At 70.6% G+C, this 51,144-nt stretch carries 45 protein-coding genes and 1 riboswitch (1 of these 46 only partly in view); of the genes, 24 read left to right on the top strand and 21 right to left on the bottom strand.

Features of this window, described 5'->3' with window-relative positions:
• Positions 1-62: 62 nt before the first annotated feature.
• From ACYQ1K_RS18215 to ACYQ1K_RS18200, 4 genes are all read right to left on the bottom strand, one after another.
• Positions 63-557, bottom strand: coding sequence for a hypothetical protein (locus ACYQ1K_RS18215; protein ID WP_459984669.1), 495 nt, complete (start codon positions 555-557; stop codon positions 63-65).
• A gap of 719 nt (positions 558-1,276) precedes the next feature.
• Positions 1,277-1,792 carry a hypothetical protein gene (locus ACYQ1K_RS18210; protein ID WP_459984668.1) on the bottom strand — a complete coding sequence of 172 codons (516 nt, stop codon included), beginning with the start codon at positions 1,790-1,792 and terminating at the stop codon, positions 1,277-1,279.
• 3 nt (positions 1,793-1,795) lie between these two features.
• On the bottom strand, positions 1,796-2,074 hold the full coding sequence (locus ACYQ1K_RS18205; RefSeq protein WP_459984667.1) for a type II toxin-antitoxin system TacA family antitoxin: 279 nt from the start codon (positions 2,072-2,074) through the stop codon (positions 1,796-1,798).
• Positions 2,075-2,255: 181 nt separating this feature from the next.
• The gene (locus ACYQ1K_RS18200) at positions 2,256-3,542 is read right to left on the bottom strand and encodes an HNH endonuclease (RefSeq protein ID WP_459984666.1); all 1,287 of its coding nucleotides are present in this window, start codon (positions 3,540-3,542) and stop codon (positions 2,256-2,258) included.
• Positions 3,543-3,721: 179 nt separating this feature from the next.
• Between ACYQ1K_RS18200 and ACYQ1K_RS18195 the strand changes: the two genes are divergently transcribed.
• The 6 genes from ACYQ1K_RS18195 (at position 3,722) to ACYQ1K_RS18170 (ending at position 12,016) form a co-directional block, all read left to right on the top strand.
• A complete protein-coding gene (locus ACYQ1K_RS18195) occupies positions 3,722-5,479 on the top strand; it encodes a glycerol-3-phosphate dehydrogenase/oxidase (RefSeq protein WP_459984665.1) in 1,758 nt (585 codons plus the stop codon).
• 101 nt (positions 5,480-5,580) lie between these two features.
• A complete protein-coding gene (locus tag ACYQ1K_RS18190; RefSeq protein WP_459984664.1) occupies positions 5,581-7,197 on the top strand; it encodes a succinic semialdehyde dehydrogenase in 1,617 nt (538 codons plus the stop codon).
• On the top strand, positions 7,194-9,005 hold the full coding sequence (locus tag ACYQ1K_RS18185) for a GMC oxidoreductase (RefSeq protein WP_459984663.1): 1,812 nt from the start codon (positions 7,194-7,196) through the stop codon (positions 9,003-9,005). Before ACYQ1K_RS18190 ends, ACYQ1K_RS18185 begins: the two co-directional genes overlap by 4 nt.
• Before the next feature lie 255 nt (positions 9,006-9,260).
• Positions 9,261-9,863 (top strand): antibiotic biosynthesis monooxygenase, encoded by a 603-nt coding sequence (locus tag ACYQ1K_RS18180; RefSeq protein WP_459984662.1) that lies wholly within the window; start codon positions 9,261-9,263, stop codon positions 9,861-9,863.
• Between the two features lie 135 nt (positions 9,864-9,998).
• A complete protein-coding gene (locus ACYQ1K_RS18175) occupies positions 9,999-11,168 on the top strand; it encodes a glycosyltransferase (protein WP_459984661.1) in 1,170 nt (389 codons plus the stop codon).
• Positions 11,169-11,173: 5 nt separating this feature from the next.
• Positions 11,174-12,016 (top strand): hypothetical protein, encoded by an 843-nt coding sequence (locus ACYQ1K_RS18170; protein WP_459984660.1) that lies wholly within the window; start codon positions 11,174-11,176, stop codon positions 12,014-12,016.
• Between the two features lie 26 nt (positions 12,017-12,042).
• Here ACYQ1K_RS18170 and ACYQ1K_RS18165 read toward each other — a convergent pair whose 3' ends face one another.
• Positions 12,043-12,783: a DUF5995 family protein gene (locus tag ACYQ1K_RS18165; RefSeq protein WP_459984659.1), complete on the bottom strand. Its 741-nt coding sequence runs from the start codon at positions 12,781-12,783 to the stop codon at positions 12,043-12,045.
• Positions 12,784-12,874: 91 nt separating this feature from the next.
• On the opposite strand from ACYQ1K_RS18165, the gene guaA reads away from it, so the two are divergent.
• Together guaA and ACYQ1K_RS18155 are read left to right on the top strand one after the other, a co-directional pair.
• On the top strand, positions 12,875-14,449 hold the full coding sequence (gene guaA, locus ACYQ1K_RS18160) for a glutamine-hydrolyzing GMP synthase (RefSeq protein ID WP_459984658.1): 1,575 nt from the start codon (positions 12,875-12,877) through the stop codon (positions 14,447-14,449).
• Positions 14,446-15,294 (top strand): DUF6270 domain-containing protein, encoded by an 849-nt coding sequence (locus tag ACYQ1K_RS18155; RefSeq protein ID WP_459984657.1) that lies wholly within the window; start codon positions 14,446-14,448, stop codon positions 15,292-15,294. Before guaA ends, ACYQ1K_RS18155 begins: the two co-directional genes overlap by 4 nt.
• A 191-nt stretch (positions 15,295-15,485) precedes the next feature.
• On the opposite strand, the gene ACYQ1K_RS18150 is transcribed toward ACYQ1K_RS18155, so the two are convergent.
• Together ACYQ1K_RS18150 and ACYQ1K_RS18145 are read right to left on the bottom strand one after the other, a co-directional pair.
• Complete coding sequence (locus tag ACYQ1K_RS18150) at positions 15,486-15,629, bottom strand: GPGG-motif small membrane protein (RefSeq protein ID WP_459984656.1); 144 nt, start codon at positions 15,627-15,629, stop codon at positions 15,486-15,488.
• Positions 15,630-15,733: 104 nt separating this feature from the next.
• A complete protein-coding gene (locus ACYQ1K_RS18145) occupies positions 15,734-16,201 on the bottom strand; it encodes a DUF5709 domain-containing protein (protein WP_459984655.1) in 468 nt (155 codons plus the stop codon).
• Between the two features lie 98 nt (positions 16,202-16,299).
• Here ACYQ1K_RS18145 and xylB point away from each other — a divergent pair, with 98 nt between their 5' ends.
• From xylB to ACYQ1K_RS18130, 3 genes are read left to right on the top strand one after another with little or no spacing between them, the layout of a single operon-like run.
• Positions 16,300-17,709: a xylulokinase gene (xylB, locus tag ACYQ1K_RS18140; protein ID WP_459984654.1), complete on the top strand. Its 1,410-nt coding sequence runs from the start codon at positions 16,300-16,302 to the stop codon at positions 17,707-17,709.
• Complete coding sequence (gene xylA, locus ACYQ1K_RS18135) at positions 17,706-18,872, top strand: xylose isomerase (RefSeq protein WP_459984653.1); 1,167 nt, start codon at positions 17,706-17,708, stop codon at positions 18,870-18,872. The genes xylB and xylA overlap by 4 nt, the downstream gene beginning before the upstream one ends.
• A 17-nt stretch (positions 18,873-18,889) precedes the next feature.
• Positions 18,890-20,062: an ROK family protein gene (locus tag ACYQ1K_RS18130; RefSeq protein ID WP_459984652.1), complete on the top strand. Its 1,173-nt coding sequence runs from the start codon at positions 18,890-18,892 to the stop codon at positions 20,060-20,062.
• 51 nt (positions 20,063-20,113) lie between these two features.
• Here the strand turns inward: ACYQ1K_RS18130 and ACYQ1K_RS18125 are convergent, their stop codons facing one another.
• The 8 genes from ACYQ1K_RS18125 to ACYQ1K_RS18090 form a co-directional block, all read right to left on the bottom strand.
• Entirely contained in the window at positions 20,114-21,349 is a 1,236-nt protein-coding gene (locus ACYQ1K_RS18125; protein WP_459984651.1) for an ROK family protein, read from the bottom strand.
• Between the two features lie 34 nt (positions 21,350-21,383).
• Positions 21,384-22,679 carry a sugar ABC transporter permease gene (locus ACYQ1K_RS18120; RefSeq protein ID WP_459984650.1) on the bottom strand — a complete coding sequence of 432 codons (1,296 nt, stop codon included), beginning with the start codon at positions 22,677-22,679 and terminating at the stop codon, positions 21,384-21,386.
• Between the two features lie 43 nt (positions 22,680-22,722).
• Positions 22,723-23,499: an ATP-binding cassette domain-containing protein gene (locus ACYQ1K_RS18115; RefSeq protein ID WP_459984649.1), complete on the bottom strand. Its 777-nt coding sequence runs from the start codon at positions 23,497-23,499 to the stop codon at positions 22,723-22,725.
• 133 nt (positions 23,500-23,632) lie between these two features.
• Positions 23,633-24,721 (bottom strand): sugar ABC transporter substrate-binding protein, encoded by a 1,089-nt coding sequence (locus ACYQ1K_RS18110; RefSeq protein WP_459984673.1) that lies wholly within the window; start codon positions 24,719-24,721, stop codon positions 23,633-23,635.
• Between the two features lie 250 nt (positions 24,722-24,971).
• Complete coding sequence (locus ACYQ1K_RS18105; protein ID WP_459984645.1) at positions 24,972-27,113, bottom strand: MMPL family transporter; 2,142 nt, start codon at positions 27,111-27,113, stop codon at positions 24,972-24,974.
• Positions 27,114-27,205: 92 nt separating this feature from the next.
• Positions 27,206-28,237: an LLM class F420-dependent oxidoreductase gene (locus tag ACYQ1K_RS18100; protein ID WP_459984640.1), complete on the bottom strand. Its 1,032-nt coding sequence runs from the start codon at positions 28,235-28,237 to the stop codon at positions 27,206-27,208.
• Positions 28,238-28,286: 49 nt separating this feature from the next.
• Entirely contained in the window at positions 28,287-28,796 is a 510-nt protein-coding gene (locus ACYQ1K_RS18095; RefSeq protein WP_459984637.1) for a DUF6328 family protein, read from the bottom strand.
• 43 nt (positions 28,797-28,839) lie between these two features.
• Positions 28,840-29,382 (bottom strand): YbaK/EbsC family protein, encoded by a 543-nt coding sequence (locus ACYQ1K_RS18090; RefSeq protein ID WP_459984634.1) that lies wholly within the window; start codon positions 29,380-29,382, stop codon positions 28,840-28,842.
• A 104-nt stretch (positions 29,383-29,486) separates the two neighbouring features.
• On the opposite strand from ACYQ1K_RS18090, the gene ACYQ1K_RS18085 reads away from it, so the two are divergent.
• On the top strand, positions 29,487-30,323 hold the full coding sequence (locus ACYQ1K_RS18085) for a glycerophosphodiester phosphodiesterase family protein (protein WP_459984632.1): 837 nt from the start codon (positions 29,487-29,489) through the stop codon (positions 30,321-30,323).
• Positions 30,324-30,861: 538 nt separating this feature from the next.
• On the opposite strand, the gene ACYQ1K_RS18080 is transcribed toward ACYQ1K_RS18085, so the two are convergent.
• Both ACYQ1K_RS18080 and ACYQ1K_RS18075 read right to left on the bottom strand, forming a co-directional pair.
• Positions 30,862-31,311, bottom strand: coding sequence for a hypothetical protein (locus tag ACYQ1K_RS18080; protein ID WP_459984630.1), 450 nt, complete (start codon positions 31,309-31,311; stop codon positions 30,862-30,864).
• The gene (locus tag ACYQ1K_RS18075; protein ID WP_459984628.1) at positions 31,308-32,582 is read right to left on the bottom strand and encodes a PspC domain-containing protein; all 1,275 of its coding nucleotides are present in this window, start codon (positions 32,580-32,582) and stop codon (positions 31,308-31,310) included. Before ACYQ1K_RS18075 ends, ACYQ1K_RS18080 begins: the two co-directional genes overlap by 4 nt.
• A gap of 145 nt (positions 32,583-32,727) precedes the next feature.
• Between ACYQ1K_RS18075 and ACYQ1K_RS18070 the strand changes: the two genes are divergently transcribed.
• The 4 genes from ACYQ1K_RS18070 (at position 32,728) to ACYQ1K_RS18055 (ending at position 35,967) form a co-directional block, all read left to right on the top strand.
• Positions 32,728-34,041, top strand: a complete 1,314-nt coding sequence (locus ACYQ1K_RS18070) for an ATP-binding protein (protein WP_459984625.1) — start codon at positions 32,728-32,730, stop codon at positions 34,039-34,041.
• Positions 34,034-34,672, top strand: a complete 639-nt coding sequence (locus tag ACYQ1K_RS18065; protein WP_459984623.1) for a LuxR C-terminal-related transcriptional regulator — start codon at positions 34,034-34,036, stop codon at positions 34,670-34,672. The genes ACYQ1K_RS18070 and ACYQ1K_RS18065 overlap by 8 nt, the downstream gene beginning before the upstream one ends.
• A gap of 311 nt (positions 34,673-34,983) precedes the next feature.
• On the top strand, positions 34,984-35,574 hold the full coding sequence (locus ACYQ1K_RS18060) for a LysE/ArgO family amino acid transporter (RefSeq protein ID WP_459984621.1): 591 nt from the start codon (positions 34,984-34,986) through the stop codon (positions 35,572-35,574).
• Positions 35,575-35,598: 24 nt separating this feature from the next.
• Positions 35,599-35,967: a hypothetical protein gene (locus tag ACYQ1K_RS18055; RefSeq protein ID WP_459984619.1), complete on the top strand. Its 369-nt coding sequence runs from the start codon at positions 35,599-35,601 to the stop codon at positions 35,965-35,967.
• A 38-nt stretch (positions 35,968-36,005) separates the two neighbouring features.
• Here the strand turns inward: ACYQ1K_RS18055 and ACYQ1K_RS18050 are convergent, their stop codons facing one another.
• Together ACYQ1K_RS18050 and ACYQ1K_RS18045 are read right to left on the bottom strand one after the other, a co-directional pair.
• A complete protein-coding gene (locus ACYQ1K_RS18050; RefSeq protein WP_459984617.1) occupies positions 36,006-36,647 on the bottom strand; it encodes an NAD(P)-dependent oxidoreductase in 642 nt (213 codons plus the stop codon).
• Positions 36,648-36,690: 43 nt separating this feature from the next.
• The gene (locus ACYQ1K_RS18045) at positions 36,691-37,710 is read right to left on the bottom strand and encodes an LLM class flavin-dependent oxidoreductase (RefSeq protein WP_459984614.1); all 1,020 of its coding nucleotides are present in this window, start codon (positions 37,708-37,710) and stop codon (positions 36,691-36,693) included.
• Between the two features lie 78 nt (positions 37,711-37,788).
• Here ACYQ1K_RS18045 and pcrA point away from each other — a divergent pair, with 78 nt between their 5' ends.
• Positions 37,789-40,179, top strand: a complete 2,391-nt coding sequence (pcrA, locus tag ACYQ1K_RS18040) for a DNA helicase PcrA (protein ID WP_459984612.1) — start codon at positions 37,789-37,791, stop codon at positions 40,177-40,179.
• Positions 40,180-40,274: 95 nt separating this feature from the next.
• Here the strand turns inward: pcrA and ACYQ1K_RS18035 are convergent, their stop codons facing one another.
• On the bottom strand, positions 40,275-41,594 hold the full coding sequence (locus ACYQ1K_RS18035) for a M23 family metallopeptidase (RefSeq protein WP_459984610.1): 1,320 nt from the start codon (positions 41,592-41,594) through the stop codon (positions 40,275-40,277).
• A gap of 362 nt (positions 41,595-41,956) precedes the next feature.
• Here ACYQ1K_RS18035 and sucC point away from each other — a divergent pair, with 362 nt between their 5' ends.
• Together sucC and sucD are read left to right on the top strand one after the other, a co-directional pair.
• Positions 41,957-43,135, top strand: coding sequence for an ADP-forming succinate--CoA ligase subunit beta (gene sucC / locus ACYQ1K_RS18030; RefSeq protein ID WP_459984608.1), 1,179 nt, complete (start codon positions 41,957-41,959; stop codon positions 43,133-43,135).
• Between the two features lie 17 nt (positions 43,136-43,152).
• The gene (sucD, locus tag ACYQ1K_RS18025; RefSeq protein ID WP_459984606.1) at positions 43,153-44,049 is read left to right on the top strand and encodes a succinate--CoA ligase subunit alpha; all 897 of its coding nucleotides are present in this window, start codon (positions 43,153-43,155) and stop codon (positions 44,047-44,049) included.
• Between the two features lie 546 nt (positions 44,050-44,595).
• On the opposite strand, the gene ACYQ1K_RS18020 is transcribed toward sucD, so the two are convergent.
• On the bottom strand, positions 44,596-46,467 hold the full coding sequence (locus tag ACYQ1K_RS18020; RefSeq protein WP_459984604.1) for a SigE family RNA polymerase sigma factor: 1,872 nt from the start codon (positions 46,465-46,467) through the stop codon (positions 44,596-44,598).
• 113 nt (positions 46,468-46,580) lie between these two features.
• Between ACYQ1K_RS18020 and ACYQ1K_RS18015 the strand changes: the two genes are divergently transcribed.
• The 5 genes from ACYQ1K_RS18015 to ACYQ1K_RS17995 all read left to right on the top strand — a co-directional run.
• The gene (locus tag ACYQ1K_RS18015) at positions 46,581-47,816 is read left to right on the top strand and encodes a cell division protein PerM (protein ID WP_459984602.1); all 1,236 of its coding nucleotides are present in this window, start codon (positions 46,581-46,583) and stop codon (positions 47,814-47,816) included.
• Between the two features lie 58 nt (positions 47,817-47,874).
• Positions 47,875-48,477 carry a phosphoribosylglycinamide formyltransferase gene (purN, locus tag ACYQ1K_RS18010; RefSeq protein WP_459984599.1) on the top strand — a complete coding sequence of 201 codons (603 nt, stop codon included), beginning with the start codon at positions 47,875-47,877 and terminating at the stop codon, positions 48,475-48,477.
• A gap of 11 nt (positions 48,478-48,488) precedes the next feature.
• A riboswitch (ZMP/ZTP riboswitch) is annotated at positions 48,489-48,565 on the top strand.
• Between the two features lie 34 nt (positions 48,566-48,599).
• Positions 48,600-50,195 (top strand): bifunctional phosphoribosylaminoimidazolecarboxamide formyltransferase/IMP cyclohydrolase, encoded by a 1,596-nt coding sequence (gene purH / locus ACYQ1K_RS18005; protein ID WP_459984596.1) that lies wholly within the window; start codon positions 48,600-48,602, stop codon positions 50,193-50,195.
• Between the two features lie 24 nt (positions 50,196-50,219).
• Positions 50,220-51,107: a bifunctional methylenetetrahydrofolate dehydrogenase/methenyltetrahydrofolate cyclohydrolase gene (locus ACYQ1K_RS18000; protein WP_459984591.1), complete on the top strand. Its 888-nt coding sequence runs from the start codon at positions 50,220-50,222 to the stop codon at positions 51,105-51,107.
• Positions 51,108-51,112: 5 nt separating this feature from the next.
• Positions 51,113-51,144, top strand: partial view of a DUF3017 domain-containing protein gene (locus ACYQ1K_RS17995; RefSeq protein ID WP_459984672.1) — the start only. 361 nt of this gene lie beyond the right edge of the window; 32 of the gene's 393 nt are visible here — the first part of the coding sequence; it begins with the start codon at positions 51,113-51,115; the stop codon falls past the right edge of the window.

The following is a 51,144-nucleotide window of genomic DNA, read 5'->3' as shown; positions in this document are numbered from 1 at the left end:
CAGACATCGGATCCACGGAGGCTCACAGCTGTGTGTGGAGTTGCTGGTTCGTAGCGGGACGTTCACCTTGCCGTTGACGCTGGATGGGCGAGTTCGTCGGCCACAGCGCAGCCTTCGCTGAGGCCAACCTCGTCCATCCGGATGGTGACGCGGGCGCCATCGACCTGCGGAACGACGAGAGTGGGATGGCCACCGGCAGCAAGCTCGTCCGCGAATGCTTCGCGCAGACCGACAAGCCGTTCCCAGTCGGCCAGCCAGGCGGTGGCCGGTTGGTCGTTCTGAAGACGGTCCGACCCGACCGCACGGATCTTCGCGACCATCATGGTGATTGCCGCATCCTGGACGCGTATTGCCGTCGCGACATCAGTCGGCGAGGCAGCGGCCGCTGGCGCCGCGTCTCGAACGGAGCGGGCCATCTGCTCGCACGCAGGGTCCGCCACGTTGATCACAGCCGGGTCATCGAGTACGCCAAGGTGATCGGCGCTCGTATAACGATGGAGGATGACGCCGACTCCGACCAGTCCGCCGACGATGAGGATGCCGACGACGCTGATCACGACAGGCAGTGCGCGCGATGGACGCAGCTCCGGTCGAGGCGGGAGCGGTGGCGCGCGAGGCGGATCCCATCCGCGAAAGGTCACGAGCGAAGCATGACGGATTACTCGTCATCCCAGGACGGAGAGGCCGAATTGTGACCAGACTTGCGGTGTGAGAGGCCCCTGCCGAGAAGGTGAACCCATGTCATCGCGGCAGACGTCCCGTTGTGCGCGCCCTGTCGCGGCGGTGTGAGGCACTTGGAGCGTCGAGCGGGCCGCGGCTCCGGTTGATGACCTTGGCCTCCTCTCCCTCACTGCGAAGGCGGGCCAGAGCGATGTTCGGGCTGCTCGGGTGAACGAGTAAGCGCCGCCTGTCGGTCACGCGTCCACATGCCCAGCCGCCAACCGCCCAACGCCGCGAGAACCAAGACGCCGAAAACCCGAAGCCGGAGAACGCGTGCGTCGAAGTCGTCAAAGGCGAAGACCTCCGCGACGAAGAACAACGCGCCCCCGAAGGGAACCAGGAACTGGGAAGGCGTCACCGGTCGCCGCACCGCAAAGCTTAGGTTCACACGGGGAACCATACGGCCGTGGGCGCGGGAATCGTCGGACAGGAGCGGATGCGGGCCGCGCGAAGCTCCTGTCCGCACATGGGATCTGGTAATTCGGCCCGACGGAAACGCGGCGGCATGGGACACAATGGCATGGCCGTCAGTGGCGACGCCTTGGTGCGCGAGCAGTCAATCAGACCAGGCGTCGACGTCGGCCTCGAGGTCGCCGAACTTTCTCACCAACCTCAGCGAGTGATCGCCGATCATCCGTGTGAAGCCGTAATACTCATAGAAGGTCGCTGCCTCGTCGTCGAGCGCGTCGACCACGAGGTAGCGAGCTCCCAAGTCGCGACTGACACTCAGAACACGCTGAAACACGTCATAGAGCAACTGGCCGCCGAGTCCGCGACCATGGAGTGACCGGTCAAGTGCCAGCTTTCCGAGCAGTATCGACGGAATCTTGTCCGGCATTCCTCGGTGGAGACGACGCGGTAGGTCCTCGGCCACGATCTCGTGCGCGGAGAGTGTGAAGTAGGCGCACACCGCGGCGTCGCCGTTGTTGTGCCACACGAAGACCTGCGCGATCCGCTTCGCTTGTGCCGTCTTGGCATGCTCGATCAACCAACGATCGAGCGAGGGCTTGCCAGAAGTGAACGCATCGGTCGAAAACTCGTCCGAGAACTGGGTGGAGATGAACTCGATCACAGGCTACGTCTGCTTGAAGGCCCGCTGGGATCTCGCGACACGCCGCATTGCTTCATTCGGCCTGGGCGGTTCGCTGAGGGCTTTGAAGAGCGAATCAAAATAGTCGCTGGGGACAACGGATGCTCGCGCCAATACGTCCTCGGCCCTTGCTTCGGCCGCGGCGAGAACGAAGTCTGTCAGCGTTTCGTTCTCGACTTCTGCCGCGTAGCGAAGTCGCTGCTCGACTTCCGCGCGGACGCGGAAGTGCAGTCGTTCGGTTGCGGGTCGTTCCGTCCGTGTCATCCTGTCAACACCCCCTCTGTACGCCAACTGTACACACGGCAGGGAAGATCGTCCACGGCTTTCTTTAGTCGGCCGGCCGACACGGCATGGCAACGGTGCAGTGCGTCACTCTGGGCGCGATGGGCGCCCAGCTGCCGTCGCTATCAGTTGCCTGACCAACGACTCAGCGCATGTTGCCGGCTCAGCAACGCTTGTTGATGCGGATGCGTCCGGGTCGCAGGCGGGTGACGATGTAGTCGGGATGGTCGGCGAGCGTGTGGTGGCGGGGGCAGAGGAGGGCGCCGTCGGCGACGTTGGTGGGGCCGCCTTCGCTCCAGGCAATGAGGTGATGGGCGTCGCTGCCGATCCCGGGACGAGTGCAGTGCTGCACGGCGCAGGTGCCGTCTTGTTGGATCAGCATCGCCAGTCGCAGCTTCTTCGGGTGCAGCCGCCGTTTGCGGCCCAAGTCGAGGACCTCCCCGTCCCCGCCCATCACGGCGGGGATGATGCCAGCTTGGGCGGCGAGCTGGCGGGCCAGGCCGGGGCTGATCTGGTGGCCGGTGTCCAGGTGCGCGGCACGCAGGCCACCCATCAAGGTGGCCAGGTCCATCATCACCACCACAGTCGGGTCCGAGCCGCCGAGCTTCGGCAGCTTGCCGGTGGGGATCCGGTCGATCAGCTCGATGAAGGCATGACCGCGCCGCTCCTCGGCCCCCAGCTTCGCGCCGGTCTCGGGGTCCTTCTCGGCGATGGGGTCGGGCCGGTTGGGATTGAGGATCGACTCGAGCATCCGTTGCAGCTTGACCCCGGACATCAGCGGGATTCGAAAGGCTCCTTCGGTGGTGGCGGTCTGCTCGTTGTGCCGCAGCCGGAAGAACGCCTCGCGTGCGGCCTTGGCCTCGGCACGGGCCAGCTGCTCGGCCAGGCGCTGGTCGGCGCCCTCGGGATCGATGACCTCCTCCAGGTGCGCGGCCAGCCGGCGCAGCGCCTGGGTGTCGTGCACGTGGGCTTCACCGGCCAGGTGGGTCTCGGCCTGCTCGCGCAGCACCGGGTCGACCTCGACGGGCAGCGCGTCGACGGCCTCGACGACGACCGCCGCGGAGGCGACCGGGAACGACCCCGCCGCCAGCGCCTCAGCGGTGAGGGGGTGCTGCTCGAGCGCGCGGGCGAGCTTGACCTGGCGCCGCCCGTCGGGCGGCGCCAGCCGGGCGTGCTCGCGCAGCCATGCCACCATGTGGGGCTGGGCGTCATGAGTGGCCACGTCGGACCGGTCGGCCTGGGCCAGCAGGGCCAGCTTCAACCGGGCCAGGCGCGCCTCCGCGGCGTAGGCCTCCCTCAACGACTCCGACAGCTCCTCAGGACTCAACGCCCACAGGGTCTCAGTGCCGACCTGATCCAGCACCTCACCCAGCCGGCCGGTGAACCGGTGGACCTGATGCGACCGCGTCGAGACGGGCCGACGGGGTGGCTCCGGAGAAGGAGAGGTCATCAGGGCTCCACGGACAGCAGACGGACAAGTCAGCAGATCGACGTGGAGGGACCGGCGAACCGGGACGACCTGAATGTATTAGAACACATATTCGATTCGATTGGCAAGAGGAAGCCGGAAAGTTCGGGAGTTCACCGCGACGCAATCCGATGCTCCTGCGCGCCTGACAGACTGACGACATGAGCCGGCCGTCACTGACCCCTGGTGCACTTGGACCGCTGGCCCGGGACGCGGCCTTGGCGGCGATGACGGGGAGCGCGGGCGAGGCGGAGCTCGACGTGCTGGTCGTGGGCGGTGGCGTCGTCGGGGCGGGCGTCGCGCTCGACGCTGTCACCCGTGGGCTCTCAACGGGGCTCCTCGAGCAGCGCGACCTCGCCTCAGGGACGAGCAGTCGCAGCTCAAAGCTGATCCATGGCGGACTGCGCTACCTCGAGATGATGGACTTCGCCCTCGTCCGTGAGGCGCTCACCGAGCGTGGCCTGCTGCTCACCCATCTGGCTCCGCACCTGGTCCGGCCGGTGCCGTTCCTCTACCCGCTCACCCATCGGGGCTGGGAGCGCGCGTACGTCGGCGCCGGGCTGGCGCTGTACGACGGCATGGCCGCGCTCGGCCGGATCGGACACGGAGGGGGCGCCGGGCTGCCACGTCACCGGCATCTGACGCGGCGCGGCGTCGCGCGGATCGCGCCGGACTTCCGCGCCGAGACGGTGACCGGCGCGCTCCAGTACTTCGACTGCCAGGTCGACGACGCCCGACTCGTGACGACGATCGCCCGCACGGCCGCGCGGCATGGCGCTCACATCGCCACCCGCGTCCGCGTCACCGGGTTTCTCCGCGAGGGCGAGCGTGTCGTGGGTGTGACGGCCCGCGACCTGGAGGCCGGGCCTGGTCTGGACCTCGAGATCAGGGCACGGGTGGTCGTGAACGCCGCCGGCGTCTGGACCGACGAGATCCAAGAGATGGTCGGCGGTCGGGGCGCGCTGCATGTGCAGGCCTCCAAGGGCGTCCACCTCGTCGTGCCGCGCGACCGGATCCGCAGCGAGTCCGGCTTCATCGTGCGCACCGAGACGTCCGTCCTCTTCGTCATCCCGTGGGGGCGGCACTGGATCATCGGGACCACCGACACGGACTGGAACCTCGACAAGGCGCACCCGGCCGCGTCCAGGGCCGACATCGACTACATCCTCAGCCACGTCAACGCCATCCTGCGCGAGCCCCTCGACCATGAGGACGTCGAGGGCGTGTATGCCGGTCTCCGCCCGCTCCTCGCCGGGGAGTCCGAGCCGACCAGCAAGATCAGCCGCGAGCACACCGTGGTCACGCCCGTGCCGGGGCTCGTCATGATCGCCGGCGGCAAGCTGACGACGTACCGCGTGATGGCCAAGGACGCCGTGGATGCCGCCGGGCACAGCCTGCGCGCGACCACGAACGTGACGCTGCGCGAGTCGATCACCGACAAGGTGCGGCTGCTCGGCGCTGACGCCTATGAGGCCCGCGCCAACCAGCGGGTCCTGCTCGCCCGGCGTTCGGGGCTGCATGTCGCTCGGATCGACCACCTGCTCGGGCGGTACGGCGGCATGATCGACGAGATCCTCGATCTCATCGCCGAGCGCAGGACGCTCGGCGCCCCGCTGGCCGGTGCGGAGGACTACCTGGCCGCCGAAGTGGTCTACGCCGTGACCCACGAGGGGGCGAGGCATCTCGACGACGTCCTCACGCGGCGCACGCGCATCTCGATCGAGACCTTCGACCGTGGCGTCTCGGCCGCCCCGGGCGTCGCCCGGCTGATGGCGGCTGAGCTGGGCTGGTCGCCCGAGACACTGCGCGACGAGATCGACCACTACCTCCGCCGCGTCGAGGCGGAGCGTCAGTCCCAGCTCATGGCGACCGACCAGGAGGCGGACGAGGCGCGCGTGAAGGTGACCGACATTGTGTGACCTACGGGCGGCGGCCGCCGTAAAAGTTCCTGCGACTCGTGTCACGGAAATAGTGCTACCAACGGGTAGTCGAGGGCAGATCGGTCACCTAGTCTCGGAGCATGTCCGCTTCTGACCCCGACAACCGTCCCCTCGTCGAGGGTCCGCGCGACCCGGAGCACGACGCGACGGCGTCGTACGCCCTGGAGCCCGGCTATGTCGCGGCGCTCACCGACCGGATCGTCGCGAGCTCGGGGGAGACCCATGAGGTGCTCTCGCCGATCGATGGGGCACCGCTCGCGCATGTGCCGCAGTCCAGCGAGGCCGACATCGTCGAGGCGTTCGCGCGTGCCCGTCGGGCGCAGGAGCGGTGGGCGCGGGCGTCGTACGCCCACCGTCAGGAGCTGCTGCTGCGACTGCACGACCTCGTGCTCGACCGGCAGGCCGAGATCATGGACCTCATCGTGCTGGAGTCCGGGAAGGCGCGGAAGCACGCGTTCGACGAGCCGCTGCACATCGCGCTGACGGCGCGGTACTACGGACGGACGCTCGCGAAGCTCCTCGAGGCGGAGCGCAAGCCGGGGGTGTTCCCGGCCTTCACGCGCGTCGACGTCAACCATGTCCCGAAGGGCGTCGTCGGCGTCATCTCGCCATGGAACTATCCCTTCACGATGGCACTGTGCGACGGGCTCGCCGCCATCGCCGCCGGCAACGCGGTGGTGGCCAAGCCGGATGCCCAGACCATGCTCAGCGCGCTGCTCGGCGCCGAGCTCATCGAGGAGGCCGGCTTCCCGCGCGACCTCTGGCAGGTCGTCGCCGGACCCGGCCCGCGGGTCGGCGGCAGCATCGTCGAGAAGGCCGACCATGTGTGCTTCACCGGCTCGACCGCCACCGGCCGGATGATCGCCCACGGATGCGCCGAGCGGCTCATCGGCTGCTCCCTCGAGCTCGGCGGCAAGAACCCGATGCTGGTCCTCGCCGACGCCGACATCGAGCGCGCCGCCGAGGGCGCCGTGCGCGCCGTCTTCTCCAACGCAGGCCAGCTCTGCGTCTCGATCGAGCGCCTCTTCGTCGCCGACGCCCTCTACGACCGGTTCGTCGACCGCCTCGTCTCGCGGGTCGAGGCGCTCTCACTCGGTGCGGGCCTGTCGTGGGACATCGACATGGGGCCGCTCGTCAGCCAGGACCAGCTGGACAGGGTGACCGCGCACGTCGAGGACGCCATCGACAAGGGCGCTCGGGTGCTCACCGGCGGGCGGGCGCGGCCGGACCTGGCGCCGTACTTCTTCGAGCCGACGGTGCTCGAGGGCGTCACCCCCGAGATGACGTGCTTCGGCCAGGAGACGTTCGGGCCCGTCGTCAGCCTCTACCGCTTCGGTGACGAGGCCGACGCGATCGCGCGAGCGAACGAGGGTGAGTACGGCCTCAACGCCTCGATCTACAGCCAGGACGGCGCCCGGGCCCGCGGGATCGCCCGGCAGGTCAAGGCAGGCACGGTCAACGTCAACGAGGCGTTCGGCGCGACCTTCGCCAGCCTGGCGGCGCCGATGGGCGGCATGCGCTCCTCGGGCCTGGGCCGGCGCCAGGGTGCGGAGGGCGTACGGCGCTTCACCGAGACCCAGGCCGTCGCCACGCAGCGTCTGCTGCGCATCGCGCCGATGCTGGGCATGTCAGACGAGGCCTATGCCAAGACGATGACCGGCTGCCTGCGCGTGCTCAAGAAGCTCGGACGCGCATGAGCGGAGGGCAGGTGGCCGGCGGGCACTATGACGTCCTGGTCATCGGCTCGGGCTTCGGCGGCTCCGTCAGTGCACTGCGCCTGACCGAGAAGGGCTATCGGGTCGGTGTCCTCGAGGCGGGGGCGCGGCTGGACGACAGCGACTTCGCGGCCACGTCCTGGGATCTGCGCCGGTTCCTGTTCAAGCCGGCGCTCGGGTGCTACGGCATCCAGCGCATCGACATGGTGAAGGACTGCCTCATCCTCGCCGGGGCAGGCGTGGGTGGCGGCTCCCTCGTCTACGCGAACACGCTCTACGAGCCGCTGGACCCGTTCTACGACGACCCCTCGTGGTCCCACATCACCGACTGGCGACGCGAGCTCGCGCCCTACTACGACCAGGCCAAGCGGATGCTGGGCGTGGTCGAGAACCCGCATGTCACGCCGGCCGACCGCGTCATGCAGCAGATCGCCGACGAGATGGGTGTGGCCGACAGCTACGTCCAGGCGCCCGTGGGCGTGTTCTTCGGTCAGGAGGGCTCCGCGCCCGGGACGACGGTCGCCGACCCGTTCTTCGGCGGTGCCGGGCCGGCCCGCACGACCTGTCTCGAGTGCGGCGAGTGCATGGTCGGCTGCCGCCACAACGCCAAGAACACGCTCGTGAAGAACTACCTGCACCTCGCCGAGCAGAACGGGGCCGTGATCCACCCGCTCACCACGGTGACGCGGGTCGTCCCGCGCGAGGCGGCCCGAGGTGGTGGCTACGAGGTGCACACGCGCTGGACCAAGGCCAAGCTGCGCCGCCGCGCCGCGACCAAGGTGTTCACGGCCGACCAAGTGATCTTCAGCGCCGCCGCGATCGGCACGCAGCGCCTGCTGCACAGGCTCAAGCTCACCGGCGACCTGCCGGCCATCTCCGACCGGCTCGGCGAGCTCACCCGCACCAACTCCGAGGCCATCCTCGGGGCCATCGCGCCCGACCTGAGCACCGACTACACCGAGGGCGTGGCGATCACCTCCTCGATCCACCCCGACTCCACGACGCACTTCGAGCCGGTCCGCTACGGCAAGGGCTCCAACGCGATGTCGCTGCTGCAGACCGTCCTGACCGACGGCGGCCCGGGACGCAAGCGCCGGTGGCTGCACGAGATGTGGACGCAGCGCGCCAACATCTCCCGCCTCTACGACTTCCGGCACTGGTCGGAGCGGATGGTCGTGCTGCTCGTCATGCAGGCGCTCGACAACTCGATCACGGTCTTCCCCAAGCGCACGCCGTTCGGCATCCGGCTCTCCTCGAGGCAGGGCCACGGCCAGCCGAACCCGACCTGGATCCCGGCGGCCAACGAGGGCGCGCGCCTCATGGCGAAGGCCATGTCGAACGAGGCGGGGGAGGGGTACGCCGGCGGCACCATCGGCGAGCCCTTCGACATGCCCATGACGGCCCACTTCATCGGCGGCTGTGCCATCGGCGACTCGCCCGAGACGGGCGTCGTCGACCCCTACCAGCGCCTCTACGGCTACGACGGCCTCCACGTCGTCGACGGCTCCGCGATCTCGGCCAACCTCGGTGTCAACCCGTCCCTGACCATCACGGCGCAGGCAGAGCGTGCGATGGCGTTCTGGCCCAACAAGGGCGAGCCCGACCCGCGACCGCGGCTCGGGGCGTCGTACGTCCCTGTGGCGCCGGTGCGGCCCGCCCGGCCGGCTGTTCCCGAGGCGGCGCCGGGGGCGCTGCGCCTGCCGATCGTGGAGGTGTCGAACGCACAGGGTCGGACGCACCGCGCGAGGGTCGCCGAAGAAAGTTCAGGGATTTCTTCGGGGAGGACGTAACCGGGTCTGCCGCCCGTCGTTGAGGAGGGCGGACCCGGGACTTGCTCCCTCCCTTGGATGTCCGGGTCTCGAGTCCGCGCATGCGTGGGCGATCAGGGCCCGGCCACCCTCCCTCCCCGGCCGGGCCCTGGTGCATTTCTCGAGGCTCGGCGACACGTCGGTGCGCGGGCTATGGCGCCCCCGAGTCAAGGCGAGTACACAGAGAGGACCGGCGGTGCCGGTCGGGCACTGCCCTGTCCCAGAGAGGAGTGGGCCGTGTACGCACGTTCCACGACGTTCCATGGCAGGCCCGGCAGCGTTGACGCAGGCATCGCGTACGTCAAGAACGAGGTCTGGCCGATGCTCGAGAAGATCGACGGATGCATGGGTCTCTCGATGCTGGTCGACCGCGAGACCGGACACTGCATCGCCACCAGCTCGTGGCAGAGCGAGGAGGCCATGCGGGCCAGCGATGCGGAGCTCCGCCCGATCCGCGACCGTGGCCGCGACATCCTCGGCGCCACCATGGAGGTCGACGAGTGGGAGATCGCGCTCATGCACCGGTCTCATCACGGCGAGTGCTGTCGGGTGAGCTGGCTCGACGGCGACCTCGACGCCCTCGGAGAGACGTTCCGCATCGGCATCCTGCCCGAGCTCGAGCAGACCGCCGGATTCTGCGGCGCGAGCCTCTTGGTGAGCCGGTCCAGCGGACTCGGCTGCGCGACCACGGTCTGGGAGACGCGAGCCGCGATGGAGGCCAGCCGCACGGCGGCCGACGAGATGCGTCAGCGGGCCGCGGACGAGTCGCGCGGCATCATCGCCGCCGTACACGAGTTCGAGCTCGCCTACGCTCACCTGCACGTCCCCGAGATGGCCTGACGGCCCGTCGTCACACGCCTGAGCCCGCCCGCGAGCGGGCTCGGGCCACGACGCGGTCCTGGCCTCCGCGGGGGCGGGGAGTTTTCCCCCAGGCAGGCGTTGCCGGGCCGGGAGCCTCGGTGGGACCGTCGGGGAGTGCGGATCCTGTTCTCGACGACGGCGAACGACGGCCACTTCGGGCCGCTGCTGCCGTTCGCGCGGGCATGCTCGGAGGCAAGGCACGGCGTGCGGGTGGCGGCGCCCGCGTCGTACGCCGCCGCGCTCGCGCGTGCCGGGCTCCCGCACGAGCCGTTCGCCGATGCCCCGCCCGAGCTCGTCGGGCCCGTCATGGGTCGCCTGCCGAGCCTGTCGGTCGACGAGGCCAACGACGTCGTCCTCCGCGAGGTGTTCGCACGGATCGACGCACAGGCGGCGCTGCCGGCGCTGCTGGCGACGGTCGAGCGCTGGCGTCCCGACCTGATCGTGCGTGAGTCCGCCGAGCTCGCCTCGCTGGCGGTCGCCGAGCGCGCCGGCGTGCCGCACGCACATGTCTGCATCGGCATGCGGAAGGTCGCCGCCCGGTTCGCCGAGACGATCGGTGAGCCGCTGGAGGAGCTGGGCCGGCTCGCCGGTCTCGCCGAGGGCCGGTTGGCGACCGCGCTGGCCGACGAGACCGTCCTGAGCCTGGTGCCGGAGATGCTCGACCTCGTCGACGGTGAGACGTCGCTCGACGGCGACGCCTTCCGGCGCTTCCACGACCCGGTCGCCGCGGTCAGTGCGCCACGCTCTCCCGACTGGGGAGACGTCGACCGTCCGCTGGTCTACGTCACCTTCGGCTCCGTCACCGGCTCCCTGCCGCCCTTCGCAGGGGTCTTCCGCGAGGCGCTCGACGCGCTCGCCGACATGGATGCGTCCGTGCTCATGACGGTCGGACGCAAGGTCGACCCCCACGATCTCGACCCGTGGCCGTCGAACGCGCGGGTCCTGCCGTGGGTGCCCCAGGAGGACGTGCTCGCCCATGCGGCCGCCGTCGTCGGCCACGGCGGCTTCGGCACGACGATGGGTGCCCTGGCGGCAGGCGTCCCGCAGGTCGTCGTGCCGCTGTTCTCCTTCGACCAGGTCGTCAACGGCGACCACGTCGCCGCGGTCGGCGCCGGGATCACCACCCCCCTCGGGCCGGGCGCCGTGACCTCGGCGGCGGAGCAGGTGCCTCGGCTGCTGAAGGATCCGGCGTACGCCGAGTCGGCTCGGCGCGTCGCGAGCGCGATGAGGGCGCTGCCTCCTCCGGCCGAGGCCGTCTCCGTCCTCACCGGGTTGGCGGGCTGAGGCCCATGAGCGGCCGGCATCGCTATCCGAGGGACGACCGGGTGCTGCCGTTCACCCGGTGGCTGTCGCTCGTCATCGTCCCGTTCCTGCTCGTCGCCTTCGTGATCCTCTACCTGTTCCCGACCCGCACGGGGCGCCTGTGGGCGTGGCAGATCCCGGCGACGATGACCTCCATGGTGCTGGCCTCCGCCTACCTCGGCGGCGCCTACTTCTTCCTCCGCGTCCAACGGGAGCGCCGATGGCACCGGATCGGGCGGGGATATCCCGCCGTGGCCACCTTCGCCGGCCTGCTCGGCATCGCGACGCTGCTGCACTGGGACCGCTTCCTGCACGACCATCTGGCGTTCTGGCTGTGGGCGGGGCTCTACTTCACGGCTCCCTTCGCTGTCCTCGGCGCCTGGATCGCCAACCGACGCCACGCCATCCGCCCGGGTGCCGACGAGGTCATGCTGCGACCGGGCGAGCGGGCGGCCGTGGTCGTCCTCGGCGTGCTCGCTCTCGGGCAGGGGCTGGTCATGTTCCTCGCCCCGTCGGCGGTCATCGGCCAGTGGCCCTGGCCCCTCACCCCGCTCACCTGCCAGGTGATGGGCGCGGTCTTCTGTCTCGGGTGCGCCGGCATCGGGTCGTGGTGGGACCCGCGATGGAGCTCGGTGCGGCTGATGATCGAGGTGGACCTGCTGATGCTGACGCTCATGCTGGTCGCCGCCGCGCGGGCCCACGACGAGATGATCGCGGGCCGCGCCTACACCTGGCCGCTGCTGGTCGGCTGCGTGCTGACGATCGCCGGGTCGGCGTACCTCTGGGCGAGCCACGAGCTCCATCGACCCCTCCCGGCACCGACCGGTTGAGTCGGGCCGGCGTCAGTCGGGCGGGGTCAGTCGGCTGGCGGCAGGACGACGCCGAAGCCGGCGACGCCCATGCGCAGGAGGACTTGCCCGGGAGCGAGCAGGTCGGCCACGCGCGCGGCGCTGAGCACCTCGAGCTCGGCCAGCCGAGCGGCGTACGCCTCCGAGCCCAGCACCCGCGCTCGCTGCAGCTCCTCGGTGTTGTGCCAGACCTTCAGACGCGCCTCGCGCAGGAAGCGCTTCGACGCGACCCGGTTGAGCGGCTGCAGCACGCGGTCGACCAGCGATCGGGCGCTGAGAGCGGCCAGCTCGTCGTCTTCGGCCGCCACCCGCGACGCGAGCACGCCGTCGATCCGCTCGTGATCGCGACGACGCCGCTGCATCAGCGACGGATCGGTGAAGTCGCTGTCCGAGATGACCGCCAGCAGTGCTTGCGGCAGGTCGTAGTTGACGTGCGCGTTGATCCCCAGGAGCACCCGCCGCAGCGGGGGCAGGGTGCCGGGCGCGGCGAAGGCGAGCCGCCACGGCCGGGACGGCTTGCCGCCGGCCAGATGAGCGTCGAGCGCCTCGAGGTAGAGCTCGGCGAAGGCCACGTCCCAGCGCGCCACCCACTCGGGATCCTCGAAGAGCCCGTCGTCGACGGCCTTCCCGACCGCCCGCGTGGTCCGCTGGTAGGTCCCCAGGAAGTCCCGCAGCGGCTCGGTGTCGGGGGTCAGGGCGTCCAGACGAGACTGCATGACCTCGACGACCTCGGTGACGACGTGCGACATGAGACTCAGTCTCCTCCTGTCGGGCTCTCGTCACCAGCGGTCGCCTCGCACCGATCGGGGCCGGGCGGTGAGGCGCCGATAGACTCCCGCCATGACGGACACGCCCGAGCATGACCTCGTCCTCGTCGTCGACTTCGGAGCGCAGTACGCCCAGCTGATCGCACGACGGGTGCGCGAGGCGCGTGTCTACTCCGAGATCGTCCCGCACTCGATGCCGGTCGAGGAGATGCTCGCCAAGCAGCCGAAGGCGATCATCCTCTCCGGCGGCCCGTCGTCGGTCTACGAGGCCGGCGCGCCCAGCATCGACCCGGCGATCTTCCAGGCCGGGACCGCGGTCTTCGGGATGTGCTACGGGTTCCAGCTCATGGCGCAGGGGCTCGGCGGCACGGTCGCCGCGACCGGCGCGCGGGAGTACGGTCGCACGCCGGTCAGCGTGAGCCACGCCGGCACCCTCCTCGGCGGAGTCCCGACGCGCCACAACGTCTGGATGTCCCACGGCGACTCGGTCACGGCGGCCCCCGCGGGGTTCGAGGTGCTCGCCTCGACCGAGTCCACCCCTGTCGCGGCGTTCGAGAACGTCGCCGCCGGCATGGCGGGCGTGCAGTGGCATCCCGAGGTGCTCCACTCCGAGCACGGTCAGCGCGTGCTGGAGCACTTCCTCTGGGACATCGCCGGGTGCCGTCAGACCTGGACGATCGGCAACATCGCCGAGGAGCAGATCGAGCGCATCCGCGAGCAGATCGGGCCCGACGGCCGGGCGATCTGCGGTCTCTCGGGGGGTGTCGACTCCGCGGTCGCGGCCGCCATCGTCCAGAAGGCGATCGGCGACCGGCTCACCTGCGTGTACGTCGACCACGGGCTGATGCGCAAGGACGAGACCGAGCAGATCGAGCGCGACTTCGTGGCGTCGACGGGCGCGAAGCTGGTCGTCGTCGACGCCGAGAAGCAGTTCCTCGACGCGCTCGCCGGGGTCACCGATCCGGAGACGAAGCGCAAGATCATCGGGCGCGAGTTCATCCGCACCTTCGAGGCGGCCGAGCTCGACATCATCAAGGACGCCCCAGAGGGGACAAAGGTCGGCTTCCTCGTCCAAGGCACCCTCTACCCCGACGTCGTCGAGTCCGGCGGCGGAGCGGGCACCTCCAACATCAAGTCCCACCACAACGTCGGCGGCCTGCCCGAGGACCTCGAGTTCGAGCTGGTCGAGCCGCTGCGCACCCTCTTCAAGGACGAGGTCCGCCTCGTCGGCGAGCAGCTCGGCCTGCCGCCCGAGATCGTCTGGCGCCACCCGTTCCCCGGACCGGGCCTGGGCATCCGGATCATCGGCGAGGTCACGCGGGAGCGGCTCGACATCCTCCGTGAGGCGGACGCGATCGCCCGCGCGGAGCTCACCGCCACGGGTCTCGACCGCGACATCTGGCAGTTCCCGGTCGTCCTGCTGGCCGACGTACGCTCCGTCGGCGTCCAGGGTGACGGCCGCACCTACGGTCACCCGGTCGTGCTGCGTCCGGTGACCTCCGAGGACGCGATGACCGCTGACTGGGCGCGGCTGCCCTACGACGTGCTCGAGCGGATCTCGACCCGCATCACCAACGAGGTCCGGGAGATCAACCGCGTCACCGTCGACATCACGAGCAAGCCGCCGGGCACCATCGAGTGGGAGTGAGCCGGGTCCCGGCGACGGTGGCGGTGCTGGGCAGCTGCATCACCCGGGACAACTTCAACTCGCGCTTCAACCCGTCCTACAAGGACCGGTTCGTCTGCCCGCTGCACCAGAACCAGTCCTCGATCATCGCGCTGATGAGCCCGCCGGTCGACGACGAGTGGGAGCCGCTCGACCCGGCGATGAACGACTACGACCAGTGGAACGTCCGCACCGAGCTGGACCGCTCGTTCCTCGACGAGGTCGTCCTCCTCGACCCGGACCTGCTGATCCTCGACTTCTTCGGCGACATCCACTTCGGCGTGGTGCGGCTGCCGGACGGCCGCTACGTCACCGACAACCGGTGGAAGGTACGGCGCACGACCTGGTATCGCGACCGCGAGGCATCCGGGGAGCTGGAGCGGTTCACGATCTACGCCGACACCGAGGCGTACGTCGCCCTGTGGCAACGCTCCTTCGACGCGCTCATGCGACACCTCCGGAGCCACTTGCCGCAGACCACGATCGTCCTGCACCGCGGTCGCAACACGGGCACGCTCGTCATGCCGGACGGTGAGCGGATCGGACTGCGCGGGAACCGCCGGATGCATCCGTTGCCCGTCAAGCGCTCGAACGCGCTCTGGGCGCGCTTGGACGACTACGCCGCGCGGCAGGTCGACTTCGTCATCGACCTGCGCGGTCTGCGCGCGCCGACGTACGACGACCACGCCTGGGGCCCCTTCTACGTCCACTACCTCCCGGAGTACTACCACCGCTTCCTCGAAGACCTGGCCCGCATCGAGCGTCGCCGGCGCTGGCCGGTGCCGCTCGCCCGTCTGCCACGCGGCCGGGCGCTCAAGCCGCTCTGAGCGCGTCCGGCGACTGATCCGGTTCGCCGGTCGTGGGTACGGGAGAGGTCCGCAACCGACGAGAGGGGCGACATGGCCGAGACCGTCGTCGACGACATCACCTGGGAGAACGCGCTCGCGCGGGAACGCCCCCGGCGATCACCGTGAGGTGCTCGCCGGGGGCGTTCCGGTGGCCAGGCGCGAAGCGCTCGTCACGTGAAGATGCTGACACCACCCGGGCCGACCAGCAGGCCGACGATGATCAGCACGATTCCCCACAGGATCTGCCCACGCACCAGGCTGACGATGCCCGCCACGACCAGGATGACCGCGAGGATCCACAACAGAAACGCCATCGTTCCCTCCAGTGTCCACGTCCCGCGAGGACGCGGGAGCTTGTGGCGCTTCGGTATCCGGCGGGGTCGCCAGACATGCGCCCTGACAGGGGGGTTCGCCGCGCTCAGTCCTCCCAGTCGTCGGGCACGACGTGCATGGCGGCCTCCTCGGCGGAGGCCGCGCCACCGTCGATGCCGACGTCCTCGCCGATCATGTCCTTCTCCTCGTCCTCGCCGAAGCCCCGGTCGGGGTCGACCAGGCGGCCGGCGCGGGCATCGCCGACCTCCCCGTCGTCGAGGTACTCGTCGTCCTCGCGTGCCTCGCCTTCGGCCTGCGCGGCCGCGTAGGGGTCCTCCTCGGGGATCTCCTGGCGCACGCGCTGGTCGATCGTCTCGCGGTGCTCCTCCTCCCACGGGGTGTTGCCGTAGCCCTCGCCGGCGGAGTACTTCTCCGGCGGCGAGTAGCCCGGGTCCAGGTCGTCGTCCGGGTCGCGCGTCGGGTCCGGCGGCGCTCCGCTCGCGGACCCCTCGGCGCCGGGCTGATCCTCCTCGTCGACGCTGTAGTCGCCGTAGGAGTCTCGGTTCTCGGTCATCTCGTCTCTCCCGTCTTCGCCGGTCCTCCCAACGGTCTCCATCCTCCTCCTGCCCATGCCTTGTTGACTTTTGTTCGAGTCTCGTACTTAATGGTGAGGTGACGTTCGTCCTCGGCGTGGACTCCTCCACCCAGTCCACCAAGGCGCTCCTCGTCGACGCTGCCGACGGCACCGTCGTCGAGCAGCGCACGGCCCCGCATCCCTCCGGCACGGAGGTCGACCCCCGCGCCTGGCTGGCCGCGTTCGACGAGGCCGCGGGTCCCCTGCTGGTGCAGGCCGACGCCGTCTCGGTCGGCGGCCAGCAGCACGGCATGGTCGCGCTCGACGCCGAGGGCGTCCCGGTGCGCGACGCACTCCTGTGGAACGACACCCGCTCGGCCCAGCAGGCGCGCGACCTCATCGACGAGCTCGGCGGCGCCCAGGCCTGCGCCGACGTCCTGGGCAGCGTGATGGTGGCCTCGTTCACCGCCAGCAAGCTGCGGTGGGTCCGCGACCACGAGCCCGAGCGTGCGAGCCGTGTCGCCGAAGTCCTCCTGCCCCACGACTATGTCTCCCGACACGCCGCAGCTCCCGGGACGGCCGCCTTCACCGACCGTGGCGACGCCTCCGGCACCGGCTACTTCGCGACGGCCAAGGGCGAGTGGCGTCCCGACCTCGCCGCCAATGCGATCGGCCACGAGGTCGAGCTGCCGCGCCTCGTCGAGCCGGGCTTCGTCGCCGCTGAGACCGCGGCCGGCGTCCCGATCGCCGGCGGCACGGGCGACAACGCGGCCGCGGCGCTCGGCATGGGCCTGGAGGAGGGCGACGTCCTCGTCTCCATCGGCACGTCCGGCGTCGCCTCCACGATCAGCGCCGTGCCGGTCGCCGACGGCAGCGGGTCGATCACCGGCTTCGCCGACGCTGCTCATGGCTTCCTGCCGATGGCGACGACGATCAACGCCGCGCAGATCCTCGACCTGCAGGCCCGCTGGCTCGGCGTCGACCATGACGAGCTCGCGCGGCTCGCGCTCGCCGCGCCCGCCGGAGCGAATGGCGTCACCTTCCTGCCCTACTACGGCGGCGAGCGCACGCCGAACCGGCCCGACGCCACCGGCACCTGGGTGGGCCTTCGGCCCTCGACCACGCGCGAGGACCTCGCCCGCGCCGCGTTCGAGGCGCTGCTCTGCTCGCTGGCCGACGCCGTCGACCTCGTCGTCGGCGCGACGGCTCCGCAGGGAGTCGACACCGTCCCGCGGCGCCTCCTCATGGTCGGGGGAGCGACCAGGTCGGCCGCCGTACGCGCCTTGGCGCCCGCCATCCTCGGCCGCCCGGTCGTGCTGCCGCCGCCGGGGGAGTACGTCGCCCGCGGCGCCGCACGGCAGGCCGCATGGGCGCTGACGGGCTCCTTGCCTCAGTGGCCTCTGGTCGCGACCGAGACGCTCGAGGCTGACCCGACTCCCGGCGTACGCGAGGCGTATGCCGCCCTGCGAGACCACGAAGTTCACACCACAGAGAGGCACCAACGATGAGCATCGAGATCCCTGCACCAACCCCGGAGGACAAGTTCTCCTTCGGTCTGTGGACCGTCGGCTGGCAGGGCGTGGACCCGTTCGGCACGGCCACCCGTCCGCCGATGGACACCGTGCACGCGCTGGAGAAGCTGGCCGCGATCGGCGCCTACGGCGTGAACTTCCACGACGACGACGTCATCCCGTTCGGCAGCGACGACGCCACTCGCGACAAGATCATCGAGCGGTTCAAGAAGGGCCTGGCCGACACCGGCCTGGTCGTCACCACGGCGACCACCAACCTCTTCACCCAGCCGATCTTCAAGGCCGGCGCCTTCAGCAACAACAACCGCGACATCCGGCGCTACGCGATCCGCAAGGTGATGCGCAACGTCGACCTCGCCGCCGAGCTCGGTGCCAAGATCTACGTGGCGTGGGGCGGTCGCGAGGGTGCGGAGTACGGCGCGTCGCAGGACACCCGCGTCGCCCTCGACCGGATGAAGGAGGCCTTCGACATCCTGGGCCAGTACGTCACCGACAAGGGCTACGACCTCAAGTTCGCCATCGAGCCCAAGCCGAACGAGCCCCGCGGCGACATCCTGCTGCCGACCATCGGCCACGCGCTCGCCTTCATCAACCAGCTCGAGCGGCCTGAGCTCGTCGGCGTGAACCCGGAGATCGGGCACGAGGAGATGGCCGGCCTCAACGCCGCAGCGGGCTACGCCCAGGCGCTGTGGGCGGGCAAGCTCTACCACATCGACCTCAATGGCCAGAACGGTCCGAAGTACGACCAGGACCTGCGCTTCGGTGCCGGCAACGTCCGGGGTGCGTTCTGGGTGGTCGACACCCTGCTCGCCGGCGGCTACGACGGCCCGGTCCACTTCGACTACAAGCCCGCGCGCATCGAGGACGAGGACGGTGTGTGGGTCTCCGCCGAGGCGAACATCCGCAACTACCTCATCCTGCGCGAGAAGGTGAAGGCGTTCCGCGCCGACCCGGAGGTCCAGGCCGCGCTCGAGGCCGCCAGGCTCCCCGAGCTCGCTCAGCCGACGCTCGGCGAGGGCGAGGGCTGGGAGCAGCTCCTCGAGTGGCAGCTGCCCGACCCGGAGGTCCTCGGGGCCCAGGGCGCCGCGGTCGAGCGGCTCGACCAGCTCGCGCTCGAGCACCTGTACGGCGTCCGCTGACCACTCCCTTCCCCTCGATGACGACGACCGCCGACCGGCCGGCCTCCACCGAGGGGCTGCGCCGGCGGAACACCTCGATCGTCCTGCGCAGCCTGCGCCAGCTCGGCCCGGCCACCCGGGCCGAGCTGGCGAAGCGGACCGGCCTCGCCAAGGCGACCGTGGGGGTGATCGTCGCAGGGCTGGAGGCGGTCGGCGCTGTGACGGAGACGGAGTCGGTGGTCACGGGACGAGGTCGGCCGGGCACGCCCGTCAGCCTGTCGGGCCGCCGGTTCCTCGGTCTCGGGCTGGAGCTGAACGTCGACTACGTCGCCGTCGCCGTGCTCGACCTGACCGGCGAGGTGCGCCTGAGTGCCACCCGTCCGGCGGCGTCGTCGGGCGACGTCGCCGCCCTCCTCGCTCTGGCTGCGTGGGCCCGCGACCAGGTCGCGGACACGGGTGGGGTGCTCGTCGGGGCCACGGTCGCCGTGCCGGCGCTCGTCCGTGCCGACAACCGGACGATCGACTGGGCGCCCAACATGGACGTCTCCGGCGAAGGCCTCGTGGTCGACGTCGAGGACGTGCTCGGCTGCCCGGTGCGCGTGCTCAACGACGCCAACTGCGCGGCGTACGCCGAGACGCACCACGGCGCCGCCACCGACACGGCACACGCGCTCTATCTCACCGGCACCGTCGGCATCGGCGCCGGCATCGTCGACCGCGGCGAGCTCATGCGCGGCGCCGTCGGCTTCGCCGGCGAGGTCGGCCACATGCCCATCGGAGACTCCACCGCCCAGTGCGGATGCGGCCGACGTGGATGCTGGGAGGCCTCGGTGGGTCTCCATGCGGTGCTCGCCAAGGTCGGCATGCCCGAGCTCGAGACGCCGATGTCCACGGCCGCCGCGGTCGCGTCCAAGGCTGCGTCCGATGCCGGCGTCGCCGCTGCTCTGGACGCCGTCGGACGGGATGTCGGCCTCGGCCTGGCCATGCTCGCCCTCGTGCTCGATCCTGCGGTGATCGTCCTCGGGGGCTACTTCGTGCCCCTCGGCGATCTCATCCTGGCTCCCGCGCGGGCTGCGTTGGATGCGCGACTGGCCTCGGCTCAGCACCGGCCCGAGCTGCGGCTCTCCGCTCTGGGCATCGAGGCCGCTGCCATCGGAGCGGCTGAGCAGTCCTTCACCGACGTCTTCTCGGGGCAGCTCGAGCTCGTCTGAGTGTCGGGGGTGCCGGTGCCGCGGGATCGGGGCGCTGGGCGCCGCCCGGCCTCACCCCGCGAGCCGGGCCGGCACGTCGAGGAGCGCCTGGCCGATCGAGGCGACCGGGTCGACGAGGAGCGGCTCGAGCGCCGCCTCTGCGGCGCCGAGCAGGACGGCGTCGCCGCCCAGCGCCGGGACGGTCACGGTGACGGACTCGACGGCCGCCGCGAGCGCCGCACCGGCGAGGCCGGTCGCGATCTCCTCGCGCAGGAGTGGGTAGAGCGAGGTGAAGTAGCCTCCCAGCACCACGAGCTGAGGGTTGAAGGCGTTGACGATGGACGCGAGACCGCGGCCGATGTCGGTGCCGATGGTGCGCAGCTCGCGGGTGGCGGAGGTCAGCGACTCCAGATGCTCGGGGAGCTGCGCGACCTTCGCAGGCGCCAGGCCGATCGCCGTGGCGATGGCGTGTCCGCCGACCGCGGTCTCCCAGCAGCCGACACTGCCGCAGTGGCAGGGGAGCCCGGCGGGGTCGAAGCGGAGGTGGCCGACCTCGCCGGCGTACCCGCCGACGCCCTCGAGGGGGTGGCCGCCCGCGATGATGCCCGCGCCGACGCCGACCTCGCCGGAGATGAAGACGAGGTCGTCGATCCCCACGCCGCTGCCCCGCTCGTGCTCAGCGAGCGCGCCGAGATCCGCGTCGTTGGCGACGACGATCGGGATGTCGACGCCGAGCGCGGCGAGCACGACGGAGCTGAACGAGACGTCGTGCCACTCCAGGTTGGGGGCGAGCCGGATGAGCCCGTCGCTGCGTCGGACCAGACCCGGCACCGAGATGCCGATGCCCACCAGGGGAGCGGTCGCCGGCGCGTCGGCGACGACCTGGCGGATCAGCGTCGCCACCGCGGCGCCGACCTGCCACGCCTCACCGAGCCCGCCGGTCGTGGCGTGCGCCCGCTGCTGGATGCAGCCCCCCAGGCCGACCCGTGCGACCTTGGTGCGATCGACATTGAGGTCGACCGCGATGACGTAGGGGCCCGTCTCCGCGAGCCGGACACCGGTCGAGGGACGTCCGGCGCCCTGTCGCTCTCCCGGCTCCTGGGCGGGGCCGGTCTGCTCGGTGATCCCGAGCGTCTCCAGCTCCCGGGTGAGCGCGGCGATCGTGGACCGGTTCAGGCCCATCCGGCGGGTCAGCTCCGCACGGGGGAGCTGACCCGCCCGGTGCACGTGCCGGAGCACGGTCCCGAGGTTGTGACGCCGGACTGCCTCCTGGTTGGTGCCTGTCCCGACCCGCCGCGGCGCGCGCATGATGGACCGCCCTCCGGTGTTCGTCCCCGGATCCTCAGACGCCGGATGCCGACCGGCGGCGACGCGAGATGGCGTCGACGCTTGCGGCGAGCAGCAGCACGCCACCGGTGACGAGGAAGTTGATGTAGGCCGCCTGGTTGAGCAGACCCAGGCCGTTCGCGATGGTCGCGATCACCACGCCACCGATGACCGCGTCGATCGCACGGCCACGACCGCCGAACAGCGAGGTGCCACCGATGACGGCGGCCGCGACGGCGTAGAGCAGCGTGTTGCCGCCACCTGAGGAGGGCGAGACCTTGCCGGCGTACGACGCGGCCATGATGCCGCTGACGGCTGCCATCGACGACGCGATCATGAACGCGCTGATCTTCATGAGACCCACATTGATGCCGGCGCGGCGTGCGGCCTCGGCGTTGCCGCCGACGGCGTACAGGTGCCTGCCGTAGGAGGTGCGGCCCAGGATGAAGGTCCAGAAGATCAGCAGCACCGCGACGACCGGCAGGACCCACGGGATGCCCTCGATCGGGAAGACGGGGTTCAGCGAGCGGTTGGCGTTCAGCAGCGCGGTGACGCCCAGGATGATGACGGCGAAGACGATGATCTTGATGACGACGAGCACCAGCGGGTCGTGAGCCAGGTTCTTGGCCACCTGGATGCGGTGACGGTTGAGCGAGATCGCGGCGAACACGACGACGAGCAGGATCGCCAGGATCCACCCCAGGGTGACCGGGACGTTCTTGATGGTCATGCCGCGGATCACGTTGTCGTCGATGCTGATCGCCCCGCCCTGCCCGATGAGCTTGAGGATGACTCCCTGGAGGGCCAGGAAGAACGCCAGGGTGACCACGAAGGACGGGATGCCCAGCTTCGAGACGAGGATGCCGATCATCAAGCCGATCACGGTGCCGGCCAGGATGCCGATGATCACGCCGAAGTACCACGGCTGACCGTGGTTGGTCATCATCAGGCCGGTGATCGACGCCGCGACACCTCCCGCGACACCGGCGGACAGGTCGATCTCGCCGAGCAGCAGGACGAAGACGAGGCCCATCGCCAGCACGCAGATGGAGCCCGACTGGGTGATCAGGTTCGCGAGGTTCAGCGTCGAGAGGAACTTGTCGTTGGCGAAGCTGAAGACGATGAACAGCACGACGAGGCCGAGGATGGCGGGCAACGAGCCGATGTCGCCGGCGCGGACGCGGTTCCAGTACTCCTGCATCGCGTCGCGCAGCGTGGCGACCTGTCGGTTGTCGGCGGCGAAGTCGCTGTCGGCGACGCGGCGGCCGGCCGGCGGCGGTGTGGGCGTCTTGTCGTTGGAGTCGACGGTCATGGGAGGTCTCCTGCGTGTGTCGCGGGTGGTCGGACGGCGTCGGTCAGACGGAGGCGGTCTCGGGGTTGTCGGTGATGCCGAGGCTGCCGGACCGGCCGGCCGTGATGAGCTCGACCACCTGCTGGTGGGTGACGTCCTTGGCCGGGACGTCGGCCGCGACCCGACCGAGGTAGAGCGCGGTGATGCGGTCGGCGACCTCGAAGACGTCGCCCATGTTGTGCGAGATGAGCACGACGCCGAGGCCGTGGTCGGCCAGCCGGCGGACGAGGTCGAGGACCTGCCGCGTCTGGGCGACGCCGAGCGCCGCGGTCGGCTCGTCGAGGAGCACGATCTTGGAGTTCCAGAGCACGGCCTTGGCGATGGCGACCGTCTGGCGCTGGCCGCCCGAGAGGCTGGCCACGCTCTGGCGGACCGACTTCACCGTGCGCACCGACAGCGACGCGAGGGTCTCGCGGGCACGCGACTCCATCGTCACCTCGTCGAGCGCGATGCCCTTCTTGGTCTCGCGGCCGAGGAACATGTTCTCGACGATGTCGAGGTTGTCGCACAGCGCGAGGTCCTGGTAGACGATCTCGACCCCCAGGGCGGCCACGTCGCGGGGACTGTGCACCGCGACCGGCTTCCCGTCGAACAGGTACTCGCCGCTGTCGCGGCCGTAGATGCCCGCGATGATCTTCACGAGCGTGGACTTGCCGGCGCCGTTGTCACCGACGAGGGCGGTGACCTGACCGGGGTAGACGGCGAAGTCGACGTCGTGGAGGACGTGGACCACACCGAAGCTCTTGTTGACACCGCGGAGCTCGAGCAGCGGCTGCGTCATGGGAGACCTCTTCGACAGTTTGTGAATGAAAGCTTTACGTTGTTCGGGACAACGAATACATCCCGAACGGGCGGGGCACCCGGGCCGCCGTCGCCGACGGCCCGGGTGCGTGCTCCCGCGAGAGGGTGCCGGATCAGGAGATGCCGGCGGCGCTGCACGCCTGGGCGTACTTGCCCGCGCAGACGTCGGAGGCCTTCTGGCCACCGTCGGCGATGACGTCCTTGACGTTGTCCTTGGTGATGGCCTTCGGGTCGAGGAGGATCGAGGGGACCTCACGGCCGCTGGTCGAGTCCTTCGTCGTGCCGGTGGTCTGAGCCTTCTGGCCCTTGGTGAGCGCGATGGCGGCGTCAGCCAGCGCGCCGGCCTCCTCCTTGGCGGACTTGTAGACCGTCATGCACTGCTTGCCGGCGAGGATGTTCTGCAGGCCCGCAACGGTGGCGTCCTGACCGGTGACCGGGACCTTGCCTGCGCGGCCGTTCTTCTCGAGGATCGAGATGGCAGCGCCGCCGAGGCCGTCGTTCGCCGCGAGGACGCCGTCGACCTTGCCGCTGGCCGCGGTGTAGAGCTGCTCGAAGATCGTGACGGCCTTGTCGTTGTCCCAGTCCGGGACGGCCTGCTCGCCGACGTTCTTGTAGCTGGAGATCTTGTCGAGCACGCTGTGGGCACCCTGCGCGAAGAGGGTGGCGTTGTTGTCGGTCGGTGAGCCGTTGAGGTAGATGATGTTCTTGTTGCCGCTGCCCAGGCAGGTCGCCAGGCCCTGGCCCTGCAGCTCGCCGACCTTGGTGTTGTCGAACGAGACGTAGTAGTCGGCGGAGCCGCCGAGGGTGAGCCGGTCGTAGTCGATCGTCTTGACGCCCTGCGCGGCGGCCTTCTGCTCGATGGCCTTGCCCGAGGCGGAGTCGAGGTTGACGATCGCGAGGACGGTCACGCCCGAGGTGATCATGCTGTCGGCGATCTGCGTCATCTTGTCGGCGTCGCCCTGGGCGTTCTGGATCTCGTACGGCACGCCGGCCGCCTTGAACGCGGCTGACAGCGCGGGACGGTCGGCCGTCTCCCAGCGCACCGAGGACACGGTGTCGGGGAGGATGACGCCGACCTTGCCGGCCTTCGACGACGAGCTGCTGCCGCCACTGCCGCCGCTCGAGCTGTTGTTGTCGCTGGAGCCACAGGCGCTCAGCGAAAGAGCGGCACCGAGGGCGCCGACGAGAACCAAGCTGTGCATTCGCTTCACGCGAACCGCCTCCTTGCGGGTTGGGCCCACCTGTGACTTGCGGAGCTCCGCCTGGCGACGGAGGAGGATCACAGTGGGGTCCGTTTGTTGTCCGCGGCAACATATCGAGTGATGGCGGTCACGTCTAGTGCTCACGGGCGGAGGTGTCCAAATTGTTAAGCACACGTGACGAGGCCCGGAACCAGAGCGGTTCCGGGCCTCGTCACGGCAGCGCCCCGATCGTGCGCTCGCGCACCCTGCGTCAGACGGTCTCGCGCGCCGCCTCCGGTTCCGGGATGACAGCCGGAGACCGGTCGAGCCGGCTCGGCCACCAGATCGTGCCGCCGAGGTCGAGGTTGATCGCGGTGACCAGCACTGAGCGGACGATCAGGGTGTCGAGGAGGACGCCCAGAGCGACCGCGGTCGCCAGCTCCGCCAGGAAGACGACCGGCAGCGTCCCGAGCACCGCGAAGGTCGCGGCGAGCACCAGGCCGGCCGAGGTGATGACGCCGCCGGTCGAGGCGAGTGCCACCAGAGAGCCCCTGCGGGTCCCCTTCGTCGCGGTCTCCTCGCGGACGCGGGACATCAGGAAGATGTTGTAGTCGATGCCGAGCGCGACGAGGAAGACGAAGACGAACAGCGGGAACGAGGAGTCCGCCATGTCGTAGCCGTAGACGAAGCGGAAGATCATCGTCGAGATCCCGAGTGCGGCGCCGTAGGAGAGCACGACGGTCAGGATCAGGATCACCGGCGACAGCACCGCCCGCAGGAGCACCAGCAGGATGAGCAGCACGACCAGCAGGATCAGCGGGACGATCACGAGGTTGTCGTGGTGCGACGCGGTGGCCGTGTCCAGGAAGATCGCGGCCGACCCGCCCACGAGGGCGTCGGCACCCGGCACCTGATGGACAGCTGCGCGGACGGCCTTGACCTGGTCGGCGGCGTTCGGGCTGGCCGGCTCGTAGGGTTGCGTGACCTCGATGTACTTCACGCCACCGACTGCCGGAATCTGCGTGTTGACCGCACCGACCCCGGGCACGGTCTTGATGGCGGCGGCGACCGCCTCGGAGGAGGAGTCGTTCGTCACGACCTGGATCGGCGTCGAGCTGTCCACCAGGCCGTGGTTGACGAGCAGCCGCTGGCCGAGGGTCGAGTCCGTCGTCTTGGTGAACTGGTCGGCGGTCGGGATGTTGCCCGTGTTCAGCCCGAGGATGCCCAGACAGGCGACGGCGAGGATGGCGGCGGTGATCGTCCAGACCCGACGTGGGTGCGGGGCGATCCGGTTGCCGATCTTCGCCCAGAAGCCGTTCGACGTCGGCTCCACCGAGCCGTACGTCGGCCGGGCCGGCCAGAACGCCCAGCGCCCGACGATGACGAGCAGGGCCGGGAGCAGCGTCAGCATGACCACCAACGTGACGACGACGCCGATCGCCGCGACCGGACCCAGACCGGCGGTCGAGTTCATCTCGGCGACCAGCAGCACGAGCATGCCGACGGCGACCGTCGACGCGCTCGCGATGATGGCGGGAGCGGCCCGATGCAGGGCGAACGCCATGGCCTCGTGGCGGTCCTCGTGCCGTCTCAGCTCCTCGCGGTAGCGAGCCACCAGGAGCAGGGCGTAGTCCGTGCCGGCACCGATGACGAGCACGCTCAGGATCGCCTGGCTCTGGGCGTTGACCGTGAGGTCGGCGTACTTGGCGAGGAAGTAGATGATCGCCTCGGCCGTGAAGAGCGCGACCACCGCCGAGAAGATGGGCAGCGCCCACAGGATCGGGCTGCGGTAGGTGAAGAGCAGGATGACGATCACGATGCCGAGCGCGGCGAAGAGCAGCGTGCCGTCGATGCCGGCGAACGCGTCGGCCGAGTCAGCAGCCTGGCCACCCGGTCCCGCCAGGTGCACGTCGACGCCGTTGATCGAGGCGATCTGGCGGAGCTTGTCCGCGACGGGCGGCAGCTTGTTCCAGCCGTCCGAGCCGAGGTTGAACGTGACCACCGACGTGGCCACCGTCCCGTCGGAGGAGACCAGTCCCTGCTGCTGGCCAGTCGCCGCGTCCGTGGGGAACGCGACCGTGGGCGCGCCGTTCTTGCCCGGGACGACCCCGTCGATGGAGCCGATCTGGCTCGCCTGGTCCTTGATGGCGGTGAAGTCGGCGTCGGTCAGCCCACCGGCACGGTGGTAGACGACGACGGTCGGAATGTCGTTCTGGCTCTGGAAGGGGGCGAGCTTGTTGAGGGCCTTCGTGGACTCGGCGGTGCTCGGGAGCCACGACGAGGCCTCGTTGTTCTGCACGTCGGTCAGCTTCATCGCGAAGCCGGCGGCGACGACGACGATCAGCAGCCAGGCGGCAAGCACCAGCCACTTCGAGAGGGGGCCGGTGAGTTTCCCGGCAACGGCAAGATGCATGCGTCCACTCCAGCACTTTTTACGTTTCGGTGGCACCAGGGTTTTCCCTGACCTACCTCCGACGCCGCCGCCGGGGTAGGTGTGACAGCAGACTAGGAGATCCACTCCTTGACCTGCTCGACGATCGCCGCCGGGTTCTCGCCCAGGGGGAGGATCTGCAGCGAGGTCACGCCGGCCTCCTTGAAGGCCGCGATCCGCTCCTTGACGTACGACGCCGGCCCGACCAGGTTGGCCTTGTCGAGCCACTCGAGGGGGACCTTGGCCTCCGCGTCGCGCTTGTTGCCGCCGAGGTAGAGGCTCTGGATCTCCTCCGCCTCCTGCTCGAAGCCGTAGTCGCGGGCCAGCTGGTTGTAGAAGTTCTTCCCGCGCGCGCCCATCCCGCCGACATAGAGGGCGTACGTCGGCCTGGCGAAGTCGAGCATGCCCTTGACGTCGTCCCCGATCGCGACGATCCCGCCGGCGCTGATCTCGAGGGGCTTCAGGTCGGGGCTCCGCTTGGCCGCGCCGCGTGCCAGGGCCGCGCCCCAGACGTCGTTCGCCTTCTCCGGCAGGAACAGGAACGGCAGCCAGCCGTCGGCGATCTCCGCGGTCATCGCGACGTTGTTCCCGCCCAGCGCGGCGACGTAGAGCGGGAGGTCGGCCCGCTCGGGCTTGTTGAGCAGCTTCAGCGGCTTGCCGAGGCCCAGCCCTTGGTCGGCCGGCAGCGGCAGGGTGAAGACCTTCCCGTCGTAGGCCAGCGTCTCGCGCCGCAGTCCCATCCGCAGGATCTCGATCAGCTCGCGGGTGCGCGCCAGCGGCTTGTCGTAGGGCACGCCGTGGAACCCCTCGATCACCTGCGGCCCGCTCGCCCCGAGACCGAGGATCGCGCGCCCCTGCGACACGTTGTCCAGTCCGGCGGCGGTCTGCAGCAGGGTGCCCGGAGTGCGGCTGTAGATGTTGAGGATCCCGGCGCCGATCTGGACCGTCTCGGTCTTAGCGGCCAAGTAGCCCATCAGGCTCACCGCGTCGAAGCCGTAGGGCTCGGCGACCCAGACCTGGTCGAGGCCGGCCTTCTCGAGCGCGGCCACCTGGTCGGCCGTCTCACGCGGGTTGCCGGCGTAGGTCAGAGGCATCGAGAGCAACATGAGCCCGAACCTACTGGCTGGTCACCTGCCGCCGCACGGCCTGGGTGCCTCAGACGTCGCCGGCGAGGTCGCCGGTTCGGCGCAGCCGTCCCGGCACGGCGAGGAGCAGGAGGCCGAGGACCAGCGCCACGGCCGTTCCGGCGACGAACGCCCCGGACCGTCCGACAACGAGATCGAAGACGAACACGGTGATGCCGACGAGCGTCAGCGCCAGCAGCAGGAGCACCGCCCGCACCACCCGGCGACCCATGGCCACGACACGGTCCTTCACATGGCGGCCCGTGAGCCGCTGATGGGTGGCCACGGCAGTCATGACCAGAGCGGTCGTGACCACGGCGAGGGTGACCAGGACCAGGTAGAGCGTTCGGCCGAACTGGTCGAGCTGCTTGAAGGTGCTCTGGAAGGGCAGCGTCAGGAGGAAGCCGGAGAGGAGCTGAGCACCGGTCTGCATGACACGCAGCTCTTGCAGGATGTCGGTCCACAGCCGGTCCATCTTCTGCGCGCGCGTCTCACCTCGGCCCTGCGTGCCCGACGGGCAGGCCACCTCTTCCTTCCGCATGACCTGGTCGGTACCCGCGGACGGCGAGAAACACCTCGCGACCTCAGCTGGCCAGCCCGTCGACGACCTCCGCGCGGGGCAGCTCGGTGAGAAGCCGCCCGGGGAGCAGCAGCTTCGAGCGGCGTACGCCGGACCCGATGACGGCGACCTCGATCTCAGCCGCCCGCGCGTCGACCAGCAGCCGCCACGGCGAAGGGAGACCGAGGGGCGTGATGCCGCCGTACTCCATCCCCGACTCCGCCGTGGCCCGGTCCATGGGCAGGAACGACGCCTTGCGCACGTCGAGCAGCCGCTTCACGGCGTTGTTCACGTCGAGCCGGGTGTCCGCCCGCACCAGGCAGGCGGCGATCCGCTCCTCACCGCCGCGGCGGCCGGAGACCAGGATGCAGTTGGCGCCCGTCTCGAGCGACAGTCCGTAGGCCTCGCTCATGGCCGCCGTGTCAGCGATGGCCGGATCGATCTCGACGACGGCCACCTCGTCGGCGTGCGGCCACGTGGCCAGCACCTCGGCGACCGGGGGTGCCACGAGCTCGGGATGGTCGGCGACGGGAAGGGACGTGAGGGAGGAGAGTGACGGGAGGCTCACGCCTCGCATTCTGGCCGATCCGCGCTCAAGGCTTGCCGCAAGCGTCACCCGCGGTTCAGGTCAGGGGGGTCGACTGGTCACTCGGGATGTCGACCTTGTCCTCCATGAGCCCTCTCATCATCGGCCACCGTGGCGCCCCGAGCCACCTGCCGGAGAACACGCTCGCGTCCTTCCGCCTCGCGGTCCGCCTCGGCGCCGACGCGCTCGAGGCCGACCTCGTCATGACCCGTGACGGCATCCTCGTGGTCAGTCACGACCCCGAGCTCAGCCGGACGACCGATGCGCCCTTCCGTCCGGAGTTCGCCGACCGGCGCACGCGCAAGGTGATCGACGGACGGCTCATGGAGGGCTGGTTCGTGGACGACTTCACCCTGGCGGAGCTCCGCAGCCTCAACGCTCCCGCGCTCGGCGACCGGATCCCGACCTTCGACGAGCTGCTGCTGCTCGTCGCCGACGAGTCGGCCCGACGCGGACGGCGCCTCGGCCTCCACGTGGAGGTCAAGCACCCCTCCTACTTCGCCTCCGTCGGGCTCCCGATGGCGGCCAAGGTGCTCGGCACCCTCCGCGACCACGGTGTCGACGCGCCGGGCAAGCGGCTGTGGCTGCAGTCGTTCGACGACTCGTTCCTGCGCGGTGTCTCGCCGATGACCGCCCTGCCGCTGGTGCAGCTCGTCGACGTCGGCGCCCGGTTCAGCTGCGACGGCATCGCCGCCTACGCCGACGCGATCGGCCCCGCTCGCTCGATGGTCCTGCGGGGCGACGTCACCCCGACGGGCCTCGTCGCCGAGGCCCGCCGGGCCGGGTTGCAGGTCTTCGTGTGGACGCTGCGAGGGACGGTCCAACAGGCGAGGGCGTTCCTCGACGCCGGGGTCGACGGCGTGTTCAGCGACGACGCCTCCGTCGCCCTCGAGGCCCGGGCGATGCTGGCTCCGACCGCCTGAGGATCGGCGTCGGAGTTCTGTGGACTGGGTCTGGGGGCTGGGTCCCTGGGCTGGGTCTGGGGGCTGGGTCTGGGGGCTGGGTCTGGGGGCTGGGTCTGTCGGGTGAGTCCGTGGGTGAGGTGTGGGCCGGGGTTCGGGAGCGGTGACGGTGAGCCTCGGCGGTGAGCCCCGGCGGTGAGCCCCGGCGGTGAGCGGCGGCGGTGAGCCCCGGCGGTGAGCGGCGGTGAGCCCCCGCGGTGAGCGGTCAACGATGCGGCGGCGCGGTGAGCGGCAGCGAGAGCGAGAGCGACGATTTCGTGATGGCCGAGGGATGCTGCGCGATCTTCGCTGGCTGAGCGCTCGGCTCACCGCCTCCGGGAACGCGCAACGCTGAAGAGGCGCTGCCACTTCGTGAAAACCTTCACAGAGTGGCAGCGCCTCTTCAGTCTCGTGTGAGCAGGCTGACCAGGGGGTCGCGCACGGTTGGGTGCGGGGCTCGCTGGGGCATAGAGGGGCAGGACCGCCGCAGGCTGGACCGCGGACCTGACTCGACGCGGCATCACCGACGCACGCCATGCCGGCGAGCGCTCGAGATGGCCACGGCGCCGAGGCCGACCGCGCCGGCCACCAGCCACGGGATCGGCAGCAGCCATCGGATGTCGTCGCCGGTGACGACGTCGGCCTGCACGAGCGCCCACGCGGCTGCGAAGCACAGGAAGGCGAGTCCCATCACCAGGTGGCCGATGTTGACCGCGTGGCGGCCGGACCCGATTCCCGTGTCGACGGGCTCGTCGTAGGGCTGCCGGTCGTAGGGCTGCCGGTCGTAGGGCTGCGCGCCGTACGGCTGCCCGGCGTACCGGTGCTCGCCTAGGGACTGCTCGCCTAGGGACTGTTCGCCTAGGGACTGCTCGCCTAGGGACTGCTCGCCTAGGGACTGCTCGGCCGGGCTGTGGTCGGCCTGCGTCTGCTCGGTCCCACGGGGCTCCGTGCCCTCGGTGTGCTCGCTCATCGGTTCCCCCGTGGCTGGTACTGGTCCTCGTCGAGGACCTCGATGGCGCCGACGCCGACGTGGGCCTCGACCTGGATCGTGGGCTGCCCCTCGGCGGCCGACTGGTGGGCGGAGTAGTCGACGCCGACGCCCCCGTTGTCGCCGCTGTCGAGGACTCGCACGTTGCCGACGCCCGCGCGCGCGGTGACGCCGAGGCCCCAGTCCTTCGGGACGACGACCGTGATCTTGCCCGCGCCGCCCTTGACGTTGATCGTCCGACCGTCGAGGTGAGTCGGATCGCTGACGTGGGACAGGTCGAGAACCAGCTCGCCGGCGTCGATCTTGTAGGAGTCGTGGACCTCCGCGGCCGTGCGCGGCGTCGCGTGGATGCGGTGCTCGGCACCGGAGTACTGCTGGTCGGCCACACTGACGACGAGGGCCAGGGTCGAGAGCAGACCGACGAGGATCAGTCCGCCGGCGCGCCCCCAGAAGGCGCCGAGGACGAGCATGACGCCGGTGATGCCCACGGCCAGCGCCGAGTAGGCGCTGCCGGGGATCGAGGCGCCGGCGGCGTCGATGATCCCGAGGGCGCCCTCGAGGAGCGCGATGAGCGCCAGGGTGAACCAGAAGAGGATGGGCCCCCGCTTGCGTGGGTTCGGGGGCGCAGGCGCCCAGCCCGGTCCGGCGGGCGTCGGGCTCCACGGGGGCGCGGGTGGCCCGGCGTACGGCGCGGCGTCAGTCACCTGGGTCATCGGCTGGCCAGCCGCCGGGCCAGCCGCCGGGCCAGCCGCTGGAGCCGCCGGGCCTGAGCCGTAGCTCTGCGTGCGTGCGGGGCTCGGACGGAGGAGGTTGGTGCGGCTGCCGATGAAGAGCACGATCACGAGCAGGATCGCCAGCGGCCAGGGGAAGTGGAAGCTCCCGAGCGTGTCACCGAGCAGCACGAGCAGCGCGACGGCGCCGACACAGTAGAGCACGACGGAACGCGTGCGGCCGTCCAAGGTGATCGTGGACCGCCCGGTGCCCTCCTCGGGGATGAGGAGCCAACCGGCGACGTACAGAAGGAGGCCGGCGCCGCCGAAGAAGGTGAGGACGACGAGGACCACGCGGACGACGACCGGGTCGATGTCGAAGTGACGGGCGAGGCCACCCGCGACGCCGCCGAGATAGCGGCCTTCGGGGCTGGCCTTGACCGTCCTGACGAGCCGGCCGAGGTCGCGCGCCTCGTCGCCGTCGATGCGGGGACCGGGATCGGCGGCCCGGGGGGCCGGCGGAGGTGTGTCGGTGGAGCTCATGACAGCAAATCTGCCGCCCGATCCGCGCGGTCACCATCGGGGACTGCCCTGATTCGGTCACCGCCGACCGGGGTGGCCCTCAGGGTCGCCTCGGGGGCGAACCTCATGGTCGCGGTGATCGGGGCGTGTGACGATTGACCTCGACATGACTGCGACCGCCACACCGCCGCCCTACGGGCCGCCTGCTGGGCCGCCGGGTGCGAGCGCCGCCCGGCCGATCCGGCGCGCGGTCCGCGACACCGAGAGCCCGATCCTGGGTGGTGTGGCGGCGGGGCTGGCCCGCCATCTCGGGCTGCCGGTGCTGTGGGTGCGGGCGGCCTTCGTCCTGACGGCGTTCCTCCACGGCCTGGGTGGCTGTCTCTACCTGGGCCTGTGGCTCATGCTCCCGGCCGACCCGGGCTTCGAGCGGTCGACGCCGGGTGGGGAGAGCGCCACCCGCGGAGGCCGTCGGCCGCGCCGGATCCGGCGCCTCGCCGACGCGGGGCCGGCGATCGCCCTCGCCGCCCTCGGGCTGGGCGGAGTGCTGGTGGTCGAGGCGATGTTCGGCCAGGGCTTCGTTCTCATCCCCGTCGTCCTCGGCGTGGCCGGCGTGACCCTGCTGTGGCGGCAGGCCGACGAGACGCAGCGCGAGCGCTGGCTCGACACGACCGGCCGGATCGACCCGGCCCGCGTGGTGTTCGGGAGCGGCGGCTGGGCGTCGTACGCGCGCGTGGCCGCCGGCGTGGTGCTGGTGTTCGTCTCCCTGGGGTTCTTCGCGCTGCGCGGTGGATCGCTGAGCATGGCGCGCGACCTCACCATCGCCGGGCTCCTCGGTGTGGTCGGGCTGGTCGTGGTCATCGGCCCGTGGATTCACCGCCTCGCGCTGGACCTGACCGCCGAGCGTGCCGAGCGGGTCCGGACGCAGGAGCGCGCCGACGTCGCCGCCCACCTGCACGACTCCGTGCTGCAGACGCTCGCCCTCATCCAGAAGAACTCCGCCGACTCCCAGACCGTCGCCAGGTTGGCTCGTGCCCAGGAGCGCGACCTGCGGGCCTGGCTGTATGCGGGGGAGTCGACGACCGCCGACACCGTGGCGGCGGCTCTGCGCGCGGCGGCGGCCGAGGTCGAGGACACCCATGGCGTCGCCGTCGATGTGGTCGTGGTCGGCGACCGACCGTTCTCCGAGCCGACGCGCCCCGTCGTCGCGGCCGCTCGCGAGGCGATCGTCAATGCCGCCAAGCATGCGCAGGTCGACCGGATCGACGTCTACGCCGAGATCACGCCCGATGCCGTCGAGGTGTTCGTCCGCGACCGCGGTGTCGGCTTCGTCCTCGACGCGGTCCCCGACGACCGGCACGGACTCGCCGACTCCATCGTCGACCGGATGACGCGACACGGTGGCTCGGCCGACGTACGCTCCACCCCCGGCGAGGGCACCGAGGTGCGCCTCTCCCTACCTCTGGAGAAGGAAGATGACTGAGCCCGTCACGGTCCTGATCGTCGATGACCACGCGATGTTCCGTCGCGGCGTGCGCGCGGAGCTCGACGTCGACCCGACGGTGACCGTCGTCGCCGAGGCCGAGGACGTCGACACCGCTGCGGCGGCGATCGCCAGCGAGCGACCCGACGTCGTGCTGCTCGACGTCCATCTGCCCGGCGGCGGAGGCGTCGAGGTCATGCGGCGGGCGCCCGGGCCGCTCTTCCTGGCGCTCTCGGTCTCCGACGCGGCGGAGGATGTGATCGGCACGATCCGCGGCGGCGCGCGCGGCTATGTGACGAAGACGATCACGGGCCCCGAGCTGGTCGCCGCGATCCACCGCGTCGCCACCGGCGACGCGGTCTTCAGCCCGCGGCTGGCGGGGTTCGTGCTCGACGCCTTCGCCGGCGCGATCGACGTGGCGAGCGTCGACGAGGACCTCGACCGGCTCACCGAGCGGGAGCGGGAGGTGATGCGGCTGATCGCGCGGGGGTACTCCTACAAGGAGGTTGCACGGGAGCTGTTCATCTCGATCAAGACCGTCGAGACCCACATGTCGAGCGTGCTGCGCAAGCTCCAGCTGTCCTCGCGCCATGAGCTGACCCGCTGGGCGAGCGACCGCCGGCTCCTCTGATCCGCGACGTCATGCGAGTTGGCCGCCTGGACGACCGCCTCGCATGACCTCCCGCGACTCGTCTGATCCGCGACGTCATGCGAGCTGGTCGCCTGGACGACCGCCTCGCATGACCTCCGGCGCCGCGGCGGCTCGAAGGCCGTCTCTCGCTGCCGCCCGACCGCGTCGCTCAACCGGCCAGCCTCGGAGTCGAGCCGCCATGAGCGCGGGCTGACCGGGTTCGGGCTCCACCGCGCCGGTGCGGCATTGCTTCACGATGGCGAGACACATTGGCTGGTCTGTCGTGGGTGGGGACCCTACGGTCACACCTCGTGAGAACCGTCGTGCCCGGTCTGCTGACCGGACTGTCCCTGATCGTTGCGATCGGTGCACAGAACGCCTTCGTGCTCCGTCAGGGCCTGCGACGCGACCGCGTCGGTGCCGTCGTCCTGGTCTGTGCACTCTCGGACCTGGTGCTCATCGCAGCCGGCGTCGCCGGCATCGGTGCGGTCGTGGACCGGGCCGGGTGGGTGATCGACGTCGTGCGGTGGCTCGGCGTCGCGTTTCTCATCTGGTACGGCGTCGGCTCGCTGCGCCGCGCGTCCCACCCCGGCGTTCTGGCGGCCGAGGGAAGCGACTCGGCCCGGGTGGTCACGACCGCCGTGCTGCTGACCTGGCTCAACCCGCACGTCTATCTCGACACCGTGCTGCTGCTCGGCTCGATCGCCAACACGCACGGCGTGGGCGGCCGGTGGTGGTTCGCGCTGGGCGCCGGCACGGCGAGCGTCCTGTGGTTCAGCGGCCTGGGCTACGGCGCGCGCCTGGCTGCGCCGGTGCTCGCGCGGCCCACGGCCTGGCGCGTCCTGGACGTGCTCATCGGGCTCACGATGCTGGTGATCGCGGCCCGCCTGGCGATGGGGTGAGGCCTCACTACTAGGGTGCGGGCCATGGAGATCGTCCGCCTCATCCTGCTGCTCCTCCACCTGCTCGGCTTCGCCGCCCTGTTCGGTGGGCTGCTCGTGCAGGTCCGAGAGCCCGAGAAGAAGGTCAACAGCCTCATGCGGGACGGGGCCGGCACGGCCGTCGTCGCGGGCGTCCTCCTCGTGGGCGTCATCGAAGGGCAGACGAACCCCGACGCCAGCTGGCATTGGAAGATCGCCGTCAAGCTCGTCGTCGGGCTGGTCATCCTCGCGCTCGTCATGATGAACCTGCGCAAGGAGCGCATCTCGCAGGCGCTGTGGGCCACCCTGCTCGGCCTCACCGTGCTCAACGTCGCCATCGCGATCTTCTGGCACCCGGCCCACGGCTCCTACTGAGCGGACCCGCCGCGGCCGCGCGAGCGGAGCGAGCGCCATCAATATGCGACCGACATGTGCTCGCGGTGTCGGGTGGGGTTGTCGATCTCGTTGACGATCGCGTCGGCGAAGTCGGCGCCGGAGATCTCCGACTTGCCCTCGGCGTCGAACAGGGCGACGTCGCCGCCGACGCGGTAGGTGCCGGTCTTCTCCCCGGGCGCCCAGGAGCCGTACGCCCCGGCGGGGCTGACGAAGACCCAGTCGAGCTCGGCGGGCGCCGAGTCGGCGAACCAGGCACGGATGGAGTCGCCCTCGAGGGCCTCCTCGCGGAACTGCTCGGGGATCTCACCCTCGGCGAAGCGGGGCTCGCCGGGCGCGGGACGAAGCGAGGAGAACCCGCCGACCACGAGCAGGCGGGCGCCGCCCTCGGCTGCGGCGGCGGCGTACGCCTGGTAGAGCGCGAGCTGCGCGCCCCGCGCCGCGAGCTGGCCGCGCGGTGAGAGCGTCAGCACGACGGCGTCGGCGCCCGGGATGACCGCGACGGCATCCGCCGCGTCGCCGGTCTCGTAGCGCACGCCTGCGACCGGGTCGGCCGGGACCGACCGGCTCCACGAGACGACCTGGTGACCGCGAGCGGCGGCCTCGCGGACGATGTTGGCGCCCGTGTAGCCGGTGCCTCCGATGACAGCGATGGTGGACATGGCTCGTCCTTTCGACGATGTGGCTGGGGTAGGAGGGAGGGGGTCAGCGCCAGCCGAGGCCGGGCGCGACGTGCTTGACGATGTTCTCGAGGAGCTGGGCGTTGTAGTCGACGCCGAGCTGGTTGGGGACCGTGAGCAGCACGGTGTCGGCCGCCTCGATCGCCTCGTCCTCGCGCAGCTGCTCGACGAGCTTGTCCGGCTCGGCCGCGTAGGTGCGCCCGAAGATCGCCCGGAAGTCGTCGATCACGCCGACCTGGTCGTGCGACTCGCCCTCACCTCCGAAGTACATGGCGTCGAGCTCGGTCACGATCGGCATGATGGAGCGGCTCACCGAGACACGCGGCTCGAAGTCGTGACCGGCCGCCTTCCAGGCCTCGCGGAAGACCTCGATCTGCTTGCGCTGCTGGACGTGGAACGGCTCGCCGGACTCGTCCTCCTTCAGCGTGGAGCTCATGAGGTTCATGCCCAGCTCGGCGGCCCAGCGGGCGGTCGAGTCCGACCCGGCGCCCCACCAGATCCGTCGGCGCAGCCCTTCGGAGTGGGGCTCCAGCCGCAGCGGGCCCGGCGGGTTGGCGAACATCGGCCGCGGGTTGGGCCGGGCGAAGCCCTCGCCCTTGAGCACCTCGAGCAGCACCTCGGTGTGCCGGCGGCCCATGTCGGCGTCGGTCTCGCCCTCGGCGGGGGAGTAGCCGAAGTAGCGCCAGCCGTCGATGACCTGCTCCGGGCTGCCGCGGCTCACGCCGAGCTGCAGTCTGCCGTCGGCGATGAGGTCGGCGGCGCCGGCGTCCTCGGCCATGTACATCGGGTTCTCGTAGCGCATGTCGATCACGCCCGTGCCGATCTCGATCGTCGAGGTCCGCGCCCCGACCGCCGCCAGCAGCGGGAAGGGGCTGGAGAGCTGCCGTGCGAAGTGGTGCACGCGGAAGTAGGCGCCGTCCGCGCCCACCTCCTCGGCCGCGACGGCCAGGTCGATGGACTGGTGGAGCACGTCGGACGCCGACCTCGTCTGCGACTGCGGCGACGGCGTCCAATGACCGAAGGACAGGAACCCGATCTTCTTCACGACGGTTGAACCTTCAATCTCTCGTCGTCATTCCCCGAGGCGGAGATGTCGGCTCCATTAACTAGGCTGGAGCCCAGCATGAGCATCATCCCCGGTCTCGAGTCGTTCGCCACCCAGGCACCTGCGCAGCCTGCCCGGAAGGGGCCGACTCCGGAGGAGCTGCTGGAGGGGCTCAACGAGCCGCAGCGTGCCGCTGTGATCCACGAGGGCGCGCCCCTGCTCGTCGTCGCGGGTGCAGGCTCGGGCAAGACCCGCGTGCTCACCCGGCGGATCGCGTGGCTCATCAGCCAGCGCAAGGCTCATCCCGGCAGCATCCTGGCGATCACCTTCACCAACAAGGCCGCGGCGGAGATGAAGGAGCGCGTCGAGCAGCTCGTCGGCGGGCGGGCCCGGATCATGTGGGTGAGCACCTTCCACTCCGCGTGCGTGCGCATCCTGCGCAAGGAGGTGGAGCGGATCGGCTACAAGTCGAGCTTCACCATCTATGACGCGGCCGATTCCAAGCGCCTCATGACGCTGGTCTGCAACGACCTCGACCTCGACCCGAAGCGCTACCAGCCCGCCCAGCTGCTCAACTGGGTCTCGGACCAGAAGAACGAGCTGCGCGACCCCGACGACGCGACGAAGGACGCACGCAACGGCCTCGAGGAGAGCTACGCGGCGGCGTACAAGCTCTATCAGCGCCGCCTGCGCGAGGCCAACGCCTTCGACTTCGACGACCTCATCATGACGGCCGTCCACCTGATGCGGGAGTTCCCGGAGGTCCGCGAGACCTACCGGCGGCGCTTCCGGCACGTGCTGGTGGACGAGTACCAGGACACCAACCACGCGCAGTACGCGCTGGTCCATGAGCTGTGTGCGGACAATCCTGAGGACCTCGACGGCGAGAGGGTCGAGCCGGCCGAGCTGATGGTCGTCGGCGACGCGGACCAGTCGATCTATGCCTTCCGCGGGGCCAACATCCGCAACATCCTCGACTTCGAGCAGGACTTCCCGAACGCGAAGACGATCCTGCTGGAGCAGAACTACCGCTCCACCCAGACCATCCTCACCGCCGCCAACGCGGTCATCGACCACAACAAGGGGCGGCCGCCGAAGCGGCTGTGGAGCGACGCCGGCGAGGGCGACCGCATCGTGGGGTACGTCGCCGACGACGAGCACGACGAGGCGCGGTTCGTCTCCGACGAGATCGACAGGCTGGTCGACGGCGGCCGGGCCGCGTCCGACGTCGCGGTGTTCTACCGCACCAACGCTCAGTCCCGGGTCTTCGAGGAGGTGTTCATCCGGACCGGCCAGCCCTACAAGGTGGTCGGCGGGGTGCGCTTCTACGAGCGCCGGGAGGTCCGCGACGCGCTGGCCTACCTGCGCGCTCTCGCGAACCCGGCCGACCAGGTGTCCCTGCGGCGCATCGTCAACACCCCGAAGCGTGGCATCGGCGACCGCGCCGTGGCCTGCGTCAACGCCTTGGCCGAGCGCGACGGGCTCACCTTCTGGGAGGGCCTGCGCCGGGCGGACGACGCACCCGGCCTGGCCACCCGCTCGCTCACCAACATCCGCAGCTTCGTCGCGATGATGGAGGAGCTGATGTCCATGGTCGAGGGCGGTGAGCGCGCCGACGTGATCCTCGAGTCCGTCCTGGCGCGGTCGGGCTACCTCGACGAGCTGGAGGCCTCCGACGACCCCCAGGACGCGACTCGCGTGGAGAACCTCGCCGAGCTCGTGGCCGTCGCCCGCGAGTTCTCTGACGACCCCGTCGCCGGCCCGTCCGCGGACCCCGCCGACGTGGACGCTGGCATCGTCGCCCCGGGTCTCGACGACTTCCTGGAGCGGGTGGCGCTCGTCGCCGACTCCGACCAGATTCCGGAGGACGGCGAGGGCGTCGTCACGCTGATGACGCTGCACACCGCGAAGGGACTGGAGTTCCCCGTGGTCTTCCTCAGCGGGCTCGAGGATGGCGTCTTCCCGCACTCACGCGCCCTCGGTGACGGCACCGAGCTCGAGGAGGAGCGCCGGCTGGCGTACGTCGGCATCACCCGCGCCCGCGAGCGGCTCTTCCTGTCCCATGCGCTGGTCCGGTCGGCCTGGGGCGCCCCGATGCACAACCCGCCCAGCCGGTTCCTCGCCGAGCTGCCCGTCGACCTCGTCGACTGGAAGCGCACGGCGGCCGACCAGACCCGCTGGTCGCGCCAGGAGTCGTCGTCGTGGTCCTCGGGGCTGAGCACGCCCACCGACCGCGGCCGCCGCAACTTCTCCTCGGCGGCCCTGCGCGCCGACGCCGCGGCCAAGTCGAAGCCTGCCCGGGACGTGCCGTCCCTCGAGCCGGGCGACCGAGTGACCCACAACTCCTTCGGCCTCGGCACCGTCGTGTCGGTCGAGGGCGTCGCCGACAAGGCGGTCGCCTCGATCGACTTCGGCTCCTCCGGCGTCAAGCGGCTGCTGCTCCGCTACGCCCCCGTCGAGAAGCTGTAGGACCCGGCGAACGGTCGCAGATGTTCACGGCGGGCACGGCGAGCGGACTCAGGTGGTCGGCAGAGCCGTGAACATCTGCGACCGTTCGCCGTTTGTCAGGGCTGGAGGCCGTGGGCGATCAGCCACGGCTTGGGGTCCACGGGGTCGCCGCCACCGGGGCGGACCTCGACGTGGACGTGGGGACCGGTGACGTGTCCGGTCGAGCCGACGTAGCCGATGACGTCGCCGGCGTGGACCTGCTGGCCCGGCGTGACGTTGAACTGCACCTGGTGGCAGTACCACAGCTCGGTGCCGTCCTCGAGCGTCTCGACGGTCTTGTTGCCGTAGGCGCCGTCGAACTGGGCCGAGGAGATCACGCCGTTGGAGATCGCGTGGATGGGCGTGCCGGTAGGGGCGGCGAAGTCCAGGCCCGTGTGCAGGTGCGCCCAGAGGCCGTAGTCGCCGAAGCCGGCCGTCAGGTGGTAGGCCCCCGGGAGGATCGGGAGCTGCATCTGGTTCTTCTTGAGGACCTGCGCGCGGCCGGTCGCCTTCTTGTTGATGGCGTCGAGCGCGGTCTCGCGGGCCGCTGCGGCTGAGTTCGCAGGGTTCGCCGCCGCAGCGCCCGCGCGACCGCCACCGCGACTGACGGAGACACCGCGGTCGCCGACGTACCCCGTCCCGCTCGTGCCGCTCAGGGCGCTGGCCTGGTGCAGCGGACCGGCCTCGGCCCGGACCAGGTCGGTCTTGCCGGCGGTCAGGGCGCCGAAGCCCGCGACGGCGAGCGCGGCGACCCCGACGAGTGCGGGCAGCGACGGCAGGAGCCGGAGGCGAGGGCGACGGCTGGGGACGCGGGCGCGCTTGCCGGCCTGTACGACGGGCAGCGCGGTCGTGGTGTCGTAGCTGAAGTCGGTGCCCGGCAGGCCGTCGATGCGCGGCAGGATCCCGGTGAAGGCCTCGGTGAGGGCGAACGGGAGCTGCCCGGTGTCCTCGGGGGACTCAGCAGCGAAGAGGTTCCAGTCGGCCCAGTCGACGGTGCCGGGGCTGTCGAGCAGGGCCACGGGAGCGACAGGCTTGACGAAGGCGACGGCCCGCTCGGTGGCCTGCTCGGCCGTGTCAGGGAGTCGGTCGGCGACGGCGGCCGGGATCTGGTCCACGATGTCCGGGACCCTCGACTCGAGGACGAGGTCGGGTGAGCGGTCCACGACGGGACGCGCGACGCGGCGGCCGACGTACGGCGCCGCGGGCGTCTCCTCGACCTGGGCGGCGTCGAGGGCGCGGGCCATCCGGCGGCCGACGTACGGCTGCGTCGGCTCCGCGGTCGGCTCGAGCGTGACCTGAGGGGTGACGTCGCGGCGAGCGCGCTTGCCGACATACGGGGTCGGGGCCTCCGAGGGAAGTCGGTCGGGACCGACACTGTCCACTCGGGGGTCACTCACGCTTCAACACTCCGCTGCTCGGGATTCAGACACGCTGCTCAGACTCAGACGGCGAGCCCCGACCTTAACGGAGGTCCTGGGACCGTCGAAAATCGGGGCCGGTGCCCGATTCTGGAAGACGGCACTACTCGAGGGGAACGGCGCGGAGCGTAATCGGGACCTAAGGCCCAGCCTCTCGCAGAGGCTCCCGCGGTATGGCGTGCATCACCTCCGGGGGTCCAGCACTCGTCCTCGGGCGCGGTCACGTCTAGTGTGCGTCGAGGACATCCCACCGCCAGAGCTGATGCTGCGCGGGCGCGACCCGGCTGCGCTGCGGCTCCGACGTAGGACCGATAACGAACCCTGGAAGCATTGGTGGATCAGTGGATCTGATGGAGTACCAGGCGAAGCAGCTCTTCGCCAAGCACGGTGTCGCGACCACCCTCGGCGTGGTCGTCGAGACCGCCGAGGCCGCGAAGGCGGCGGCCGAGGAGATGGGCGGAGTCACCGTCATCAAGGCGCAGGTCAAGGCCGGCGGCCGCGGCAAGGCCGGCGGCGTCAAGATCGCCAAGACCGCGGATGACGCTTATCTGCACGCCAGCAACATCCTCGGCATGGAGATCAAGGGCCTGACGGTCAACCGCGTCCTGGTCACCCCGGCGACCCCGCCGGAGGAGGAGTACTACTTCTCCTTCCTGCTCGACCGCTCGAACCGTCAGTACCTCTGCATCGCGTCCGTCGAGGGTGGTGTCGAGATCGAGGAGGTCGCGAAGACCAACCCCGACGCCGTCAAGCAGATCGGCATCGACCCGGGCACCGGCGTCGACGAGGCGAAGGCCCGCGAGATCGCCACCGAGGCCAAGTTCCCCGAGCCGGTCTTCGAGCAGGCCGTCGAGCTGATCCAGAGCCTCTACAAGGTCTTCGTCGAGGAGGACGCCACCCTCGTCGAGGTGAACCCGCTGGCCCGCCTGGCCGGGGACAAGCTCGAGGCCCTCGACGGCAAGGTCTCCCTCGACGACAACGCCTCCGAGGTCCGCCACCCCGAGCACGAGGAGTTCGAGATCCGCGAGGAGGCCGACCCGCTCGAGGCGAAGGCCAAGGACCTCGGTCTCAACTACGTCAAGCTCGACGGCCAGGTCGGCATCATCGGCAACGGCGCGGGTCTCGTCATGAGCACCCTCGACGTCGTCGCCTACGCCGGCGAGAAGCACGGCGGCGTGAAGCCGGCCAACTTCCTCGACATCGGCGGCGGCGCGAACGCCCAGGTCATGGCCAACGGCCTCGATGTGATCCTCAACGACCCCCAGGTCAAGGCCGTCTTCGTCAACGTCTTCGGCGGCATCACCGCGTGCGACGAGGTCGCGAAGGGCATCGTCGGCGCGCTCGACATCCTCGGCGACGAGGAGACCAAGCCGCTCGTCGTCCGCCTCGACGGCAACAACGTCGAGCTCGGTCGTCAGATCCTCAACGAGCGCAACCACCCGCTCGTGACCGTTGTCGACACCATGGACGGCGGTGCCGACAAGGCCGCCGAGCTTGCCCACAACGGCACGGCCGCCTGAGGCCGGGGAGAAGAACAATGAGCATCTACCTCAACAAGGACAGCAAGATCATCGTCCAGGGCATCACCGGCGGCATGGGTGCCAAGCACACCGCCCTGATGCTCGACTCGGGCGCCCAGATCGTCGGCGGCGTCAACGCGCGCAAGGCGGGCACGACGGTCACGCACAAGAACCACGAGGGCGCGGACGTCACCCTGCCGGTGTTCGGCACCGTCAAGGAGGCCATGTCCGAGACCGGTGCGGACGTCTCGGTCGTCTTCGTCCCGCCGGCGTTCACCAAGGACGCCTGCATCGAGGCCATCGACGCCGGCATCGGCCTGCTCGTGGTCATCACCGAGGGCGTTCCGGTGCAGGACACGGCCGAGGTCTGGTCCTACGTCAGCGGCAAGTCGACCCGCATGATCGGTCCGAACTGCCCCGGCATCATCACGCCGGAGGAGTCCCTGGCCGGCATCACGCCACACACGATCACGGGGAAGGGCCCGATCGGCCTCGTCTCGAAGTCCGGCACGCTGACCTACCAGATGATGTACGAGCTGCGTGACCTCGGCTTCTCCACCGCGATCGGCATCGGCGGCGACCCGATCGTCGGCACCACGCACATCGACGCGCTGCAGGCCTTCCAGGACGACCCGGAGACCAAGGCGATCGTGATGATCGGCGAGATCGGCGGCGACGCGGAGGAGCGTGCGGCCGCCTACATCAAGGAGAACATCACCAAGCCCGTCGTCGGGTACGTCGCCGGCTTCACCGCCCCCGAGGGCAAGACGATGGGCCACGCCGGCGCCATCGTGTCCGGCTCGGCCGGCACCGCCCAGGCGAAGAAGGACGCGCTCGAGGCAGTCGGCGTCAAGGTCGGCAAGACGCCGTCCGAGACCGCTTCGCTCATGCGGGAGATCCTCAAGAGCCTCTGAGGCTCACGCAGCACCACCCCAGGCGCCCCGGCTGCTTCGGCAGTCGGGGTGTCGGTGCATTTTCGGGCTGCGTGGTCGCTCGGGCTGCGGGGTCGCTCGGGCTGCGTGGTCGCTCGGGCGGCTGGGCGTCGATGCGTTCAGCCGTCGCTCACGCGCGGCGGACTGCGCCGAGGGCGTGAAGCTGAGAGAGGGACCCGCGAGCGACCGGTCAGAGACCGGCAAGAGGCTCGATCGCGCTCTTCCTGGCCGGCCTTCTCCTGCCCTTCCAGAGACCCCGGGAGCTGGCGGGGAGCGAGCAAGGGGAACCGCATGTGGTCGAGCAGCGATTCCAGGTCACAGTCGATTGACTGTGACCTGGAATCGCTGCTCACCCGGACCGGCTGAGCGACCTCGCGTGACTCGGCGGATGGGCGCGGCCCGCGGAAGGCGCGGCGCGGAACGGCGGGGCGACGTGGCGAGGCGACGTGGCGGCGGCGACCAGCGCTGCCGGGAGCGACGAGACGGGTCGCCAGCCCCAGGTGACCGCTAGAGGCGGCCGGGACCAGCTCAGCGGAGCTGGCGCAACCGCTCCGCGGCCCGGTGGGTCAGCGCCACGAAGGCGTCGTCTGAGACCGTCGCTGTGCCGGAGGGGACGAAGCCGACCTGAGCCACGTTGTCACCCTCGCGGATGATCGACATGAGGAACTCGACCGAGGACTTGTCGGAGATCTCGATCTGCAGTCGCCAGGTCGTGAGGTCGCGAGCCCGGGTCGAGGTGTTCTCGATCAGGCTTATCCTCGTGCCGAGGTCCTTCTTCGGGCAGCCCGCCAGCGCGGTGCGCGTCGCCTCGACGAAGCGGGTCGCAGCGGACGCTCGTCCGAACGAGCCGATCGTCTCCGTCAGCCCGAACTGCGCCGGCAGCTTCGCCTGGGGGATCACGAACGAGCGGGTCAGGTCCCCGGTAACGCCCCTGCGGTGGAAGACCGACTGGTCGCACCGGGTCGCGGCGAGGTTGGAGGTGGCGGCCCTGGGCGCCGTCGCCATCCACGGCTGCGCAACGGTCGCCACCGGAGGCAGGTCGACCTTGTCGAGCATGGCGGGTTGCTCGCCGATCGGGACCGGCGCGACCGGGCGGGTCACCGGGCGGGTCGTGCATGCGCCTGCGTCGGGGAGGCTGCAGAGTCGTCCGACCGCCTGGGCGAGCAGCCCGGTGTTGGCCCGCACGGCGCGTCGCGCCGACGCGGCCGCGCTCGAGGCGGGCTGGGTCGAGGCGGGCTGGGTCGAGGCGGGCTGGGTCGAGGCTGGTTGGGTCGAGACGACGGTGGTCGTCAGCACTCCGGTGCGCGCGATGCTCGCCACGACCGAGCGGCTCGGGTTGGTCCAGGCCCGCAGCTCGACCAGGGTCGCCTCGTCGCCGACGCCGGTCACCTGCTGGGTCGACATGAGCTGGACGCGGGGGTCCTTGCAGCCGGCGTACCAGCGCACGGAGGCGTCGTAGGCCGAGTGGGCGGCCTGCGGGGTCGTGGAGACCTCCGTCGACTGGCCGACCGAGAGAACGTCGCCGGAGACCAGCGTCCGCATCAACGCTGCGCGGGGCGAGCCGTCGGCGAAGCGCTGCTCCTGGCACGGAAGAACCAGGCCGTCGCCGTCGGTGTTGTCCGACGTCATCTCGGTGGTCCACGTGCCGCCGAGGGCGCTGGCCGCCTCGCTCTCGCCGAGGAGATCCTTGGTGGTGAGCGGGTAGGCGGGCGCGGGCGACGGCGGAGCCGACGTGTGCACGCTGAGCGCGTCGAGGGTGGGCCGGACGCCGTTGCCGTCGGTCACGAGCACGCCGGATCCGACGAACGCCACGAGCGCGACCGCGCCGCCGACCGCGGTGTGCAGCCGACGCCGCGCCGCACCCGCCCGGGTGATGATCGTCGGGCGGGGCCACCGCAGGTCGCGCAGCTCCGCCGCCATCGGCTCGAACAGGGCGAGGATGCTGGTGGTCGGCACCTTGCGCGCGAGTGCGAAGGCAGCCGTCGCAGACTGCAGCTCGCGCTCGGCGCGGGCCTGGGTGATGCCGGCCTCCCGGGCGAGCTGGTCGAGGGGGAGCGTCGTGAGGTGGGCCAGGATCAGGACCTTGCGCTGCAGGAGCGGCAGCTTGCCGAGCGCGGCCAAGGTGGCGCGGACGCCCTCGTCGAAGCGCCGCTCGCGGTGGAACGGGCGTGCCGTGTGCCGGCGGAGCGCGTGGGACCACGCCTGCGGCCGCACGTAGCTCTCGGGGTCCTCCAGCCGGCTGATCTTGCGCCAGTGGTGCCAGCCGATGACGAGCGCGTCGCGCACGCCCTTCTGGGCCGCGGTCAGGTCACCGGTCAGCGCCCAGGTCTGGAGGAGGAGCCGACTGCGGACGTCCTTGTAGAACGTCTCGAAGGTGTCGGGATCTGGCTTCTTCCTCATGAGCAGCCCACAGGCTACCCGGCGGTTCCAGGGTGAGCCTGATCGTCGGCCGATCGACACGGCCACGGCGCGCCGCCCGAGCCGGGCCGACCCGCGCGGTGATCATGGTCGCGATGACTTCTCTGCTCCCGTCCTCGGCACGCTCCTCCGACCAGGTGCGGGCCGATCTCCGGCACCGTCGCCCGCTGGTCGTCGTGGCGACCCTGGGCGGCGTGGTGGCGGCCTGCGCGACGCTGCTCGTCTGCCTCGCCCTGGGGGTCGTCGGCTGGTTCCTCACCGACGCCGGAGCCCACGGAGCGCCGCGCGACGCGCTTCGGGTCGGCGCGTTGGCGTGGCTGATGGCACACGGCTCCGGCATCCACGTGAACGGCACGGCGGTCACCGTCGTCCCCTTGGGTCTCACGGCGATCGTGGGATGGGCGATGTGGCGGGTCGGCCACCGCGTCGGGGACTCGATCTCGGGACATGGCCCGGACGCCGACCGGATCGCCGACGGGGAACGTGACTGGACGGTGCAGCTCGCGACGGGCCTCTTCACGCTCGGCTACGCCGTCACCGTGATCGTGACGGCGTCCGTGGCCGCCGATGCGGCGACGGCGCCGAGCCTCGCCCGCGCGCTGGTGTGGACCATCCTCGGCTCGGCGCTCGTCGGCGGCACCGGGATCGCGGTCGGGTCGGGGCGTGCCGCGATCGCCGTCGCGTGGCTGCCGCCGACGATCCGGGCCGCCGCCTCCGCCGCCCGCGACACGCTGATCGGATGGCTCGCGATCAGCCTCGCCGTCCTTCTGGTCAGTCTGGCCGTCGACTGGAGCACCGCAGCCAACGTGATGTCGCAGCTGCACACCAGCGCCGGCGCGGCGACGCTCTACACGGCCGTCACGGCGGCCGTCCTCCCCAACGCCGCCCTCTTCTCAGGCTCCTACCTCCTCGGGCCGGGGTTCACCGTCGGCATCGGCACGCTCGTGAGCCCCGGAGCAGTCGTCCTCGGCCCGCTGCCGATGTTCCCCCTCCTCGCCGCGCTGCCGGATGCAGGATCCACGCCTGCCTGGGCGACGTGGCTCATCCTGCTCGCGCCGCTCACCGCCGCGGTCGGCGTCGTCCGCGCCCAGCGGCGCTACCGCACGACGCGGTGGGACGAGGGCGCGGTCCGCGGCCTGGCCGGCGGCGTCTGTGCGGGCGTCGGGTTCGGCATCCTCGCTGGGCTCGCCGGAGGAGCGGTCGGTCCGGGGAGGATGACGCAGGTGGCGCCGTACGCCATGGACGCCTGCGTCCGCGGCGTCCTGGCCTTCGGCATCGGAGGACTGCTCGCGGGCCTCGCGATGACCTGGTGGCAGCGGCGCTCGTCCTAGTCCCTCGCGTCGGTCCTGAGCGGGCTCGACATCACGGTCCTGAGTAGGCTCTGCGCCCGTGCGACTCGTCGTCCTCGTCTCCGGATCCGGATCCAACCTGCAGGCGCTGCTCGACGCATGCGCCGAGGCGGCATACGGCGCCGAGGTGGTCGCCGTCGGCGCTGACCGCGACGGGATCCTGGCGCTCGAGCGGGCCGAGAGGGCCGGCGTCCCCACGTTCGTCAGGCGGCTCAAGGACCATGCCAGTCGCGAGGAGTGGGATGCGGCGCTCGCCGAGGCGGTCGCCCAGCATGAGCCCGACCTCGTGGTCCTGGCCGGCTTCATGAAGCTCGTCGGTCCCGCGTTCCTCGACCGGTTCGGTGGCCGGACCCTCAACACCCACCCGGCCCTGTCGCCGTCGTTCCCGGGGACGCAGGGGCCGGCGGACGCGCTCGCATACGGCGTCAAGGTGACCGGCTGCACGCTGTTCGTGGTCGACGCCGGCGTGGACACCGGCGCGATCGTCGCGCAGGAGGCGGTGCCGGTGGAGCCCGACGACACCGCCGAGACGCTGCACGAGCGGATCAAGGTGGCCGAGCGCACGATGCTCGTCGAGAGCGTCGGCCGCATTGCCCGCGAGGGCCTCAGCGTCGAGGGGCGCCGGGTTCGCTTCGGCCGCTGAGTCACGGCATGATGAGCCCACACGACTGGCGCGGGTGGGCGACCACCGGGGAGTGTGTGAGAAGGCATCGTCCGCCTGGGTGCCCCTCGTCGTTGAGAGCCGACCGATGAGGAGAGCCGCTGATGGCTGGCCAGCAGGACAAGGTGGAGATCAGGCGGGCACTCGTGTCCGTCTATGACAAGACCGGCCTCGAGGACCTCGTCCGCGGTCTGCATGAGAGGGGCGTCGAGCTGGTCTCGACCGGCGGCTCGGCGAAGCTGATCAGCGACCTCGGACTGCCGGTCACGAAGGTCGAGGACCTCACGGGCTTCCCCGAGTGCCTCGACGGCCGCGTGAAGACGCTGCACCCGCGCGTGCACGCCGGGATCCTGGCCGACCGCCGTCTCGACTCCCATGTCGCGCAGCTCGCGGAGCTCGGCGTCGAGCCGTTCGACCTCGTCGTCTCCAACCTCTACCCCTTCACCCAGACCGTCGCCTCGGGCGCCACGCCGGACGAGTGCGTCGAGCAGATCGACATCGGTGGCCCGTCGATGGTCCGGGCCGCGGCGAAGAACCACCCCAGCGTCGCCATCGTGACCAGCCCCGACCAGTACGAGCAGACGCTCGCGGCGGTCGCCGCCGGCGGCTTCACCTATGAGGAGCGCAAGGCGCTCGCCGCGGCGGCGTTCGTCCACACCGCGACGTACGACGTCCACGTCGCCTCGTGGATGGGGTCGGTCCTGACCGACTCCAGCGAGGGGACCGGCTTCCCGGCCTGGGTCGGTGGCACCTATGACAAGGCCGCCGTGCTCCGCTACGGCGAGAATCCGCACCAGCGGGCCGCCCTGTATCTCAACGGGTTCGGCGCGAAGGGCCTCGCTCAGGCCGAGCAGCTGCACGGCAAGGAGATGTCCTACAACAACTACGTCGACACCGACGCCGCCCGTCGCGCCGCCAACGACTTCGCCGAGCCGGCGGTCGCGATCATCAAGCACGCCAACCCGTGCGGCCTCGCGATCGGCTCCGAGGAGGGCGGCATCGCCGAGGCGCACCGCCGCGCCCACGAGTGCGACCCGGTCAGCGCCTTCGGCGGCGTGATCGCGGCCAACCGCCCGGTCAGTGTCGAGATGGCGAAGCAGGTCGCCGAGGTGTTCACCGAGGTGATCGTGGCGCCGGCCTATGAGGAGGGCGCCGTCGAGATCCTCGCGCAGAAGAAGAACATTCGGATCCTCGTCGCCCCGGCTGACGGCGGGGCGCTCGTCGAGACCCGGCCCATCTCCGGTGGACTCCTCATGCAGACCGTCGACCACGTCGACGCGCCGGGCGACGACCCGGCGACATGGACGCTCGCGACCGGCGAGGCCGCCGACGACCAGACGCTCGCCGACCTCGCCTTCGCCTGGAAGGCGTGTCGGGCCGCCAAGTCGAACGCGATCCTGCTCGCCCGCGACGGTGCCTCGGTCGGCATCGGCATGGGCCAGGTCAACCGGGTCGACTCGTGCCGCCTGGCCGTCGAGCGGGCCAACACCCTCGCCGAGGGCGCGGAGCGGGCGCGCGGCGCGGTTGCGGCCTCGGACGCGTTCTTCCCCTTCGAGGACGGCCCCCAGATCCTGCTGGACGCGGGGGTCCGGGCGATCGTCCAGCCCGGCGGCTCGGTGCGCGACGAGCTGACGATCGAGGCGTGCAAGGCGGCCGGCGTGACGATGTACTTCACCGGCACCCGGCACTTCTTCCACTAGGAACGGCAGGGAGACGGAAGCGACATGACTGCCCAGAAGCTCGACGGCACCAAGACCGCCGCCGCCATCAAGGACGAGCTGCGGCTCCGTGTGGCCGCTCTGGTCGACCGGGGCATCCGCCCGGGTCTGGGGACGATCCTCGTCGGGGACGACCCGGGGTCGCGGTGGTATGTCAACGGCAAGCACAAGGACTGTGCCGAGGTCGGGATCGAGTCGATCCGGATCGACCTGCCTGAGACCGCCACCCAGGAGGAGATCGAGGACGCCGTCCGGGCGCTCAACGACGACCCGGCGTGCACCGGCTACATCGTGCAGCTGCCGCTGCCGAAGGGCGTCGACGAGAACCGGGTGCTGGGTCTGATCGACCCGGCCAAGGACGCCGACGGGCTGCACCCGACGAACCTGGGGTGGCTGGTGCTGGGCGACGTGGCGCCGCTGCCGTGCACGCCGTACGGCATCGTGGAGCTGCTGCGTCGCCACGACGTCGCGATCAACGGTGCGGAGGTGGTCGTGGTCGGTCGTGGCGTCACCGTCGGTCGGCCGCTGGGCCTGCTGCTGACCCGGCGTTCGGAGAACGCGACCGTGACGCTGTGCCACACCGGGACGCGTGACCTGGCCGCGCACACCCGCAACGCCGACATCGTGGTGGCGGCGGCCGGGGTGCCGGGCATCATCACCGCCGACATGGTCAAGCCGGGCGCGGCGCTGCTGGACGTGGGGGTGAGCCGGGTCGACGGCAAGATCGCCGGGGATCTGGCCGAGGACGTGTGGGACGTGGCCGGCTGGGTCTCGCCCAATCCTGGCGGGGTGGGCCCGATGACCCGTGCCATGCTGCTCTCCAACATCGTGATCAATGCGGAGAAGCGCGCGGACGCGGCGGTTCCGGCGGAGACGGCGAAGGGTCTGGCTTGACGGTCGTGCACGAGAGCGAGGAGTCCCCGGCGGAGCC

The organism is Nocardioides sp. AN3, assembly GCF_054653495.1.
The sequence above is the reverse complement of the archived record's forward strand: the minus strand, read 5'-3'. Positions and strand labels throughout refer to the sequence as shown.

What these genes read in the sequence shown, in the direction of transcription:
- ACYQ1K_RS18205 (WP_459984667.1), bottom strand. Translation starts at nt 2,074, where the DNA reads ATGACACGGACGGAACGACCCGCAACCGAACGACTGCACTTCCGCGTC.
- ACYQ1K_RS18200 (WP_459984666.1), bottom strand. Translation starts at nt 3,542, where the DNA reads ATGACCTCTCCTTCTCCGGAGCCACCCCGTCGGCCCGTCTCGACGCGG.
- ACYQ1K_RS18195 (WP_459984665.1), top strand. Translation starts at nt 3,722, where the DNA reads ATGAGCCGGCCGTCACTGACCCCTGGTGCACTTGGACCGCTGGCCCGG.
- ACYQ1K_RS18190 (WP_459984664.1), top strand. Translation starts at nt 5,581, where the DNA reads ATGTCCGCTTCTGACCCCGACAACCGTCCCCTCGTCGAGGGTCCGCGC.
- ACYQ1K_RS18185 (WP_459984663.1), top strand. Translation starts at nt 7,194, where the DNA reads ATGAGCGGAGGGCAGGTGGCCGGCGGGCACTATGACGTCCTGGTCATC.
- ACYQ1K_RS18170 (WP_459984660.1), top strand. Translation starts at nt 11,174, where the DNA reads ATGAGCGGCCGGCATCGCTATCCGAGGGACGACCGGGTGCTGCCGTTC.
- ACYQ1K_RS18165 (WP_459984659.1), bottom strand. Translation starts at nt 12,783, where the DNA reads ATGTCGCACGTCGTCACCGAGGTCGTCGAGGTCATGCAGTCTCGTCTG.
- guaA (WP_459984658.1), top strand. Translation starts at nt 12,875, where the DNA reads ATGACGGACACGCCCGAGCATGACCTCGTCCTCGTCGTCGACTTCGGA.
- ACYQ1K_RS18150 (WP_459984656.1), bottom strand. Translation starts at nt 15,629, where the DNA reads ATGGCGTTTCTGTTGTGGATCCTCGCGGTCATCCTGGTCGTGGCGGGC.
- ACYQ1K_RS18145 (WP_459984655.1), bottom strand. Translation starts at nt 16,201, where the DNA reads ATGACCGAGAACCGAGACTCCTACGGCGACTACAGCGTCGACGAGGAG.
- xylA (WP_459984653.1), top strand. Translation starts at nt 17,706, where the DNA reads ATGAGCATCGAGATCCCTGCACCAACCCCGGAGGACAAGTTCTCCTTC.
- ACYQ1K_RS18130 (WP_459984652.1), top strand. Translation starts at nt 18,890, where the DNA reads ATGACGACGACCGCCGACCGGCCGGCCTCCACCGAGGGGCTGCGCCGG.
- ACYQ1K_RS18125 (WP_459984651.1), bottom strand. Translation starts at nt 21,349, where the DNA reads ATGCGCGCGCCGCGGCGGGTCGGGACAGGCACCAACCAGGAGGCAGTC.
- ACYQ1K_RS18120 (WP_459984650.1), bottom strand. Translation starts at nt 22,679, where the DNA reads ATGACCGTCGACTCCAACGACAAGACGCCCACACCGCCGCCGGCCGGC.
- ACYQ1K_RS18115 (WP_459984649.1), bottom strand. Translation starts at nt 23,499, where the DNA reads ATGACGCAGCCGCTGCTCGAGCTCCGCGGTGTCAACAAGAGCTTCGGT.
- ACYQ1K_RS18110 (WP_459984673.1), bottom strand. Translation starts at nt 24,721, where the DNA reads ATGCACAGCTTGGTTCTCGTCGGCGCCCTCGGTGCCGCTCTTTCGCTG.
- ACYQ1K_RS18105 (WP_459984645.1), bottom strand. Translation starts at nt 27,113, where the DNA reads ATGCATCTTGCCGTTGCCGGGAAACTCACCGGCCCCCTCTCGAAGTGG.
- ACYQ1K_RS18100 (WP_459984640.1), bottom strand. Translation starts at nt 28,237, where the DNA reads ATGTTGCTCTCGATGCCTCTGACCTACGCCGGCAACCCGCGTGAGACG.
- ACYQ1K_RS18095 (WP_459984637.1), bottom strand. Translation starts at nt 28,796, where the DNA reads ATGCGGAAGGAAGAGGTGGCCTGCCCGTCGGGCACGCAGGGCCGAGGT.
- ACYQ1K_RS18085 (WP_459984632.1), top strand. Translation starts at nt 29,487, where the DNA reads ATGAGCCCTCTCATCATCGGCCACCGTGGCGCCCCGAGCCACCTGCCG.
- ACYQ1K_RS18080 (WP_459984630.1), bottom strand. Translation starts at nt 31,311, where the DNA reads ATGAGCGAGCACACCGAGGGCACGGAGCCCCGTGGGACCGAGCAGACG.
- ACYQ1K_RS18075 (WP_459984628.1), bottom strand. Translation starts at nt 32,582, where the DNA reads ATGAGCTCCACCGACACACCTCCGCCGGCCCCCCGGGCCGCCGATCCC.
- ACYQ1K_RS18070 (WP_459984625.1), top strand. Translation starts at nt 32,728, where the DNA reads ATGACTGCGACCGCCACACCGCCGCCCTACGGGCCGCCTGCTGGGCCG.
- ACYQ1K_RS18065 (WP_459984623.1), top strand. Translation starts at nt 34,034, where the DNA reads ATGACTGAGCCCGTCACGGTCCTGATCGTCGATGACCACGCGATGTTC.
- ACYQ1K_RS18055 (WP_459984619.1), top strand. Translation starts at nt 35,599, where the DNA reads ATGGAGATCGTCCGCCTCATCCTGCTGCTCCTCCACCTGCTCGGCTTC.
- ACYQ1K_RS18050 (WP_459984617.1), bottom strand. Translation starts at nt 36,647, where the DNA reads ATGTCCACCATCGCTGTCATCGGAGGCACCGGCTACACGGGCGCCAAC.
- pcrA (WP_459984612.1), top strand. Translation starts at nt 37,789, where the DNA reads ATGAGCATCATCCCCGGTCTCGAGTCGTTCGCCACCCAGGCACCTGCG.
- sucD (WP_459984606.1), top strand. Translation starts at nt 43,153, where the DNA reads ATGAGCATCTACCTCAACAAGGACAGCAAGATCATCGTCCAGGGCATC.
- ACYQ1K_RS18020 (WP_459984604.1), bottom strand. Translation starts at nt 46,467, where the DNA reads ATGAGGAAGAAGCCAGATCCCGACACCTTCGAGACGTTCTACAAGGAC.
- ACYQ1K_RS18015 (WP_459984602.1), top strand. Translation starts at nt 46,581, where the DNA reads ATGACTTCTCTGCTCCCGTCCTCGGCACGCTCCTCCGACCAGGTGCGG.
- purH (WP_459984596.1), top strand. Translation starts at nt 48,600, where the DNA reads ATGGCTGGCCAGCAGGACAAGGTGGAGATCAGGCGGGCACTCGTGTCC.
- ACYQ1K_RS18000 (WP_459984591.1), top strand. Translation starts at nt 50,220, where the DNA reads ATGACTGCCCAGAAGCTCGACGGCACCAAGACCGCCGCCGCCATCAAG.